The organism is Enterobacter sp. DNB-S2 (genome assembly GCF_019443845.1).
Classification (GTDB): domain Bacteria; phylum Pseudomonadota; class Gammaproteobacteria; order Enterobacterales; family Enterobacteriaceae; genus Enterobacter; species Enterobacter asburiae_B.
In genome coordinates this window covers 2,854,334-2,910,370 of record NZ_CP050520.1, presented here as the reverse complement: position 1 = coordinate 2,910,370, position 56,037 = coordinate 2,854,334, and the positions used below count along the sequence as shown (strand labels likewise).

58 protein-coding genes (2 of these 58 only partly in view) are annotated in these 56,037 nt (G+C 57.0%); 25 read left to right on the top strand and 33 right to left on the bottom strand.

The features are described 5' to 3' along the window. Both HB664_RS13880 and HB664_RS13875 read right to left on the bottom strand, forming a co-directional pair. Positions 1-231, bottom strand: the start of a protein-coding gene (locus HB664_RS13880) for a PhzF family phenazine biosynthesis protein (RefSeq protein WP_063441495.1). The gene continues 561 nt to the left of window position 1, outside the view; 231 of the gene's 792 nt are visible here — the first part of the coding sequence; its start codon is at positions 229-231; its stop codon lies beyond the left edge, outside the window. A 27-nt stretch (positions 232-258) separates the two neighbouring features. Next, positions 259-1,047 carry a PhzF family phenazine biosynthesis protein gene (locus HB664_RS13875; RefSeq protein ID WP_219939636.1) on the bottom strand — a complete coding sequence of 263 codons (789 nt, stop codon included), beginning with the start codon at positions 1,045-1,047 and terminating at the stop codon, positions 259-261. Between the two features lie 177 nt (positions 1,048-1,224). Here HB664_RS13875 and HB664_RS13870 point away from each other — a divergent pair, with 177 nt between their 5' ends. After that, complete coding sequence (locus HB664_RS13870; protein ID WP_219939635.1) at positions 1,225-2,421, top strand: sugar transporter; 1,197 nt, start codon at positions 1,225-1,227, stop codon at positions 2,419-2,421. Positions 2,422-2,464: 43 nt separating this feature from the next. Here the strand turns inward: HB664_RS13870 and HB664_RS13865 are convergent, their stop codons facing one another. Further along, positions 2,465-3,130 carry a MarC family NAAT transporter gene (locus HB664_RS13865; RefSeq protein ID WP_023311775.1) on the bottom strand — a complete coding sequence of 222 codons (666 nt, stop codon included), beginning with the start codon at positions 3,128-3,130 and terminating at the stop codon, positions 2,465-2,467. A gap of 255 nt (positions 3,131-3,385) precedes the next feature. Here HB664_RS13865 and marR point away from each other — a divergent pair, with 255 nt between their 5' ends. The 3 genes from marR to marB are packed head-to-tail and all read left to right on the top strand — an operon-like array spanning position 3,386 to position 4,473. Then, on the top strand, positions 3,386-3,820 hold the full coding sequence (marR, locus tag HB664_RS13860; RefSeq protein ID WP_008502236.1) for a multiple antibiotic resistance transcriptional regulator MarR: 435 nt from the start codon (positions 3,386-3,388) through the stop codon (positions 3,818-3,820). A 20-nt stretch (positions 3,821-3,840) separates the two neighbouring features. Continuing rightward, the gene (gene marA / locus HB664_RS13855) at positions 3,841-4,221 is read left to right on the top strand and encodes an MDR efflux pump AcrAB transcriptional activator MarA (protein WP_008502237.1); all 381 of its coding nucleotides are present in this window, start codon (positions 3,841-3,843) and stop codon (positions 4,219-4,221) included. A gap of 33 nt (positions 4,222-4,254) precedes the next feature. Next, positions 4,255-4,473, top strand: coding sequence for a multiple antibiotic resistance protein MarB (marB, locus tag HB664_RS13850; protein ID WP_029741246.1), 219 nt, complete (start codon positions 4,255-4,257; stop codon positions 4,471-4,473). A 32-nt stretch (positions 4,474-4,505) separates the two neighbouring features. Here marB and eamA read toward each other — a convergent pair whose 3' ends face one another. Continuing rightward, complete coding sequence (eamA, locus tag HB664_RS13845; protein ID WP_167819203.1) at positions 4,506-5,411, bottom strand: O-acetylserine/cysteine exporter; 906 nt, start codon at positions 5,409-5,411, stop codon at positions 4,506-4,508. Positions 5,412-5,604: 193 nt separating this feature from the next. Here eamA and ydeE point away from each other — a divergent pair, with 193 nt between their 5' ends. Then, positions 5,605-6,798, top strand: a complete 1,194-nt coding sequence (ydeE, locus tag HB664_RS13840; RefSeq protein WP_047060864.1) for an efflux MFS transporter YdeE — start codon at positions 5,605-5,607, stop codon at positions 6,796-6,798. A gap of 46 nt (positions 6,799-6,844) precedes the next feature. On the opposite strand, the gene zinT is transcribed toward ydeE, so the two are convergent. The 8 genes from zinT to HB664_RS13800 all read right to left on the bottom strand — a co-directional run bounded on the left by zinT (position 6,845) and on the right by HB664_RS13800 (position 14,862). Then, the gene (gene zinT, locus HB664_RS13835) at positions 6,845-7,486 is read right to left on the bottom strand and encodes a metal-binding protein ZinT (RefSeq protein ID WP_087822860.1); all 642 of its coding nucleotides are present in this window, start codon (positions 7,484-7,486) and stop codon (positions 6,845-6,847) included. A gap of 52 nt (positions 7,487-7,538) precedes the next feature. Next, positions 7,539-8,237 carry an urea ABC transporter ATP-binding subunit UrtE gene (gene urtE, locus HB664_RS13830; RefSeq protein ID WP_219940830.1) on the bottom strand — a complete coding sequence of 233 codons (699 nt, stop codon included), beginning with the start codon at positions 8,235-8,237 and terminating at the stop codon, positions 7,539-7,541. Between the two features lie 9 nt (positions 8,238-8,246). After that, entirely contained in the window at positions 8,247-9,044 is a 798-nt protein-coding gene (urtD, locus tag HB664_RS13825; RefSeq protein ID WP_094935483.1) for an urea ABC transporter ATP-binding protein UrtD, read from the bottom strand. Further along, a complete protein-coding gene (urtC, locus tag HB664_RS13820; RefSeq protein WP_219939634.1) occupies positions 9,044-10,117 on the bottom strand; it encodes an urea ABC transporter permease subunit UrtC in 1,074 nt (357 codons plus the stop codon). Before urtC ends, urtD begins: the two co-directional genes overlap by 1 nt. Beyond that, positions 10,117-11,691 carry an urea ABC transporter permease subunit UrtB gene (gene urtB, locus HB664_RS13815; protein WP_096151311.1) on the bottom strand — a complete coding sequence of 525 codons (1,575 nt, stop codon included), beginning with the start codon at positions 11,689-11,691 and terminating at the stop codon, positions 10,117-10,119. Before urtB ends, urtC begins: the two co-directional genes overlap by 1 nt. Before the next feature lie 22 nt (positions 11,692-11,713). Further along, entirely contained in the window at positions 11,714-12,985 is a 1,272-nt protein-coding gene (gene urtA, locus HB664_RS13810) for an urea ABC transporter substrate-binding protein (protein WP_033145526.1), read from the bottom strand. Between the two features lie 202 nt (positions 12,986-13,187). Then, entirely contained in the window at positions 13,188-14,291 is a 1,104-nt protein-coding gene (locus HB664_RS13805) for a cobalamin-independent methionine synthase II family protein (protein ID WP_219939633.1), read from the bottom strand. Positions 14,292-14,448: 157 nt separating this feature from the next. Further along, positions 14,449-14,862, bottom strand: a complete 414-nt coding sequence (locus tag HB664_RS13800) for a rhodanese-like domain-containing protein (protein ID WP_047060853.1) — start codon at positions 14,860-14,862, stop codon at positions 14,449-14,451. Between the two features lie 73 nt (positions 14,863-14,935). Between HB664_RS13800 and ftrA the strand changes: the two genes are divergently transcribed. Together ftrA and HB664_RS13790 are read left to right on the top strand one after the other, a co-directional pair. Further along, positions 14,936-15,943: a transcriptional regulator FtrA gene (gene ftrA / locus HB664_RS13795; RefSeq protein WP_219939632.1), complete on the top strand. Its 1,008-nt coding sequence runs from the start codon at positions 14,936-14,938 to the stop codon at positions 15,941-15,943. A 40-nt stretch (positions 15,944-15,983) separates the two neighbouring features. Continuing rightward, the gene (locus HB664_RS13790; protein WP_219939631.1) at positions 15,984-16,520 is read left to right on the top strand and encodes a dihydrofolate reductase family protein; all 537 of its coding nucleotides are present in this window, start codon (positions 15,984-15,986) and stop codon (positions 16,518-16,520) included. A 164-nt stretch (positions 16,521-16,684) separates the two neighbouring features. Here the strand turns inward: HB664_RS13790 and HB664_RS13785 are convergent, their stop codons facing one another. Next, on the bottom strand, positions 16,685-17,047 hold the full coding sequence (locus HB664_RS13785; protein ID WP_033145521.1) for a hypothetical protein: 363 nt from the start codon (positions 17,045-17,047) through the stop codon (positions 16,685-16,687). Positions 17,048-17,292: 245 nt separating this feature from the next. On the opposite strand from HB664_RS13785, the gene HB664_RS13780 reads away from it, so the two are divergent. After that, positions 17,293-17,523: a DUF2554 family protein gene (locus tag HB664_RS13780; protein ID WP_033145520.1), complete on the top strand. Its 231-nt coding sequence runs from the start codon at positions 17,293-17,295 to the stop codon at positions 17,521-17,523. Here the strand turns inward: HB664_RS13780 and HB664_RS13775 are convergent, their stop codons facing one another. Both HB664_RS13775 and HB664_RS13770 read right to left on the bottom strand, forming a co-directional pair. Next, positions 17,524-19,488 (bottom strand): U32 family peptidase, encoded by a 1,965-nt coding sequence (locus HB664_RS13775; RefSeq protein ID WP_219939630.1) that lies wholly within the window; start codon positions 19,486-19,488, stop codon positions 17,524-17,526. Positions 19,489-19,568: 80 nt separating this feature from the next. Beyond that, complete coding sequence (locus tag HB664_RS13770) at positions 19,569-20,096, bottom strand: helix-turn-helix domain-containing protein (RefSeq protein WP_219939629.1); 528 nt, start codon at positions 20,094-20,096, stop codon at positions 19,569-19,571. 92 nt (positions 20,097-20,188) lie between these two features. On the opposite strand from HB664_RS13770, the gene HB664_RS13765 reads away from it, so the two are divergent. Next, on the top strand, positions 20,189-21,355 hold the full coding sequence (locus tag HB664_RS13765; protein ID WP_219939628.1) for a benzoate/H(+) symporter BenE family transporter: 1,167 nt from the start codon (positions 20,189-20,191) through the stop codon (positions 21,353-21,355). Here HB664_RS13765 and HB664_RS13760 read toward each other — a convergent pair. Further along, a complete protein-coding gene (locus HB664_RS13760) occupies positions 21,335-22,207 on the bottom strand; it encodes a helix-turn-helix transcriptional regulator (RefSeq protein ID WP_032657103.1) in 873 nt (290 codons plus the stop codon). The genes HB664_RS13765 and HB664_RS13760 overlap by 21 nt on opposite strands. 173 nt (positions 22,208-22,380) lie before the next feature. On the opposite strand from HB664_RS13760, the gene HB664_RS13755 reads away from it, so the two are divergent. Beyond that, on the top strand, positions 22,381-23,277 hold the full coding sequence (locus tag HB664_RS13755; RefSeq protein ID WP_219939627.1) for a DMT family transporter: 897 nt from the start codon (positions 22,381-22,383) through the stop codon (positions 23,275-23,277). 35 nt (positions 23,278-23,312) lie between these two features. Here the strand turns inward: HB664_RS13755 and HB664_RS13750 are convergent, their stop codons facing one another. After that, entirely contained in the window at positions 23,313-23,987 is a 675-nt protein-coding gene (locus HB664_RS13750) for a DUF3313 domain-containing protein (protein WP_033145514.1), read from the bottom strand. Between the two features lie 135 nt (positions 23,988-24,122). Continuing rightward, positions 24,123-25,718 (bottom strand): ABC transporter substrate-binding protein, encoded by a 1,596-nt coding sequence (locus tag HB664_RS13745; RefSeq protein ID WP_219940829.1) that lies wholly within the window; start codon positions 25,716-25,718, stop codon positions 24,123-24,125. 111 nt (positions 25,719-25,829) lie between these two features. On the opposite strand from HB664_RS13745, the gene pepT reads away from it, so the two are divergent. Next, positions 25,830-27,059: a peptidase T gene (gene pepT / locus HB664_RS13740; RefSeq protein WP_219939626.1), complete on the top strand. Its 1,230-nt coding sequence runs from the start codon at positions 25,830-25,832 to the stop codon at positions 27,057-27,059. Here pepT and tehB read toward each other — a convergent pair. Next, positions 27,056-27,652, bottom strand: coding sequence for a tellurite resistance methyltransferase TehB (tehB, locus tag HB664_RS13735; RefSeq protein ID WP_219940828.1), 597 nt, complete (start codon positions 27,650-27,652; stop codon positions 27,056-27,058). The two genes, pepT and tehB, sit on opposite strands and share 4 nt — an antisense overlap. Before the next feature lie 132 nt (positions 27,653-27,784). Between tehB and ydcK the strand changes: the two genes are divergently transcribed. Further along, positions 27,785-28,765 carry a YdcK family protein gene (ydcK, locus tag HB664_RS13730; RefSeq protein WP_214538395.1) on the top strand — a complete coding sequence of 327 codons (981 nt, stop codon included), beginning with the start codon at positions 27,785-27,787 and terminating at the stop codon, positions 28,763-28,765. Here the strand turns inward: ydcK and rimL are convergent. The 4 genes from rimL to HB664_RS13710 form a co-directional block, all read right to left on the bottom strand. After that, complete coding sequence (gene rimL / locus HB664_RS13725) at positions 28,760-29,308, bottom strand: 50S ribosomal protein L7/L12-serine acetyltransferase (protein ID WP_219939625.1); 549 nt, start codon at positions 29,306-29,308, stop codon at positions 28,760-28,762. The genes ydcK and rimL overlap by 6 nt on opposite strands. Before the next feature lie 45 nt (positions 29,309-29,353). Further along, complete coding sequence (locus HB664_RS13720) at positions 29,354-31,009, bottom strand: glucan biosynthesis protein D (protein ID WP_033145508.1); 1,656 nt, start codon at positions 31,007-31,009, stop codon at positions 29,354-29,356. A gap of 356 nt (positions 31,010-31,365) precedes the next feature. Continuing rightward, positions 31,366-32,139 (bottom strand): transporter substrate-binding domain-containing protein, encoded by a 774-nt coding sequence (locus HB664_RS13715; protein WP_025756391.1) that lies wholly within the window; start codon positions 32,137-32,139, stop codon positions 31,366-31,368. A 10-nt stretch (positions 32,140-32,149) separates the two neighbouring features. Next, complete coding sequence (locus HB664_RS13710) at positions 32,150-33,319, bottom strand: pyridoxal phosphate-dependent aminotransferase (protein ID WP_219939624.1); 1,170 nt, start codon at positions 33,317-33,319, stop codon at positions 32,150-32,152. Between the two features lie 115 nt (positions 33,320-33,434). On the opposite strand from HB664_RS13710, the gene HB664_RS13705 reads away from it, so the two are divergent. Further along, positions 33,435-34,277: a LysR family transcriptional regulator gene (locus tag HB664_RS13705; RefSeq protein ID WP_045399210.1), complete on the top strand. Its 843-nt coding sequence runs from the start codon at positions 33,435-33,437 to the stop codon at positions 34,275-34,277. Here the strand turns inward: HB664_RS13705 and HB664_RS13700 are convergent. Next, positions 34,264-35,769, bottom strand: coding sequence for a carboxylesterase/lipase family protein (locus tag HB664_RS13700; RefSeq protein WP_143347023.1), 1,506 nt, complete (start codon positions 35,767-35,769; stop codon positions 34,264-34,266). The two genes, HB664_RS13705 and HB664_RS13700, sit on opposite strands and share 14 nt — an antisense overlap. Positions 35,770-35,812: 43 nt before the next feature. Beyond that, complete coding sequence (locus HB664_RS13695; RefSeq protein ID WP_219939623.1) at positions 35,813-37,156, bottom strand: VOC family protein; 1,344 nt, start codon at positions 37,154-37,156, stop codon at positions 35,813-35,815. A gap of 529 nt (positions 37,157-37,685) precedes the next feature. Here HB664_RS13695 and HB664_RS13690 point away from each other — a divergent pair. From HB664_RS13690 to HB664_RS13655, 8 genes are all read left to right on the top strand, one after another. Further along, on the top strand, positions 37,686-37,871 hold the full coding sequence (locus HB664_RS13690; RefSeq protein ID WP_004150795.1) for a general stress protein: 186 nt from the start codon (positions 37,686-37,688) through the stop codon (positions 37,869-37,871). 94 nt (positions 37,872-37,965) lie between these two features. Beyond that, complete coding sequence (locus tag HB664_RS13685) at positions 37,966-38,460, top strand: ferritin-like domain-containing protein (protein ID WP_008502272.1); 495 nt, start codon at positions 37,966-37,968, stop codon at positions 38,458-38,460. Positions 38,461-38,483: 23 nt separating this feature from the next. Further along, complete coding sequence (locus HB664_RS13680) at positions 38,484-38,687, top strand: hypothetical protein (protein ID WP_008502273.1); 204 nt, start codon at positions 38,484-38,486, stop codon at positions 38,685-38,687. Between the two features lie 25 nt (positions 38,688-38,712). After that, positions 38,713-39,219, top strand: coding sequence for a ferritin-like domain-containing protein (locus tag HB664_RS13675; RefSeq protein WP_014831871.1), 507 nt, complete (start codon positions 38,713-38,715; stop codon positions 39,217-39,219). 15 nt (positions 39,220-39,234) lie between these two features. Beyond that, positions 39,235-40,107, top strand: coding sequence for a manganese catalase family protein (locus HB664_RS13670; RefSeq protein ID WP_008502274.1), 873 nt, complete (start codon positions 39,235-39,237; stop codon positions 40,105-40,107). 68 nt (positions 40,108-40,175) lie between these two features. Continuing rightward, on the top strand, positions 40,176-41,579 hold the full coding sequence (locus HB664_RS13665; RefSeq protein WP_033145500.1) for a cytochrome ubiquinol oxidase subunit I: 1,404 nt from the start codon (positions 40,176-40,178) through the stop codon (positions 41,577-41,579). Further along, positions 41,579-42,589, top strand: coding sequence for a cytochrome d ubiquinol oxidase subunit II (gene cydB, locus HB664_RS13660; protein ID WP_033145499.1), 1,011 nt, complete (start codon positions 41,579-41,581; stop codon positions 42,587-42,589). The genes HB664_RS13665 and cydB overlap by 1 nt, the downstream gene beginning before the upstream one ends. A gap of 8 nt (positions 42,590-42,597) precedes the next feature. Further along, positions 42,598-44,223 carry an alpha-amylase family protein gene (locus tag HB664_RS13655; RefSeq protein WP_219939622.1) on the top strand — a complete coding sequence of 542 codons (1,626 nt, stop codon included), beginning with the start codon at positions 42,598-42,600 and terminating at the stop codon, positions 44,221-44,223. Here the strand turns inward: HB664_RS13655 and HB664_RS13650 are convergent, their stop codons facing one another. From HB664_RS13650 to HB664_RS13635, 4 genes are read right to left on the bottom strand one after another with little or no spacing between them, the layout of a single operon-like run. Continuing rightward, positions 44,224-45,210 carry an SDR family oxidoreductase gene (locus HB664_RS13650; protein WP_219939621.1) on the bottom strand — a complete coding sequence of 329 codons (987 nt, stop codon included), beginning with the start codon at positions 45,208-45,210 and terminating at the stop codon, positions 44,224-44,226. It abuts the gene before it with no gap. A 17-nt stretch (positions 45,211-45,227) separates the two neighbouring features. Next, positions 45,228-45,746: a 2-oxo-tetronate isomerase gene (locus HB664_RS13645; protein WP_032657136.1), complete on the bottom strand. Its 519-nt coding sequence runs from the start codon at positions 45,744-45,746 to the stop codon at positions 45,228-45,230. Between the two features lie 11 nt (positions 45,747-45,757). Then, on the bottom strand, positions 45,758-46,204 hold the full coding sequence (locus HB664_RS13640) for a DUF421 domain-containing protein (protein WP_023311671.1): 447 nt from the start codon (positions 46,202-46,204) through the stop codon (positions 45,758-45,760). 9 nt (positions 46,205-46,213) lie between these two features. Beyond that, entirely contained in the window at positions 46,214-46,717 is a 504-nt protein-coding gene (locus HB664_RS13635; protein WP_047061163.1) for a hypothetical protein, read from the bottom strand. A 138-nt stretch (positions 46,718-46,855) separates the two neighbouring features. Here HB664_RS13635 and HB664_RS13630 point away from each other — a divergent pair, with 138 nt between their 5' ends. From HB664_RS13630 to HB664_RS13615, 4 genes are all read left to right on the top strand, one after another. Beyond that, a complete protein-coding gene (locus tag HB664_RS13630) occupies positions 46,856-47,245 on the top strand; it encodes a YdeI family stress tolerance OB fold protein (RefSeq protein ID WP_039262530.1) in 390 nt (129 codons plus the stop codon). Between the two features lie 64 nt (positions 47,246-47,309). After that, positions 47,310-48,194 (top strand): SDR family oxidoreductase, encoded by an 885-nt coding sequence (locus HB664_RS13625; protein ID WP_033145496.1) that lies wholly within the window; start codon positions 47,310-47,312, stop codon positions 48,192-48,194. Between the two features lie 181 nt (positions 48,195-48,375). Continuing rightward, entirely contained in the window at positions 48,376-49,299 is a 924-nt protein-coding gene (locus HB664_RS13620; RefSeq protein WP_033145495.1) for a LysR substrate-binding domain-containing protein, read from the top strand. Positions 49,300-50,003: 704 nt separating this feature from the next. Continuing rightward, positions 50,004-52,385, top strand: coding sequence for a glucose/quinate/shikimate family membrane-bound PQQ-dependent dehydrogenase (locus HB664_RS13615; RefSeq protein ID WP_045889296.1), 2,382 nt, complete (start codon positions 50,004-50,006; stop codon positions 52,383-52,385). Positions 52,386-52,433: 48 nt separating this feature from the next. Here the strand turns inward: HB664_RS13615 and HB664_RS13610 are convergent, their stop codons facing one another. The 4 genes from HB664_RS13610 to HB664_RS13595 form a co-directional block, all read right to left on the bottom strand. Further along, positions 52,434-54,125, bottom strand: coding sequence for a methyl-accepting chemotaxis protein (locus tag HB664_RS13610; protein ID WP_219939620.1), 1,692 nt, complete (start codon positions 54,123-54,125; stop codon positions 52,434-52,436). A 160-nt stretch (positions 54,126-54,285) separates the two neighbouring features. Next, a complete protein-coding gene (locus HB664_RS13605; protein WP_033146534.1) occupies positions 54,286-55,404 on the bottom strand; it encodes an S-(hydroxymethyl)glutathione dehydrogenase/class III alcohol dehydrogenase in 1,119 nt (372 codons plus the stop codon). A gap of 31 nt (positions 55,405-55,435) precedes the next feature. Continuing rightward, positions 55,436-55,711 carry a metal/formaldehyde-sensitive transcriptional repressor gene (locus tag HB664_RS13600; RefSeq protein ID WP_003857256.1) on the bottom strand — a complete coding sequence of 92 codons (276 nt, stop codon included), beginning with the start codon at positions 55,709-55,711 and terminating at the stop codon, positions 55,436-55,438. Between the two features lie 101 nt (positions 55,712-55,812). Then, on the bottom strand, positions 55,813-56,037 hold the 3' portion of the coding sequence (locus HB664_RS13595; protein WP_219939619.1) for an SDR family NAD(P)-dependent oxidoreductase. The gene runs 546 nt beyond the window's last position; the window shows 225 of its 771 coding nt (coding positions 547-771); the start codon falls outside the window, past its right edge — the gene reads right to left on this strand; the stop codon is at positions 55,813-55,815.

Here is a 56,037-nt window from a genome sequence, read left to right as displayed (position 1 = left end):
AAGCGTAGCGTGACCGCACAGGTTAATTTCATCCAGCGTGGTGAACCAGCGCAGCTCAAACCCGCCGTCGGTGCGCACGAAAAAGGCGGTCTCAGACTGGTTATGCTGTTGCGCCATTTTGAGCAGCGTTTCGTCCGGCAGCCACTCTTCCAGAGGACATACCGCTGCGGCGTTGCCGCCAAAGGTTTTATCGCTGAAGGCATCAACCAGATAAAAATCAATTTCCTGCATTGTCTCTTCCTCTCTTGTTATGGGTTTTTAGCGCAGAAAAACTGTGCCTTTCAGATAAAGCGTGGCCTGCCCGCTCATCAGCACGCGCGAACCTTTCAGCTCACAGCGCACATCGCCGCCGCGCGCTGAAACCTGACGGGCGAACATCGTGGTTTTGCCCAGCTTTTCACTCCAGTAGGGGATCAGCATGGTGTGCGCGGAGCCGGTGACCGGATCTTCCGGGACGGAAACGCCCGGTGAGAAAAAGCGGCTGAAAAAATCATATTCCCCCTCACCGCGCGCCGTAACGCTCACCTTATGCTCGCCCGGCGTCATCGCCGAGAAGCGTGGCGCAAGCGCTTCAACCTGCTGGCGATTTTCCAGAACGATCAGCCATGCGCGCCCTTTACGGGCTTCAACGTAGCGGCTGATACCCAGCGCCGAGAGCATCTCCGGCGGGGGTGTCTCTTCATGGGTTGGACATGCCGGGAAGTCCAGCGTCATCCACTCCCCCTCCCGGCTGACGGTGAGGCGGCCAGAGGCGGTTTCAAAGTGGATCCGCGAATCCGGGTAATCCAGCTCGGTAAACAGCACGTGCGCGGCCGCCAGCGTAGCGTGGCCGCAGAGATTGACTTCGGTAAGCGTGGTAAACCAGCGTAGCTCAATGCCCCCTTTACTGCAGACGAAAAAAGCCGTTTCCGACTGATTATGCTGCTGCGCCATTTTCAGCAAGGTCTCATCGGGTAACCATTCCTTGAGCGGGCAAACGGCGGCCGGATTGCCGCCAAACGAGGTGTCGCTGAACGCATCTACCAGATAAAAATCAATCTCCTGCATTGTCTTACCGCCTGTTTTTATTGTGTTGTTCTTTTATATTCAATGAAAACGGCGTTCCCGGCTACCGCTTTCATAAGGTAAATATTGAGATCTGCGTCACATAATGGTTGAGTTTTCGCCGTTCGACGTTTTAAGATCGTCTCCTCTTCTTTTCAGCAACGAATCTCCGACATCCCTATGACAACGAACACAGTTTCCCGCAGGGTTGCGTGGCTACGCGTGGTCACGCTGGCCATCGCCGCGTTTATTTTTAACACCACAGAATTTGTTCCGGTTGGGCTGTTGTCTGACATCGCTGAAAGTTTCCAGATGGAAACGGCCCAGGTGGGCATTATGTTGACCATCTACGCCTGGGTAGTGGCGCTGATGTCCTTGCCGTTTATGCTGCTGACCAGCCAGATGGAGCGGCGCAGGCTGCTGATCAGCCTGTTTGTGCTGTTCATCGCCAGCCATGTTCTGTCGTTTATGGCGTGGAATTTTACGGTGCTGGTCATTAGCCGCATCGGCATTGCCTTTGCCCATGCGGTGTTCTGGTCGATCACCGCGTCGCTGGCTATTCGACTCGCGCCAGCGGGTAAACGCGCCCAGGCGCTGAGCCTGATTGCCACCGGTACCGCACTGGCGATGGTGCTGGGTCTGCCGATTGGCCGCATCGTAGGGCAATACTTCGGCTGGCGTACGACGTTCTTCGCCATTGGTATGGGCGCGCTGGTTACGCTGGTATGCCTGATTAAGCTGCTCCCCGCGCTGCCGAGCGAGCATTCCGGCTCGCTGAAAAGCCTGCCGCTGCTGATGCGTCGCCCGGCGCTGCTGGGTATCTACCTGCTTACCGTTATTGTGGTGACGGCCCATTACACGGCATACAGCTACATTGAACCCTTTGTTCAGGTGGTGGCGGGCTTTAGCGCCAACTTTGCCACCGTCCTGCTGTTGATCCTCGGCGGAGCGGGCATTATTGGCAGCGTGCTGTTCGGTAAGCTGGGTAACCGGCATGCGTCAACGCTGGTGAGCTGCGCTATCGGTCTGCTGCTGGCCTGCCTGCTGCTGCTGATGCCTGCCGCAGGCAGTGAAAGCCATCTGGCGATCCTCAGCCTGTTCTGGGGCGTGGCGATCATGATTATTGGTCTGGGCATGCAGGTGAAGGTCCTGGCCCTGGCGCCGGATGCAACGGACGTCGCCATGTCGCTTTTCTCAGGGATTTTCAATCTGGGGATTGGCGCGGGCGCGCTGGTGGGAAATCAGGTAATACTGCACGTATCGATGTCGGCGATTGGCTATCTGGGCGCCATTCCGGCCCTGATGGCGCTGGTCTGGTCAGTACTCATCTTCCGTAAATGGCCGGTGGCGCTGGAGGAACAGGGTCAGCACGGGTAAGCCTTCTTGCCGGGCGGCGGCTTCGCCTTACCCGGCAATCACATCAATGATAGGTCTTAATAATTTCCAGCACGCCGTTAATAATAAACTGCACGCCCATACAGACCAGCAGGAAGCCCATCAGACGGGAAATCGCCTCGATACCGCCCTTGCCTACCCAGCGCATAATGGCCCCAGAACTGCGCAGCGACGCCCACACGATAACCCCGATAATCGCAAAAATCAGCGGTGGCGCAACCGTCAGCACCCAGTCCGGGAAGGTTGCGCTGTCACGCACCGTTGAGGCGGAGCTGATGATCATCGCGATCGTACCCGGCCCCGCCGTGCTCGGCATGGCAATCGGCACAAAGGCGATATTGGCACTCGGCTCGGTTTCCAGCTCTTCCGATTTGCTGGCCGCTTCCGGCGACTCATGCGCTTTTTGCGCCGGGAACAGCATGCGGAAACCGATAAAGGCCACAATCAGCCCCCCGGCGATACGCAGGCCGGGGATGGAAATCCCGAAGGTGTTCATCACCACCTGTCCGGCGTAGTAAGCCACCATCATGATGGCAAACACATACACCGAGGCCATCATCGACTGATGGTTGCGCTCGGCGCTGTTCATATTCCCTGCCAGCCCGAGGAACAGCGCCACCGTCGTTAACGGGTTAGCCAACGGCAGCAAGACCACCAGCCCAAGGCTGATTGCTTTTATTAAATCCAACATAGTGCGTTGTCGTCCTTATCCATATTTAACACAGCAATTATAGGGTGAAAGTGTGACATTGAGCCATGGGTGCAACGCAACGATTATTTCCGTCCTGGAAAGATAACTGACAGTTATCTATATGATTTGAAAGACCTCAAAAAAAGTTCATGAAACGTTTTAGCAATTCGTGGCATCGGCTGACTCATTCAGTTGACTTATACTTGCCTGAGCAATAATATCTGCCGTGACTAACTACTTGCCAGGGCAACCATTGTGAAAAGCACCAGTGATATCTTTAACGACGTTGTTCCGCTGGGTCGTCTTATTCATATGGTAAATCAGAAAAAAGATCGCCTGCTCAACGACTATCTGTCACCGCTGGATATCACCGCAACACAGTTCAAAGTGCTGTGTTCCATTCGCTGCGAAGTGTGTATTACACCGGTTGAGCTTAAAAAGGTGCTCTCTGTCGATCTGGGCGCGTTAACCCGCATGCTGGATCGTCTCGTCTGCAAAGGATGGATAGAACGAAGCCCTAACCCGAATGACAAACGCGGCGTACTGGTAAAGCTGACCAGCGATGGCGCGGCCATGTGCGAGCAATGTCATCAATTAGTAGGACAAACACTGCATCAGGAACTAACAAAAAACTTAACGGCAGATGAAGTGGCAACCCTTGAGCTTCTGCTCAAAAAAATACTGCCGTAAACAGAAAAAGAGGTATGACGATGTCCAGACGCAATACTGACGCTATCACCATTCATAGCATTTTGGACTGGATCGAAGATAACCTGGAATCGCCGCTCTCCCTTGAAAAAGTGTCAGAGCGTTCAGGTTACTCCAAATGGCACCTGCAACGGATGTTCAAAAAAGAGACCGGTCATTCATTAGGTCAATACATTCGCAGCCGCAAGCTGACGGAAATTGCCCAGAAACTGAAAGAAAGCAATGAGCCGATCCTTTATCTGGCGGAGCGTTACGGATTTGAATCGCAACAGACCCTGACGCGTACGTTCAAGAACTATTTTGACGTGCCGCCTCATAAGTATCGAATCACCAGCGTGCCGGGCGAATCCCGATACCTGTATCCGTTAAAACACTGTAGTTAATCATCGCCTGTAACAGACGTAACCGAGGAAATCATGAAAGTTACCGCCTCCGCCGCCCTCGCCTTGCTGGTGCTGTTCTCCAGCCAGACCTTCGCGGAGCAAACCCCTCGTGCAACGCAGCAAAATAATCCTGATACGATGATTTTGCCGTCAGCACATGACCAGTCGCCTTATGATTTCAACCATATGGGTGCTGGTAGCGACAAATCCGACGAATTAGGCGTGCCTTATTATAATCAGCACGGCCTCTGATTCGTTTTTGCCCCGCAGACGCGGGGCTTTTTTTATGCCTTTTCGCTTACCCGCGTCGCCCGACGAACCCGCAGACCAAACACGTTAATGTACAGCCCGGCCATGATCAGCACGGCGCCAAACAGCTGTAGCGCGCTCAGCGTTTCATCCAGCAAGAGTGCCGCACTGGCAAGCCCCACTACCGGCACCAGCAGGGATAACGGCGCCACGCGCCAGGTTTCATAACGCCCCAGCAGCGATCCCCAAATCCCGTAGCCCACAATGGTGGCGACAAAGGCCAGATAGACAAGAGAAAGGATTGTGGTCAGATCGATCTCGACCAGACTGTTCAGCATTACATCCGGACCATCCAGAATAAACGACGCCGCCAGAAACGGGATTATCGGGATCAGCGCGCTCCAGACAACCAGGGACATCACCGCCGGGCGCGCCTCGTGCTGCATAATCAGCTTGTTGAAGATATTCCCGCAGGCCCAGCTCAGCCCCGCCGCCAGCGTCAGCATAAAGCCGAGCAGCGCCACATCCTGGCCGTTCAGGCTGGCTTCAATAAGCACCAGCACGCCAAACACCGCCAGCGTAATGCCCGCCAGCTGTTTTCCCTGTAAACGTTCGCCAAACACGAAGGCGCCGAGAATAATGGTAAAGAACGCCTGCGCCTGCAGCACCAGCGAGGCCAGACCGGCCGGCATCCCGAACTTGATGGCGCAGAAGAGAAACGCGAACTGGCCAAAGCTGATGGTCAGACCGTAGCCCAGCAGCAGTTTAAAGGGGATCTTTGGACGCGCCACAAAGAAGATGGCCGGGAATGCGACCAGCAGAAAACGCAAACCGGCCAGCATCAGCGGCGGCATGTTGTGCAACCCCAGCTTGATGACCACAAAATTGAGCCCCCATACTACGACCACCAGCAACGCCAGCAGCCCGTCTTTACGCGTCATACCCTGCCCCTGAATTATTAATTATTTGTTAACAGTTCAAGGTAACAGAAAAAAGTGCGCGGCGAGAAGATCATTAATTCTGGCAGTCAGGCTAAGCACTTACGGATAAATTGGGCGCTATACAAGCCCCTTATGTCGTGATACTCCTTTTAGGACACAACATAAAAAGCATAAGCAACTGTCGGGCAGGAATATGAAACCATCTCTCAGGCGCTCAACCGCAGCGCTGCTGGCGTCGTCATTGTTATTAACCATCGGTCGGGGGGCAACGCTGCCGTTCATGACCATTTATCTCACGCGCGTCTACAGCATGAGCGTCGAGAATATTGGTTATGCCCTGACGATTGCGCTGACTATCGGCGTGGTGTTCAGCCTGGGATTTGGCATTCTGGCCGATAAGTTTGATAAAAAGCGCTACATGCTGATTGCGATCGTGGCCTTTATCGCGGGGTTTGTCGCGATCCCGCTGGTCGATAACGTCACGCTGGTGGTGCTGTTCTTTGCGCTGATCAACTGCGCCTATTCCGTCTTTTCGACGGTGCTGAAGGCCTGGTTCTCCGACGTGCTCACCGCAAGCCAGAAAGCGCGCGTTTTCTCGCTTAACTATAGCTTTCTGAACATTGGCTGGACGATCGGGCCGCCGATTGGCACCCTGCTGGTGATGTACAGCCTGCAGCTGCCGTTCTGGCTGGCGGCCTTCTGCGCGGCGCTGCCGCTCGGATTCATCCATTTCTTCGTGCAGAAAAGCGTTGCGCTGGATACCGCCGAGGAGAAGATGCCCTGGCAGCCGTCGGTATTGCTGAAAGACCGCGCGCTGTTCTGGTACACGCTCTCTGGCCTGCTGGCGTCATACGTCGGCGGATCGTTCGCGACCTGTATTTCGCAATACGTTCTGGCCGCGCATGCAGACAGTAATTTCGCCGAAAAGGTGGTCGCCGTGGTATTGCCCGTCAACGCCGCCGTGGTGGTGACGCTGCAATATGCGCTGGGCCGCAAGATCTCGGCCAGCAATATTCGCCCGCTGATGACCCTCGCCACCCTGTTTTTTATCGTGGGACTGGGTGGCTTTATGCTCTCCGGGGAAAACCTGGTCTACTGGGGCATCGCTGCCGCCATTTTTACCCTGGGTGAGATTATCTATGCACCGGGCGAATACATGCTGATCGACAACATTGCCCCGCCCGGGATGAAGGCGAGCTATTTTTCCGCGCAGGCGCTGGGCTGGCTCGGCGCGGCGGCAAACCCGATGATCACCGGTATTATCCTGACCAACCTGCCGCACTGGTCGCTATTTGTCATCATGATGGTCGCCATCGTTATTGCGTGGCTGATGATTTTGCGTGGGATGAGCGTGAAGGCGTGGTGTGAAACGCCCAACGTGGCGTAGCGCTTCCAGGCCGGGTGAGGCGTAGCCGCCACCCGGCAATAAAGCATCAGTGGTGCAGCATTTCCTCTACCACCTGCTCTTTGTACATCTCATTCGGATAATAGGTCGGCCAGTTATCCATCTCTTTCAGCAGCGCCTCGTGGGAGGTGTTGCCCATGAAAATGTGGAAGTGCGAAGAGGCCTTCGGGGCGATGGTGTGGTCGCTGAACTGAACAAACTTCGGTGCCTTGCTGCCGGCATCCTTACACTCAAACAGGTAGCGAACGCCTTTTTTGCCCGATGCGTAGGTCAGTATTTTGTAGCCGCTGTAATCATACTGACAGCGGCTGACCGCTTTGCCCTTATGAAATTCCATCACGTTGTTTTCGATGCCGATAGCATCCACGTCCGTCGCATAGCCCTTGCGGTAGTATGCTTTCACCTCGTCAAAGGTTTTGCTTTTGTCTTTCTGCGCTTTCTGTTTAAAAACCGGATCCAGCGAGCCGTCCATCAGGAACGGATAGACCGACTGCCAGGTCCCGTCCCAGTCAGACAGCGCTCTGTCCTTCACGTCCTTATCCTCAAACACGCCGTTCGCCGCCCTCTGTTCCGCTTCGGTCATCTGATGGCCGTGCGAGTGAGCAAACAGCTGGCCGCTGACCAGCAGCGCCCCCAGAGTCATGGCAAATTTCCCAAAATGTGCAGCCAACATAACACCCTCATTCCGTTTTATAAGAATGCGGATGTTATATTATAACATTTCAAATCGCAACCAATCCGCGAACGCCCTCCTGCTCCATGTTTTCACCCCGGCCGCGCTGGATAATGGTGCCGCGCGACATCAGCAGATAGCTGTCGGCCAGCTCGGCGGCAAAGTCGTAAAACTGTTCGACCAGCAGGATCGCCATGTCGCCTCGGTTCGCCAGGGTGCGGATCACCTGTCCAATCTCTTTAATCACCGATGGCTGTATGCCTTCGGTCGGCTCATCCAGAATCAACAGCTGCGGACGGCTCGCCAGCGCGCGACCAATCGCCAGCTGCTGCTGCTGTCCGCCGGAGAGATCGCCCCCGCGGCGGTGCTTCATCTCTTTAAGCACCGGGAACAGCTGCCAGATCTCATCCGGAACCTGCTTCGCCTCGCGGGCGTAAAAACGCGACAGCCCGAGCAGAAGATTCTCTTCCACGGTCAGGCGCGGGAAAATCTCGCGGCCCTGCGGGACGTACGCCACGCCAGAGTGCACCCGCTGGTGCGGCTTGCTGTGGGTGATTTTTTTACCCTGCCAGATGACCTCCCCGGTTTTCGCCGGGATCAGCCCCATCAGACACTTCAGCAGCGTGGTTTTCCCGACGCCGTTGCGCCCCAGCAGGCAGGTGACTTCTCCGGTGACGGCCTCAAAGCTCACGCCGCGCAGGATATGGCTGCCGCGGTAATACTGATTCAGTTCGTTAACCTGTAACATCATCGCTCCTTAGCGCCCCAGATAGACCTCAATCACCTGCTCGTTAGCCTGCACCTCGCGAAGCGAACCTTCCGCCAGCACGCGGCCCTGATGCAACACCGTGACGTGGTCGGCGATAGTCTCAACGAAGCCCATATCGTGCTCCACCACCATCAGGGAGTGCTTACCCGCCAGCGTTTTGAACAGCTCGGCGGTGTATTCGGTTTCCGCGTCGGTCATCCCGGCGGCCGGTTCATCCAGCAGCAGCAGGTGCGGGTCCTGCACCAGAAGCATACCGATTTCCAGAAACTGTTTTTGCCCGTGCGAAAGCAGCCCGGCGCGGCGGTCGCGCTCGCTGCTAAGGCGCAGCAAAACCAGCATCTCATCGATGCGGTCGCGCTGTTCACCGTTGAGTTTTGCCCGCAGGCTCGCCCAGACGGATTTATCGGTTTTCATGGCGATCTCCAGGTTTTCCCACACCGTCAGCGCTTCAAAAACCGTGGGTTTCTGGAATTTACGCCCGATCCCCTGGCGGGCAATGGCCGCAGGCTCCAGCGTGGTCAGGTCGATGGACTGATCGTAAATCGCCCTCCCGCTCTTTGGCCGAGTTTTACCTGTGATAACGTCCATCAGCGTGGTTTTACCGGCGCCGTTAGGGCCAATCACGCAGCGCAGCTCGCCCACGCCGATATTCAGCGACAGATCGGTCAGGGCCTGAAAGCCGTCAAAATTGACGTTAATGGCCTCAAGCTGCAGCACCGGGTCGGTCTGTTCACGGTAACGATCGCCGGGCAACTGGCGGGTGAATAACCCTTCGGCTGGCTGCATTATTTCTCTCCCTTTCGAAACAGACCGTAGACGCCGCGCGGTAAAAACAGCGTGACGGCGATGAAAATCAGCCCCAGGAACAGCTGCCAGTATTCCGGCATCGCGACGGTGAAGAAGCTCTTCGCCCCGTTCACCAGCGCCGCGCCAATCACCGGACCGACCAGCGTGCCGCGCCCGCCCAGCGCCACCCAGATTGCCGCTTCTATTGAGTTCGTCGGCGACATTTCACCGGGGTTGATAATGCCCACCTGCGGGACGTACAGCGCCCCCGCCAGGCCGCACAGCACGGCGGAGAGCGTCCATACCAGCAGCTTGAACCCGCGCGGATCGTAGCCGCAAAACGTCAGGCGGTTTTCGGCGTCGCGAACGGCGGTCAGGATGCGGCCAAACTTGCTCTTCGCCAGCGCAAATCCGGTGCCCAACGCCAGAAGCAGCAACAGCAGGGTCGCCAGAAACAGCGCGATGCGGGTGGTCGTTTCCGTTACCGAAAACCCGAGCAGCGTGGTGAAGCCGGTAAAGCCGTTATTGCCGCCAAAACCGGTTTCGTTGCGAAAGAACAGCAGCATCCCGGCATAGGTCAGCGCCTGGGTCATAATCGAGAAGTAGACCCCCTTGATCTTTGAACGGAAGGCGAACCAGCCGAACACCAGCGCCAGCAGGCCCGGTACCATCACAATCAGCACCAGCGCCCAGGCAAAATGCTGGGTTCCCCACCAGAACCACGGCAGCTCGCTCCAGGAGAGAAACGACATAAACGCGGGAAGACCGTCACCCGCAGCCTGGCGCATCAGGTACATGCCCATCGCGTAGCCGCCCAGGGCGAAGAAGATGCCGTGCCCAAGAGAGAGCATCCCGGCGTAGCCCCACACCAGATCCAGCGCCACCGCAACGATGGCATAGCAGAGGATCTTGCCAATCAGCGTCAGCATCCAGGTCGACAGCGCCAGCGGATGCGTCGCAGGCAGTAAGGCGAAAAATGGTAATATCAGCAGACACACCACCAGCAGGCCGCCTGCAAGTTGCGTTGTGCGCGGCGCTTTGCGCGCCAGCGTTAAGGTCAGCGGCTGGCTCATCAGTCAATCACCCTCCCTTTCAGCGCAAACAGCCCCTGAGGGCGTTTCTGAATAAACAGCACGATCGCCACCAGAATCACGATCTTACCCAGCACCGCCCCCATCTGCGGTTCAAGAATTTTATTGAAAATACCCAGACCAAACGCCGCGGCCACGCTGCCTGCCAGCTGGCCTACGCCACCGAGAACGACCACGAGGAAAGAGTCGATGATGTAGCCCTGACCCAGCTCCGGCCCGACGTTACCGAGCTGCGATAGCGCCACGCCGCCTAACCCCGCAATTCCTGAGCCAAGCCCAAACGCCAGCATATCGACACGGCCTGTCGGTACCCCGCAGCAGGCGGCCATGCTGCGGTTCTGCGTCACCGCACGCACGTTGAGCCCCAGACGGGTTTTATTCAGAATGAGCCAGGTAAAGAACAGCACCAGCAGCACGAAGCCCAGCACCACGATGCGGTTCCACGGCAGCGTCAGGTTGGCAAAAACCTGCACCCCGCCGGACAGCCATGCCGGGTTGGCCACCTCCAGGTTCTGGGCGCCAAACGTCATGCGCACCAGCTGGATGAGCATCAGGCTAATCCCCCACGTTGCCAGCAGCGTTTCCAGTGGGCGACCGTACAGATGGCGGATCACGGTGCGCTCCAGCACCATCCCGATGCCCGCCGTCAGGCAGAACGCGACTGGAAGCGCGATAACGGGATAGAGCGCCAGCCACTGGGGCGCAAGCCCGGCCATTGCCTGCTGCACCATCCAGGTGGCATACGCTCCCAGCATCAGCATCTCACCGTGCGCCATATTGATGACGCCCAGCAGGCCGTAGGTGATGGCAAGCCCCAGCGCCGCCAGCAGCAGCACCGACCCCAGAGAGAGCCCCATAAACGCCTGGCCCAGCAGATCGCCCCACATCAGTCGATGCTGGATCTGGCTCAGGCTCTCCTGCGCGGCGGCGCGCACCCCGGCATCCGGCTCTGTCTGTGCCTGGGTAAACGGGGTAAGTCTGGACTCCACGTCAGGATCGTCGGACTGCCCTAATAACTCGACGGCCTTGCGGCGCACCTCTGCCTGCGGGCTGGCTAGCTGGAGATTCGCTACCGCCAGTAAAAGCGCCTGACGTGCCACCGCGTCCGTTTCATCGTTTACCCGCTTTTCCAGAAAAGCGAGCATTCCAGGCTGGGCATCCCGCTGAAGCTGACGGGCCGCCGCCCGCCTTTCTGTGACACTGTCACTCACCAGCTGATGCGTAGCGATGGCCGTGGCGGCCAGCACGCGCAGCCGGTTGGTCAGACGAACGGCTTTGGCTGCCCCTTCGGTCGACTTAGCGTCACCGAGCGAAACCATTTGACCGTTGCGCTGCGCAAAGGCGTGCTTTTGACTGTCGGTATACAGGTTTTCTTTTTGCAGTGCCTGCAGCAGCGGCAGCCTCGCGGCGTCCGGCGCGGCGGCCCACTGCGTCAGCAACTCCGCCTGCTGGCTGCGGCTGGCGGCAACAAAACGATCGGCATCCGATGCCTGCGCCATCCCTGGCAGCAGTCCGGAAAGCCATACAAGAGCGATGAACATGCGCATGGCGTTCATGACGTTTCTCCCTGGTGATGGCTTAGTTGCTGGCGGTTTTCATCGGCTGGTCGGGCTTTTTATCGTTACCGGCGATGAACGGGCTCCACGGCTGGGCGCGTACCGGCTGTTCCGTCTGCCACACCACGTTGAACTGACCGTTGCCTTCGATTTCACCGATCATGACCGGCTTATGCAGATGGTGGTTGGTGGCATCCATGGTGAGCGTAAAGCCTGACGGCGCCTTAAAGGACTGGCCGGCCATCGCCGCACGCACTTTATCCACGTCGGTTGTGCCTGCTTTTTCCACCGCCTGTGCCCACATATGGATCCCCACGTAGGTCGCTTCCATCGGGTCGTTGGTCACCACGGTATCGGCGTTCGGCAGCTTGTGCGCCTTCGCATAGGCTTTGTAATCCGCCACGAAGGCCTGGTTGGTCGGGTTATCCACGGATTCAAAGTAGTTCCACGCCGCGAGGTTGCCGACCAGCGGTTTGGTGTCGATCCCGCGCAGCTCTTCTTCTCCCACGGAGAACGCCACCACCGGCACGTCGGTCGCCTTCAGCCCCTGGTTAGCCAGCTCTTTGTAGAACGGTACGTTGGAATCGCCGTTAATGGTCGACACCACGGCGGTTTTGCCGCCCGCGGAGAATTTCTTGATGTTAGCGACAATGGTCTGGTAGTCGCTATGACCGAACGGGGTATAAACCTCCTCGATGTCCTTATCCTCCACCCCTTTCGAATGCAGGAACGCGCGCAGGATCTTGTTGGTGGTGCGCGGGTAAACATAGTCCGTGCCCAGCAGGAAGAAGCGCTTCGCCGCGCCGCCGTCTTCGCTCATCAGGTATTCCACCGCCGGGATGGCCTGCTGGTTCGGCGCGGCGCCGGTATAGAAGACGTTTGGCGACATCTCTTCGCCTTCATACTGCACCGGATAAAACAGCAGACCGTTCAGCTCCTCGAAGACCGGCAGCACGGATTTGCGCGATACCGACGTCCAGCAGCCGAATACCACCGCCACTTTATCCTGACTTAACAGCTGGCGCGCCTTCTCGGCAAACAGCGGCCAGTTTGAGGCGGGATCCACCACCACCGGCTCCAGTTTTTTACCCAGTACGCCGCCTTTCGCGTTGATCTCGTCGATGGTCATCAGCGCGACGTCTTTCAGCGGCGTTTCGGAGATGGCCATGGTGCCGGAAAGAGAATGCATGATCCCCACTTTGATGGTATCGGCCGCCTGCACGCCAAAACTCATTCCCATCGTCACGACGGAAGCGGATAACGCAAAGGCTTTTAATAAGGTACGACGCTGCATATTTTCACTCCTGAAAAAGAACGCTGTGCGAAAACGTCCGTTACGGCGTGGACGCGGAAAAAAATGTGTCAGCGAAGCAGGAGCAAAAAGGATGCCAGAATGGAGGAAGCGCTATTTCAGGAAGGGGAACGCAGGATGTAAAGAGAACGTCTCAGAATGGCACAGCGATGCACTTTTATAATGCAGCGCTGTGGAAGAGGCTTTACCAGACTTCGCTGGCGATCTGCGTGACCAGACGGACTTTGTCCCACTGCTGGGATTCACTCAGGCTGTTGCCCTCTTCGGTAGAGGCAAAGCCGCACTGCGGGCTGAGGCAAATTTGCTCTTTTGCCACGTATTTCGCCGCCTCTTCCAGACGGGCTTTAATCCCCTCCGGGTTCTCCAGCTCGCCGTTTTTCGTGGTGATCAGGCCAAGCACCACCTGCTGCTTGCCCGGGCGAATGAAGCGCAATGGCGCGAAATCCCCGCTGCGGTCGTTGTCGTATTCCAGGAAGAACGCGTCAACGTTGACCGTCCCGAACAGCACTTCCGCCACCGGCTCATAGCCGCCTTCGGAAATCCAGGTTGAACGGAAGTTACCGCGGCAGACGTGCAGCCCGATGGTCAGATCGTCCGGCTTGCCTTCCAGAGCCTTGTTCAGAACGCGGGCATAGATGCGTGCCAGCTCATCGGCATCGTCACCGCGCTCGCGGATCTGACGGCGCTGATCGTCCGAACAGAGATAGGCCCAGACGGTATCGTCCAGCTGCAGGTAACGGCAGCCCGCGTCGTAAAATGCGCGGATGGCGTCGCGCCAGGTGGTCGCCAGATCGTCGAAATAGTCATTCAGATCCGGGTAGACCGTCGCATCGATGTCTTTACGGCCGCCGCGGAAATGGAGCACGCTCGGGCTGGGAATGGTCATCTTTGGCTGAGCATTGCCGCTGATGCTTTTCAGGTAGCGGAAATCTTCGAGCATCGGATGGGCGCCAAAGCCCAGCTTGCCGGTGACGCGCACGCCGTGGGCTTTGGTTTGTACCCCGTTGAACTGGATCCCCTGCTGTGAATCGTAACGCTCAACGCCCTGCAGACCGTCAAAGAAGTCGAAGTGCCACCAGGCACGGCGGAATTCACCGTCGGTGACCACATGCAGGCCGCACGCACACTGCTGCTCAACGACGTGGCGAATGGCATCATCCTCTACCGCGCGAAGCTGTCCGGCGTCAATTTCGCCGCTGGCGAACTTCAGGCGAGCCTCTTTGATGGCATCCGGGCGTAAAAAACTGCCGACTACATCGGCGCGGTACGGGGCGTGCTGTCGTTGCATGGAAATCTCCTCAGTCTGCCGGCGATAATTGCCAGCAGTGATAATTTATCATTTGAAGCTTTAGACTTCTGGATGTCTAAATGTCCAAAAAAAGATGTCATACCTGTCCTGTTCCGGCAAACGAGAAAATTTCACGGGTGTTGAAAAAAATTCATCTTCACAGCGCGACGGCGGTTTCGCTGCTGGCAAAGGCGAACTTTTCATCCTCCCAGCCGGTGATCCCCCCGAGCATGATTTTGACCGGCAGCCCGAGGCGCGCCAGCTTCAGCGCGGCTCTGTCCGCGCCGTTACAGTGCGGCCCTGCGCAGTAAACGACGAACAGCGTGCCTTCAGGCCATTGGGCCATGCGCTCGGCGGTCATCTGGCTCCGCGGCAGGTGCAGTGCGCCAGGCACGTGACGGCGGGCAAACTGCTCCGGGCTGCCCACCACGTGCAGCAGCACGAAGTCCTGCTCATTATTGGCGATGGCGTGGTGCACATCGGCACAGTCGGTTTCAACGCTCAGGCGGCGCAGAAAATGGGTAACGGCTTCCTGCGGCTCGGCAGCCGGAAATTCAGTAACATAGCTCATGATCCTTCCTCATCTTTGGCGTTTGTGTTAACACTACTCTATCCACAAATTCAGCCCGTGAATGCGTTCGCTTATGCCAGAAAACAGCAAAAAGATGACAAACTTAAGACAAATTGCCCGCCCGCAGGTGGTCGTGCTGGCGTATGACGGTCTGTGTACCTTTGAGTTTGGCGTAGCGGTGGAGATCTTCGGCCTGCCGCGTCCCGAGCTTGGCGATGAATGGTATCGTTTTGCGGTGGCGAGCGTGGACAGCGGTGAACTTCGGGCAACTGGCGGGATCCGCATCGTTACCGATGGTGATTTAAGCCTGCTTGCGTCTGCGGACCTGATTGTGGTTCCCGGCTGGCGGGGGCTGGAGTCACCGGTTCCGGACGCGCTCTGCGAGGCACTACGCCAGGCCAGCGCGCGAGGATGCCGGCTGCTCTCCATCTGTTCGGGGGTGTTTGTGCTGGCCGCTACGGGGCTGCTGAACGGCCGCAAAGCCTCAACCCACTGGCGCTACATCGACGCGCTTAAAGCCCGCTACCCTGACATCGACGTGGTTGAGGATGTGCTCTACCAGGACGAAGGCGATATTCTGACGTCCGCCGGCAGCGCGGCGGGAATCGATCTCTGTCTGCACGTTGTGCGGCGGGATTATGGCATGGAAACCGCCAACAGCGTGGCGCGTCGGCTGGTCATTCCCCCTCACCGGGATGGTTCACAGCCACAACAGCTGAGCCGCCCGGTAGCCCAGCTGCGGGAAAGCCAGCGTCTCGGCCAGCTGTTTGATTTTCTGCACACGCATCTTATCGAGGCGCACAGCGTCGACTCCCTGGCGCGTCGGGTCGGAATGAGCCAGCGCACCTTCCTTCGTCGCTTCGAGGCGGCAACGGGGACGACGCCCGCACGCTGGTTAATCAATGAACGCCTGCTGAGAGCAAAAGATTATCTGGAAAGCAGCCGGTTGAGCATCGACAGCATCGCTGAACAGACCGGGTTTGGTCAGGCGTCGACACTGCGTCATCATTTTCGCCAGCAGTTCGCGCTTTCCCCGGCTCAGTATCGCAAACAATTTTCACGTCCGGGTACTGCCCGCTGAGGCGTTATTTTTATGGCTACACTGGCACACGGAGCACCTGATGGTCACTACACACGTTTTTATCGCGGTTAGTCTTGATGGCTACATCGCCCGACAGAATGACGATATCGACTGGCTGCTGCAGCGCGACGATCCCACAGAAGATCATGGCTATGAGGCGTTCATCGCGGACAAAGAGTGGATCGTGATGGGCCGGGGTAGCTATGAGAAAGTACTGACCTTTGACGCATGGCCTTATGAACGGCCCGTGCTGGTGCTCTCCCGACAGCTGGCCGGTACGCCCGTGCCGGAGGCGCTGAAGGGAAAAGTGCAGTTCTCTTGCCGCATGCCAAAGGAGGTGCTGGACGATCTCGCTGCGCAGAACGTTCATCGGGTCTATCTCGATGGCGGACAGGTGATCCAGTCATTCCTGCGCGAAGGGCTGGTGGCCGATATGGTGATCACGACCGTTCCTGTCCTGCTCGGAGCGGGAAAACCGCTGTTCGGAACCCTTCCTCAGGATATCGATTTAACGCTTGTATCAAGCCGCAGTTTCCCTTCGGGTCTGGTGCAGTCACATTATCGGCTGATGCCATAAAACCATCGCGACGGCCTGCGCAAAAAAAAACCGCCAATAACTGGCGGTAAATGCTTGCATGGATAGATTTGTGTTTTGGTCTCTACGTCCCGACACTCCGTGGCCGGGCTGCGGATCCCTTACAACCTAACACCTGTTGTCTTAACGAACGCTAAACAACCTTATTAACCTGCATGGGTATTGATCTGCAAATAACGCATAAGCCCCTGCTCAGCGCTCTGTTTTGCGTCGTCATTAAGGGCTTCAAGATAAAAGGAACGGGCGACACCATAAGGTGCTTTTTCAGAGGGATACACCGCAAACTGGAATGTTTTTCCTCTTGCCTGATGAGTACAATCTAATTCCCAGCGCCGATCGTTTATTTTTTTGCTGGAGCAGGCAACGCCACCATAATCGCTGGTTAAATAGGAACCCACGCGAATTTCCGCAGAACGAATATATTCTGGTTCGTCATTACCTGCATAACGAATCCCTGCAGCGGCCACAACAGCAACCGCCAGAAGCGCAAGCGCTATTATTTTTTTCATTTAGAAATGACCTGTTCCTTAGCCAGAGACTAACTATTATATAAGGTTTATCCTTAATGCAAATATCTAATTGAGGTCCAGAAATGATACTTTACAAAGCGTCATGGTTTTTTTAGGAAATATCTTAGCCGTAATTCCGAACCCACATTATTTGACATTTTCTTTTCGCTAATTTTAATTTTTGAATAATAACCCTAAAAAATAATCGACATGATTATCCCGCATTCTTTTTCAGCGGTGAATCCATGATTAAAAAAGGGTTATCTTTCGTCATGCTTATCTGTGCGCTGTTTTCCGGCCAGCTTATGGCCGGGCACAAAGGACACGAATATTTATTGGTCAAGAATGTGGCGCATCAGCTTCGTCATGAAGCCGACAGCGATGAGTTGCGAAGCGCTGCGGAAGAGTCGGCGGAGGGTTTGCGCGAGCACCACCTGTGGCAGAAGTCGCGCAAACCGGACACGCACGTTCGGTAATTAGCTGCCCTTGCGTTTCGGCAGCGTTTTCATCAGATCGTCCGGACTGACGGACGCCACGATACTGCCGGGCTGCGGCATTTTGAAGATGTGGTTTTTCATCTTACCAATCACATGCATTTCGCAAGGACGGCAGTCGAACTTGAGGGTCAGAACCTCATCGCCGTTTACCAGCTGCATGGGGGTGGCCTTCCAGCTCTTAATGTTCCCTTTCGCCTGCTTAGGACACAGGTTAAACGCAAAGCGCAGGCAGTGCTTGGTGATCATCACCGGCACATCGCCCTTCTCTTCATGCGCTTCATAGGCTGCGTCGATCAGCTGCACGCCGTGGCGATGATAGAATTCACGCGCTTTATGGTTGTAGACGTTGGCGAGGAAGGATAAATGGGTGTCCGGGTAGACTGGCGCAGGTACGGTTTCCGCTTTACGGCTTCCGCGCGGATACTGCGCCAGGCGCGCGGCATCCAGCATCTCTGCCGTTTCACGGCGGAACTGGTTAAGCAGGCTGTTTGGCACGAACAGCGCGTCCGGCAGCGCCACGTCGATCGCGCGCGCGTAGTAGATCGTCTGGCCCAGCTTCGCCACGCCATCCTTAAGGCTATTAAGCGCTTTTTCGGCATTGTTTGCCACCTCGAAATGACCATCGAGCGTATGCGTCACGCTGATGCCATCTTCACAAGTCATGGTCAGAATCAGCTGCTCTTCCCAGCCGCCCAGCTCAATATCCACGGCGATACGGCGTTCGCTGGAGGTTTTCAGCAGCGCCTGCTGCCAGTTATGATCGAGATTACGGTTAAGCGCCGCGTTCGGCCGCGCCTTGTAGAGATCGGCGGGCATTTCATTCGGCCAGACGCGGTAGCGGTTCTCGCCGGTTTTCTCGACCGTATTGGCACGGAAGCCTACGACCTCACGCTTAATCATCACGTTAAGGCCATCTCCGTTCGCCAGCGGTTCCGTCACTTCAACATCAAGGTGATCCTTCGCCACTTTCAGCACTTCGCCCACCGGTAAACCGATAAACTTCGGTGAGTCAAACGCGCCGATATCCCCTTTACGGGCATTCACAAAATAGTCCGTGCTGCCGCGGTGGAACGTTTTGTCCGTCGACGGAATAAAGAAATGCTCGGTGCGCCCGGCCGACGCGCGCGCCAGGTCGCCGCGATCTTCGATGATGGCGTCCAGCATCTGGCGATAGTGCGCGGTGATGTTCTTCACGTAGCTCATATCTTTGTAGCGCCCTTCAATCTTGAAGGAACGCACGCCCGCGTCGATCAGCGCGCCCAGGTTGGCCGTCTGATCGTTATCCTTCATGGAGAGCAGGTGTTTTTCGAACGCCACGACGCGGCCCCGATCGTCTTTCAGGGTATACGGCAGGCGGCAGGCCTGAGAACAGTCGCCGCGGTTGGCGCTGCGGCCCGTCTGCGCGTGGGAAATATTGCACTGACCGGAGTAAGCCACGCACAGCGCGCCGTGGATAAAGAATTCGATCGTCGCGTCTGTCGCCTGGTGAATATCGCGGATCTGATTCAGGTTCAGCTCGCGCGCCAGAACGATCTGCGAAAAGCCGACGTCGGAGAGAAACTTCGCCTTCTCGACCGTGCGGATATCGCACTGGGTACTGGCATGCAGTTCAATGGGCGGAATATCCAGCTCAAGCACGCCCATATCCTGGACGATCAGGGCATCAATGCCGGCCTGGTAGAGATCGGTAATCAGACGTTGCGCAGGCTCCAGCTCATCATCATGAAGAATGGTGTTCAGGGTCACGAACACTTTCGCCCCGAAACGGTGGGCGAACGGCACCAGTTCTGCAATATCGCTCAGGCTGTTGCTGGCGTTATGGCGGGCACCGAAGCCCGGGCCGCCAATGTAGACGGCATCAGCACCATGAAGGATCGCTTCACGGGCAATGGCGGCGTCGCGGGCCGGGCTTAAAAGTTCAAGATGATAGGATTGCAGGCGCATACTTCGTCGTTATCCGTTATGGTCAAAATGGCGGCTATTGTAGTCAGAAGTATGCGTCAGCGAAACAGTTTTGCGTAGCGTCAGCGGGGATAATGAATCAGGGAGTGAAAATGCACCGTCCGGTCGCTGCTGTTGCGGTAGGCGTGCGGTTTATCGCCGGCGAAACGGACGCCCGAATCGGCAGAAATCGTCTGCCACGTGTCGTCAATCATCATCTCCAGCTCGCCGCTGACCACCACCACATGTTCAATCACCCCGGCCTCATGCGGCGTAGATTCACTCAGCGCGCCGGGTGCCAGCGTGATGGAGAAATAATCAAACCCGAGCGTCTCGTCCCACGGAAAAAGCGGTTTGACCACCATCGCCTGCTGCTGCGGGTCAAACACCGCCTGCCGGTCCGCCTCTGGCGTGATGAACGCGGAAAACGGCACGTTCAGCCCGGTGGCTATTTTCCACAGCGTCGACACCGTCGGGCTGGATTCATTGCGCTCGATTTGCCCCAGCATCGCTTTTGACACGCCGGTCTCGTCCGCGAGCTTCGATAAACTCCAGCCGCGCGTCTGGCGCAGCGTTTTCAGCGTTGTTGCAAGGTGTAGTGTGATGTCCATAGTCCCTCCTGATGGCGATCAGCATACCACTTGTACGCTATAGCGCACAGTGTTACCTTATATCGGACGTTATAACGCACAACGGAGTTTTCATGCGCCCTTCCTCTCACCTTGTTCCAGTCGCCCTGGCTGGTTTTGTCGCCGTGCTGGTCGGTTACGCCAGCTCGGCCGCCATCATCTGGCAGGCCGCCGCGGCGGCTGGTGCCAGCGCACAGCAGATCGCAGGCTGGATGACCTCGCTGGGGATTGGGATGGGGGTCAGCACGCTGGCGCTTTCCTGGTGGTACAAAGCGCCGGTGCTGACCGCCTGGTCAACGCCCGGCGCGGCGCTGCTCGCCACCAGCCTGCACGGCGTAACGCTGCCGGAAACGATCGGCGTGTTCATCTTTGCTAACGCGCTCATTTTACTTTGCGGCATCACCGGGCTCTTCGCCCGTCTGATGAGGCTGATCCCCCATTCGCTTGCTGCCGCCATGCTGGCAGGCGTGTTGCTGCAGTTTGGCCTGCACGCGTTTGCGCATCTTGAGGGGCACTTTCTGCTGTGCGGCAGCATGATTGCGGCGTGGCTGATCGCAAAAGCGCTGGCACCGCGCTACGCCATCGTGGTCACGCTGCTGGTCGGCGGTATCGTGGCATGGGCGGGCGGTGACGTTGTCACAGATAAGCTCACGCTCTCGCTTGTGATGCCTGAATTTATCGCCCCCACGTTCACCTTCACCAGCCTGGTGAGTATTGGCGTGCCCTTCTTCCTGGTAACCATGGCCTCACAAAACGCGCCGGGGTTCGCCACGATGAAAGCCTCCGGTTACCCGCTGGCGGTCTCGCCGCTTATCATCTTTACGGGAGCGCTGGCGCTGCTGTTTTCCCCTTTTGGCGTCTTTTCTATCTGTATCGCGGCCATTACTGCCGCCATTTGTCAAAGCCCGGATGCGCATCCGGATGCCGGTAAACGCTGGCTGGCGGCCACCGCAGCCGGAGGATTTTATCTGCTGGCGGGGATTTTCGGCGGCTCGATTACCGGGCTGATGGCCGCTCTGCCGCTCAGCTGGATCCAGACGCTCGCCGGTCTGGCGCTGCTGGGCACCATCAGCGGGAGTTTATATCAGGCACTGAGCCACGAGGCGGAGCGCGACGCGGCCATCGTCACGTTCCTGATGACCGCGAGCGGCGTCACGATCCTCGGCATCGGTTCGGCATTCTGGGGGCTGGTGCTGGGCGGCGTGTGCTATGCCCTGTTTTCACGCGCTCGCCGCGCGTAGCTGCGAAGGCGTCATGCCCGTCGCGCTGCGAAAGCGGTTGCTGAAGTGGCTGGCGGAGTTAAACCCGCAGGCAAGGGCGATGTCCGTTAGCGGCGTCGCCGTGTTCTGCACAAGGGCCTTCGCTTTTTCCATTCGCCTCTGCATCACGTACTGATGCGGCGCCAGCCCCGTCGACTGGCGGAACATGCGGGCAAAATGGTATTCGCTGAGGGCGGCCTGCGCCGCCAGTTCAGCCAGCGTCAGAGGCTGGCCCAGGTTCTCTTCGATAAAGGCCAGCACGTTACGCAGTACGAATGGCGATAGCCCGCCGGTGACGACCGGCAGCTTCCACTGAACGTTAGAGTAGTTTTGCAGCAGATGGGTCAGGAGCAGCGTAGAGGCCGTGCTCAGGGTGAGCTGGTTAGCGTGCTGCTGCCAGTCGCAGCCGAGCAAAAACTGGCGATACAGCGCGGTGATTTTCGGATCGCTACCAAAAATGCGCTCGTCGAGCGTCAGCGAAAGCGGGCGCTTGTCCCAGATCTTTTCCCCCACATCGCGCAGGTGTTCATCGGTGCAGTAGAGATGCACAAACGACAGGTCATCACGGATATCCCACGTCGATTCGCTCTCTTTTGGCATCAAGCAGAAACGGTCCGGCCCCCCGCCGTTCTTCCAGCCGCCCGGCGTTTTTTGGTAGCTTTCGTAGCCGTCCGCCACGTACAGGCTCAGGGTATGGTGGTTACTTTTTACCGTTATCGTATCGTGCTTGTTGTACCACGCTGCCAGCTGAATGCCCGAATTCAGCGAGACGGTTTCCCGCAGGACCGCATTCTGTTGGCAAAGCGTTTCAAAGGTATCGTAAGCGTGAGACATGACCGTAAGCGCGTGATTGACTGGAATATCAGTCTAAGAAGAGTTGTCTCCCGTTGCCAGCCCCCGGGAAAGAAAAAAGCGCAAGATTTTGCAAGTCGACCGCAAGCCGGTGAAAGCCCCTGACCGATCTCAGCGGCATACTGCGGGCTTCCGTGGTTTGAGAAGAGAAAAATATGAACGCATTATTATACGGACTGGTGGTGGTCATCTGGGGAACCACCTGGATTGCGATTTTCCTGCAGCAGGGTCCCGTAGCGGCGCCCGTCTCTATTTTCTGGCGTTTCGCCGTCGCCAGCCTCACGATGATGGTGGTGTTAATCGCCCTGCGCCGCCTGCGCAAGCTGGCGCTGCGGGATCACCTCTTTTGTATGCTCCAGGGATGCTGCGTTTTCTGCTTTAACTTCTGGTGTTTTTACGCCGCAGCCTCGCACATCAACACCGGGCTGGAATCGGTGATCTTCTCCATGGCCGTACTCTATAACGCCATTAACAGCTTTATTTTCTTCGGGCAGCGCCCGCCCGCGCGTTTCTGGACGGCGGCGGCACTGGGCCTGACTGGGATCGTCACCCTCTTCTGGGACGATCTGCTGGCCAGCGGCTGGAGCGCGTCGCTCCTGACCGGGATTGGTCTCTCCGCGCTCGGCACCTACGGCTTCTCGCTGGGCAACATGATCAGCATGCGTCACCAGCGAAAAGGCCTTGAAACCATGACCACCAACGCTTGGGCGATGCTCTACGGCACTCTGGTAATGGGCTGCATTGCCCTGTTCAGAGGCGACAGCTTCGCGCCAGAGTGGACCATCAGCTACATTGGCGCGCTGCTCTATCTGGCCGTGTTTGGTTCGGTGATTGCCTTTGGCGCCTACTTCACGCTGGTGGGACGTATCGGTCCGGGCAAAGCGGCCTACAGTACGCTGCTCTTCCCGCTGGTGGCGCTGTCCATCTCCACGGTGTATGAAGGCTACGTCTGGCATATCAATGGTATCGTGGGGTTATTGCTGATTCTGGGGGGAAATATGGTGATGTTTACCAAACTAGAAACCTGGTTCAGGCGCTTACGAACGGCGTAAATAAAAAAGGCCTGCATTACGCAGGCCGTTTTATTTTATTTCGCGGTCTTTTTCACATCAAACATGGTGGCGTCCGTCGCCATGTCATCAACTACCTGCTTCAGCGTCGCAAAGGTCATCGGCGTACTTTCGTTGTTCAGATCTTTACCTTCGCCTTTACGCACCACCTTCATGACCGGTTTGTTGGTGGCCGCATCGATCAGTTCGCCTTCAAAGAAGAGATGCGTATCCATGGTGCGATGCCCGGTTGCCATCTGCGTACCTGCTACCACCAGCGCGACCGGCACCACTTCATAGAACTGCAGACCTTCTTTCTGCGAACTCACCCCGGTAATTGCACCGCGGAAAATCAGGCTGTGTTTACCCGGCGTGGTCACAACTGGCTTACGGGTACCAATAGCGGTTTTCATTTTGTTATTGGTGTAATTCAACAGCTCATCAAGCGTTTTTTGACCAATTTGAGTGGTCGGTTTAGGCGCAGGATAATAAGTAATCGGCGTCCAGAGAATACTGTCGTAATTAGCTTCGTTATAAGAAGGATCAACCCAACGCAGCGTTGGTTTACCCGTCGCAGACGTCGTCTGCTGCAAGCCTGAATAGTCTTTTAAAAAGCCAGAATATTGTTCGGGAGCCGCGACTTTTGAAGAACAGCCCGCCAACGCCAACAGACCAGTAAGCACTGCAACTTTAAAAAAAGTTTGAGTACGCATGATAGTTTTCCATGTTATCTGCAAGTATGCATTTGAAGTTATAGCAAAAGACCGGCGGGTTTGTTGTGACAAAAAATGATGCGGAGAGCACAAATTGCGAAAAGACTGCCCGCAAGCGTGCCGGGCAGTGAAAAATTACTGATTTATATCCAGTTGCCAGAACAGATGTTTGCCAAACGGGTCAATTTCATAGCCCGTCACCTCCTTGCGCACCGGTTCGAAAATGGTTGAATGCGCAATCATCACCGCCGGCATTTGATCATGCATCATTTGCTGAGCCTCTTTATACAACGCCACGCGTTTATCGCGATCGGTGGTTGATTTTGCTTCCGCAATAATTTTATCGAAGGGCTTATAGCACCATTTCGCCGAATTTGAGCCACCGTTTGCCGAGGTACAGGTAAATAGCGGACCAAAAAAATTGTCGGGATCGCCCGTTGCGGTCGTCCAGCCCATCAGCGCGGCCTGATGCTCTCCGCCCTTCACGCGTTTCAGATATTCGCCCCACTCGTAGGTGACGATTTTGGTCTGTACGCCGATTTTCGCCCAGTCGGCCTGAATCATCTCCGCCATGCGTTTCGCATTCGGATTGTACGGACGCTGCACCGGCATCGCCCACAGGTCGACGCTCACGCCGTTGGCAAAACCGGCCTCTTTCAGCAGCGCTTTCGCCTTTTCAGGATCGTAATCGTAATCCTTAAGCTCGCTGTCTGCGCTCCAGACGCCCGGCGGCAGCAGGTTCTTCGCCGCAGTGCCGGTGCCGTGGAAAACCGCATCAATAATGGCCGGCTTATTGATGGCCATCGCCAGCGCCTGACGGACTTTTACGTTATCCAGCGGCGGCTTTTGGGTATTGAACGCCAGAAAGCCGGTATTCAGTCCGGCTTTGCTCATCAGGTTGATGTCTTTGTTCGCCTTCATGCGCGGCAGGTCCGCCGGGTTCGGGAACGGCATCACCTGACATTCGTTCTTCTCAATTTTAGCAAACCGCACGGAGGCATCCGGCGTGATGCTAAACACCAGCCGATCCAGCTTCGATTTCCCCTGCCAGTAGTCGGCGAACGCCGTAAACAGGATCCGCGAATCCTTCTGATACTGCGTCAGCTTAAACGGCCCGGTGCCTATAGGCTCCATATCCACCTTCTCCGGCGTGCCCGCTTTGAGCATCGCGTCGGCATATTCCGCGGACAGGATCGAAGCAAAATACCATGCCAGATCGGCGACAAACGGCGCTTCCGGGTGCGCCAGGGTAAAGCGCACGGTGTGGTCATCAACTTTATCAATGCCGGTAATCAGGCTGCCGAACTCCAGACTTTCGAAGTTGGAATAGCTGCCGTTAGAGACGTTGTGATACGGATGATTCACGTCTTTCTGGCGCATAAACGAGAAAATCACGTCGTCGGCGTTAAAGTCGCGGGTCGGCGTGAAGGATTTATTGCTCTGGAACTTGACGCCCTTACGCAGATGGAAGGTGTAAACCTTGCCGTCGTCGCTCACCTCCCAGCGCTCCGCCAGGCTTGGCACCAGCTCCGTGGTGCCGGGTTTGAAATCAACCAGCCGGTTATAGACCGGCACGGCGCTGGCGTCCACGCTGGTTCCCGAGGTGTATAGCTGAGGATTAAAGTTTTCCGGCGATCCCTCGGAGCAATACACCAGCGTTTTCGCGGCGACGGTGGAACTGACCGTGAGTACAGCAAGCGCCAGCGTTATAGTTGTGAGTTTGCTTTTCATCATTTATTCCTGTCTTTTTAATTCGACGGCTAATTAATTCTTTTGCCATTTCATAAATAACATTAAAGTGATGTGGCAAACACCTGAAAAATAAATAAGGAATAAATCACTATGGGTTCGCCGCTTTCCAGACAATTAACGCACCGTTTTTTCCGCTATCTCGCGATCACCAGCCAGAGCGATCCCAAAGTCAAAACCCTGCCCTCAACGCCGGGCCAGCACGACATGGCGCGGGAGCTGGCGCAGGAGCTGGCACAGCTGGGGTTAGACGACATTGTTATTGATGAATTCGCCACGGTAACGGCGGTAAAAAAAGGCAACGTGCCCGGTGCGCCGCGCATCGGCTTTATTACCCATATTGATACCGTGGACGTGGGATTATCACCGGATATTCATCCACAAATATTAACCTTTACCGGTGAAGATCTCTGTCTGAATAAAGAGAAAGACATCTGGCTGCGGGTTAACGAGCATCCTGAAATTCTGGCGTATCCGAATGAGGAGATTATTTTCAGCGACGGAACCAGCGTATTGGGCGCGGATAATAAATCGGCGGTCACGGTGGTCATGACGGTGCTGGAAAACCTGACGGCGGAACATCAGCACGGGGATATCGTCGTGGCGTTTGTGCCTGACGAAGAGATCGGCCTGAACGGTGCAAAAGCGCTGGACCTTAAGCGCTTTGACGTCGACTTCGCCTGGACCATCGACTGCTGCGAGCTGGGGGAAATTGTCTACGAGAACTTTAATGCGGCAGCCGCTGAGATCCGCTTTACCGGCGTAACGGCGCACCCGATGTCCGCCAAAGGCGTGCTGGTGAATCCCCTGCTGATGGCGACTGACTACATCAACCATTTTGACCGCCAGCAAACGCCGGAGTGCACCGAGGGGCGTGAGGGCTATATCTGGTTTAACGGCATTCAGGCCGGCCAGAACGAGGCCATTCTTAAGGCCAATATCCGCGACTTTGACAAGGACAACTTTGCTGCCCGCAAGCAGCAGATTGCCGACGTTGCCGCGCTGATTGCCGCCCAACATCCAACGGCCAGGGTGGACTATCGCATTGAAGATACCTACAGCAATATCAGCAATGCGATTGGTGAAGACAGGCGCGCCATCGATCTGATGTTCGAGGCAATGGAATCGCTCGGCATCACGCCGAAGCCGACGCCCATGCGCGGCGGTACTGACGGCGCGGCGCTCTCGGCAAAAGGGCTGCTCACGCCGAACTTCTTCACCGGCGCGCATAACTTCCACTCGAAGTTTGAATTCCTGCCGCTGTCGTCGTTCGGGGCGTCTTACAACACCGCCCTGCAGATCTGCCTGCTTGCTGCCCGCTAAGCGGGCTTGCGCGCCAGCATCGTGGCAAAGCGCAGCTTGATGCGGTTGCCGTTTTCGTCGGTGCGGTGCAGTTCGCCAACGTCTTCGTTGTATTTGAGCAACTCCCAGCCTTCGTAGTAGTTGCTCAGCTCACCGCTTTTGAACGCAAACGGGAAGCCGACGGTGCACGGGTAATCCGCCGTGTCCATCGCGGCAACAATCAGGTTGTAGCCGCCGGGTTTGGTGCAGCGCTGCATGTTGGCGATAAGTCCCGGGATGGTTTTTGACTCTAGGAACATCAGCACCACGGTGGAGAGAATGAAATCGTACTCGCCGTCAAAACTCAGGTTGTTGAGATCTTTAATCGCCGTGTGGAGGTTATCGATCCCTTCTTCCGACTTAATGCGCTCGATATTCTCGATGCTCATCGGGTTCTTGTCCCATGCGGTCACCTCGTAACCGTTGGCCGCCAGATAAAGGCTGTTGCGGCCGTTGCCGCAGCCCAGATCCAGCGTTTTGCCCGGTTTAATCTGTGCCGCACTGAACAGCACCTCTGAATGGGTGCGGGTTAAGCCATATTTCTCTGTGAAGTAATTCTCATCAACGGTCATTATTTTTTCCTGAGCCTGCATAAGTTTAAAGTGCATCCTGAATGCCATTTTAAGGCGTTTACCGTCTGGTTGCCAGCCGCTCGAAAACCGAAAAATTTGCTACGTTTAGTTAAGACGCTTATCAGAGACCTAAAGATGAACAAATATCGCCTTAGCGACGAAACCCGCCTCTGGCAATGGAAAAACGGCGACAATACCCGCTCCGTCACGCTGCGGCAGATTATCGCGACAGTGGATTTTAACGACGTGACGGCCGGCACGAAAGGCGGCTGGGTTGACGATGAGCGCGCCCTCGCGCAGGACGGGGACTGTTGGATCTACGACGAAAACAGCGTGGTGTTCGCCGGTGCCGTCGTGTCCGGCAACGCGCGCCTTACCCTGCCGTGCATCGTTAGCCACGATGCGCATATCAGCGGCAGCTGCTGGCTGGACGGCGCGGAGGTCAGCCACGGGGCGCGAATAAGTGACAACGTCACCATTCAGCACTCTTGCGTGCGGGGCGAATGCCATCTCTACGGCGATGCCCGCGTTCTACACAACAGCGTTATCATCGCCGCCAAAGGTCTGACGCCGGACCATGACCAGATCCTGCAAATCTACGATAAGGCGACCGTCAGCCAGTCGCGCATTGTGCACCAGGCGCAAATCTACGGCGAGGCGATGGTTAATTTTGCCTTTGTTGAGCACCGCGCCGAAGTATTCGACAACGCCATCCTCGAAGGTAACGACTTAAATAACGTCTGGGTCTGCGACTGCGCAAAGGTCTATGGCAACGCCCGCGTGATTGCCGGTTATGACGAGGATGCCATTCCGACGGTGCGCTACAGCTCTCAGATTGCGGAGAATGCCGTGGTGGAAGGAAACTGCGTCATCAAGCACCACGTTCTGATTGGCGGTCAGGCATGGCTGCGCGGCGGGCCGATCATGCTGGACGATAAGGTGGTGATCCAGGGACGCGCGAGGATCAGCGGGGATGTGCTCATTGAGCACCGGGTTGAAATCACAGATGATGCGGTCATTGAAGCCTTTGCCGGGGAGAGCATTCACCTGCGCGGCGAAAAGGTGATTAACGGCGACCAGCGCATCACCCGCACCCCGCTGCTGGGAGCGTTATAGGGCGTAGATCTTCCCGTAGATATTCACATCGTCAAAGCGACCGTTCAGGTATTCCGCTTCCCGCAGGCATCCTTCCAGCGTAAAACCGTTACGCACGGCAACGCTGTTGCTGTGCTGATTCGCCACCCGACACTTGATCACAAAACGGCGGATCTCCCCGCGTTCGACGTAGTAGCGCATAAACGCCTGCAGTGACCGGGAGAGAATGCCCTGCCCCTGATGGCTTTCATCCAGCCAGTAGCCGATGTACCCGGCTTTGTTGGCTGGTTCAATCGTGTTAAACGACAGCACGCCGACCAGTTCATCACTCTTAAATATCAAAAACATTTTGGCGTAGCCGCGCTGGTGCAGCATCTGGTTACTTTGCACGTTGCGGCGGGTATCCTCTTCGCTGCCCACGTGCTGCGCCCAGTCAAAAGCGGTTTGCAAAAAGGTTTTGTTTTTGACGACGAGATTGTGCAGTTCGGCGGCATAGCGCTCTTCAACGGCGCGAAGCTCGAGAGCGCCAGATACCGGGATAATTTCGGATTTTGCTGCGGTCATTGCCCCTCACCCTAACCCTCTCCCAAAGGGAGAGGGAATCGATCGTTAACGCATTATCCGGTCGTCAACGTAGTTACGTTTATCCGGCGCCGGCGGGAAATACTGGTACAGCCAGGTTTCACTGATGGCATCGCCCTGGCAGCGCAGGAACAGGCGCATATCCACCGGCTCCGTCGAATCCGAGGTTGGGTACCAGTCAAACAGGATGCGATAGCCGTCAAACGGCTCAACGTAGAGGATCTCAACCTGCTTCGCTTCACCGCTGGAGAGCGTAATCACCGGCTCGATGCCTTTTGGCGCAGCGGCCTTGAGGTCGCCACCGACGAAGTCGATGGCAAAGCGACGGGCCCACACTTTCGGGTAATTTTCGCCCGGTGCCCAGCCTTCCGGGAAGCCGCCCATACCGGTACGGGTGGCGAAGACGTTGGCCAGCGGAGAACGCACCGGCGGCATGGCGCTCCAGTACAGACGATATTTAAAGTCCAGCTCGTCGCCCGCCTTCACCGCTTTTTCCGGCTGCCAGAAGCAGACCACGTTATCCAGCGTTTCGCCGGTGGTCGGGATCTCCATCAGGCCAACCGCGCCTTTACCCCAGTCGTTACGCGGTTCAACCCACAGGCTCGGGCGTTTGTTATACCAGCCCATCACGTCCTGATAGTGCGAGAAATCGCGGTCGAGCTGCAGCAGGCCGAACCCTTTCGGGTTTTTGTCCATATAGGCGTTAAACTGCAGCTTCTGCGGGTTGTTCAGCGGACGACAGATCCACTCCCCGTTGCCGCGCCACATTGCCAGGCGGTCGGAGTCATGAATTTGCGGGTGAATGGTGTCACACATGCGGCGTTCGTTATTGCCGCAGCTGAACATGCTGGTCATCGGCGCGATGCCGAGCTGCTTGATGTCCTTCCGCGCATAGAGATGGTTTTCCACCTCCATAATCACCTGGCTCTTCTCGCAGTGGATCACGAATTTATAGGCACCGGTGATGCTCGGGCTGTCCAGCAGCGTGTAGACGGTAAAAGTCGTGTCGCCGGGCTTGACGGTTTCAAACCAGAAGGCGGTAAAGTCCGGGAACTCTTCCGGCGTGTCGGTAAAGGTGTCTACCGCCAGACCGCGCGCGGAAAGGCCGTACTGGTAGGTGTCATCTACCGCGCGGAAATAGCTCGCGCCCAGGAAAGAGACGATATCGCGACGCGCCAGCTCAGGCGCCTTAAAGGCGCGGAAGCCCGCAAAGCCGAGATCGCTTTGCCCTTCCAGCTGTTTGGTATCCACACCCGTTTCGCCGTAGCTGAACAGCTCCGGACGGAAGTGGATCTCGCGCGCCATAGAGGTCGACTGGTCCAGCGAGAACATCCGCACGCGGCGACGGAACCCCATCCCCATATGGAAGAACTGCACGTCCAGCTGACGCCCTTCAATGTTGTTCCACAGTGACTGTTTTTCATCGTAGCGGATGGCGTTGTACGCCTGCGGCGTCATGGTTGCCAGCGTGTCCGGCAGCGGACGCGGCGCGCCACCCCACGGGGTTTTCGCCAGGTCATGCGCCATGGATTGCAGTACGGAGAAGTCGAAACGACGGCTCTGGCCGTCAGCAATGTCAGAGTCGGCAGCGTATGCCGCTTTGGAAAACAGGGAAGCAAGGCCAGATGTGCCGCTCAGGGCTGCCACTGCCAGCGAGCCTTTTAGAAAACGTCTGCGATTCATGCCTGGAAAAACGTCCTTATGGTCGTGTGAATGTGTTTCGCGCTCGGCGAAATGACGGCAAGAAAGAACGCACAGCCTAAACAAAAATGGTTAAGAATCCAATTGTTGGCCGGTGATTATATGAACAAAGTGAGAAATATTTTCTGTCGACCAGAACGGCCCGAAAGTGGTGTAAAAAACAGTAAATACACAAAATCATTCATGCTGGATCAAGGCGGCAAGTCTGAGAATCCCCAGGAGCTTACTTAAGTAAGTGACTGGGGTGAACAGACGTAGCCAACGCAGAGGCAGCTTGAAGGATGAAGTGTATTAAAAATGCCCCGGCGCGACATCGTTCGCCGGGGCTAATGAGGCGGTTATTTTACGCTGACATCGATACCCGGGAAGTACTTATCAGCGAGTTTAGCGATCGTGCCGTCGGCACGTACTTTATCAATCGCGGCATCAAGCTGCTTTTTGGTGGCCTCGTCGCCCTTACGCAACCCAAAACCGATCCCACTGCCGAGGATAGTGTCGTCAGACACCGGTTTGCCGATGAAGCCAAACCCTTTCCCCTGCGGCTTGCTGAGGAAACCTGCCTGCCCGGCCGCGGACATGACCAGCGAGGCGTCGATACGGCCATTCAGCAGATCGCCCCAGGCCATATTCTGATCTTTATAAGACACCACGGTGACACCCTGCTTTTCCCAGTGCTCTTTGGCATAGGTTTCCTGGATGGATCCCTGCAGCACGCCGATGGTTTTCCCCTTCAGCCCTTCTGGGGTTGCCTCAACCGCCGTACCTGCCTTGCCGACCAGCTGCGACGGAATACGGTAGATCGGTTGGGTAAAATCAATGCTCTTGCGGCGCTGCTCGGTGATGTTCATCGCCGAGTTGATGGCGTCAAATTTCTTCGCCACCAGCCCCGGGATCAGCGCATCAAAGGAGGTTTCAACCCAGCTGCACTTCAGCGCTGCCGCTTTGCAGATGGCATTCCCCAGCTCAACGTCAAACCCTTCCAGTTCGCCCGCCGCATTGCGGCTCTCAAACGGCGGATATTCCGCTTCCAGACCGTAACGCAGCTCGGTGGCCGCGAAGGAAGAAAAAGTACACAGCAATCCCATGCCGACAACTAACGCGCGTAATTTCATCTACAACTCCTCAGCGTGGTTTAACCCGACACAGGGCCTGGGCACCTGCCCGTAACGTCGCCTCATCTTTCGCAAAAGAGAGACGAATCAATTTATTATCCGTACCGTCCGCATAAAACGCCGACAGCGGAATGGTGGCAACGCCGTACTCAACGATCAGCCGTTTCACCAGCTCGCTGTCGCGCTCTTCGCTGAACTGGCTGTAGTCCGCCAGCATGAAGAACGATCCGGCGCTCGGCAGCAGCGTAAACGGCGAATCGGCCAGCAGGCTGTGCAGCAGATCGCGCTTGCGCTGGTAAAACGCCGACAGCGACAGCCAGGTTTGCGGGTCGACCATATGCTCAGCAAACGCGTGCTGCATTGGCGTATCGGCAGAAAACATTAAAAATTGATGCACTTTACAAATCTCGTCCATCAGTACCGCCGGTGCAACACAGTAACCCACGCGCCACCCGGTGACGTGATAGGTTTTTCCGAAAGAGGAAATAATCACGCTGCGCTCCGCCAGCTGCGGGTGCGTGGCCATCCCGTGGTGCGGCTCGCCGTCAAAAACGACGTGTTCGTACACTTCGTCAGACAAAATAATGATGTCGGTATTGCGCGTCAGCGCCGCCAGCTGCTGCAGGTCACTGGCGGAGAAGACTTGACCGCTCGGGTTGTGCGGCGTGTTGATGATGATCATGCGCGTGCGCGGGGTGATCGCAGCGCGAACCTCATCCCAGTTGACGGCAAAATCCGGCACGGTGAGCTTGATGGCAATCGGGGTAGCCCCCTGCAGACGGACAATCGGCGCGTAGCTGTCAAAGGACGGCTCAAAGTAGATCACCTCATCGCCCGGATGCACCAGCCCGCTAATCGCCGAATAGAGCCCTTCGCTGGCGCTGGCGGTCACCAGCACCTCGCTGGCAGGGTCGTACTGCGTGCCGTAGAGCGTGGCAATTTTATCGGCAATACGTTCTCTGAGCGGCTGCAGACCGGTCATCGACGCGTACTGGTTATGCCCCGCCTCCATTGCGCGGGTGACGCCCGCAATCAGCTTCGGGTCGCAGGAAAAATTCGGTGCGCCCTGAGAAAGGTTAATCGCGTTATGCTGCGCCGAGAGCTGGCCGATAACGGTAAAAATGGTGGTTCCCACATCCGGCAGTTTGGATCGCGTTTGCACAGGCGTTCGTAAAGTCATCCTCTTTCCCTTCTCATGGACATTGCATAACTATTCAAACAACATCTGTGCTGTCGGGACAATCGAATTGTTGTCATAATAGCCATGAGAAAAATGCATAGCTGAGGTGTTTTCTATGTCACGCCGTTCGCTCCCCCTTAATGCCATCGACGCATTTTTAGTCACCGCGCGTCACCTCAATCTTACCCATGCCGCGGCGGAACTGTGTCTGACGCAGGGGGCCGTGAGCCGTAAGATTGCCTCCCTTGAGGCGTGGTTTGGCTTTCCGCTTTTTGAACGCCACGCGCGCGGGCTGCGCCTCTCACCGCAGGGTAGCGCCCTGCTTCCGGAGCTGCAGTCCGCTTTCGAGCAGCTGCTGTCCGTGGCCGACCAGGCCCGCAGCCAGCACACCGTGATCCGGCTGAAGGCCCCCACCTGCGCCATGCGCTGGCTGGTGCCGCGCCTGCTGGAGGTGGAGCGCGAGCATCCGGATCTGCAGATCGCGCTGACCACCACCACCGATCACAACGTCAATTTCAAAACCGAATCTTACGACGCGGCCATCGTGTTCGGCACGCACATGAGCGCAGGCGATCTGCTGTTCGAAGAGGCGCTCACCCCGGTGATAAGCCCGGTGCGGGCGGGTGCTGCGCTGGGTTCGCTGACGTTTCTGCACCCGACAAGGGACAAGACAGACTGGTCGCTGTGGCTGACGAAACAGGAAGGTCCGGGCTTTGCCATGCATAAAAATCAACACTTCGATACGATGGATCTCGCCATTACGGCCGCCATTCAGGGGCTCGGCGTCGCCATCGCCGACGAAACGCTGGTGGCAGAAGATATTCACGCGGGAAGGCTGGTACGGCCCTATGAGACAAGCATAAAAACCGGCGCAAGCTACCGGCTGGTGCTGCGCGAAACGCCAGACGAGGAAAATGGACTGGCGGCGTTTCGCGCCTGTTTGCTTAATCGAGGCTGACGTGGTGCTTCATCACCCGTTTGAAGAGGCTCATGCGGGCGCGCATAAAGCGGTTTTCAAGCCTGAAAGCTGCATGTTTATTCACGCCAATGCGTAACAGAACGTCCCGCCCTTTACGGCACGCGGGCCAGTGCGTCGGCCCGGGCAGGATGTCGCGACGACCCGCGTCACGCGCAAAGCTCACCCAGTAATCCGCCACCTGGGCAGCAAACTGCAGATCTCGCTCATTGACGTACTGACGTGAAGGCTCCACCTGACCGAGCGTATCGAAGACGTAGGGAACTTCGTTGCCGTGCCAGGCACCGTTGATGTACGTGGCATGTTCCGCCTCTGCGACATAGTCAAACCAGTAACGCCAGCACAATCCGCCGACGCGCTGCTGGGCCTGCATCACCACGTAGCCCATCGTGGTAAACGCCATGTCGCGACACACCTGCCTGCCCAGCTCTTCATCGCCCTTCACGCCCGGGTAGAGCAGCTTAATCAGCCCCAGCCCGAAGCGGCGCTCCCTGCGAAGCTTCTGAATTTGTCCGGCGAGATCGATGCCAAACACCGCCATCACGCTGGCTTCATCGCTGTTGGAGCCAATCATCACCGGCACCGGATGCTGACGCGCGGCGAAAAAGACGTCAAGCATGGCTTCCGGCAGAACACAGTCTCCTGCGATAGGCGCCGGAGCGACGTTCAGCGGCGCGGTGAGCGGCCAGAACGCCTCGGGCGGAATGGCGCGCAGCTGCCCGGCGGTCGCATTTTCCAGCCCGAAATGGGCGGCCAGCGCTTCCCCTTTTTGCAGCGCCTGCTCGCGCGGCGTGTCCGGTAAGGTGTATCCGCTTTGCACAATCGCCTTGTGGAATAATCCTGCTGCCAGCGGAGAGGCCAGCAGCGAGAGCACGCTGCGCGCGCCAGCGGATTCGCCAAACAGGGTCACATTAGCGGGATCGCCGCCAAACCCGGCGATGTTATCCCGCACCCATTCGAGCGCGGCGATCTGATCCAGCAGGGCAAAATTATGCACTACGCGCCCTTCCTCGCCTTCCAGCGCGGGATGGGCGAAAAAGCCAAGATGGCCGAGACGGTAGTTGATCGTGACCACAACCGCGCCACGCATGGCCAGCGCTTTGCCGTTATACGGCGGCAGGCCTCCGGCACCAATCGTAAACCCGCCTCCGTGCAGCCAGACCATAACCGGAAGCGGCTCGGCCCGCTCTGCGGGAGACCAGACGTTAAGGTAGAGGCAATCTTCGGAAAACTGGCCCGGATCGCCGCCGCCGAGCTCCTGGCAGTACTCGCTGCTTTGCCAGCTTGAGGGCGAGAAGGCCGTGGCCTCGCGCAGCCCATCCCAGCGTTCAGGCGGCCGGGGCGAGCGCCAGCGCCACTCCCCCACGGGCGGCGCGGCGTAGGGAATACCGCACCAGACGTGGACGTTTTCATCGGTTAAACCAGACAGTGCGCCCTGGCGCGTTTCAACCACAGGGGCGGAAGGATTTTGCATAACGACCTTAATTTTTCCATCACACCCCAGCAGAGTAACGATTTCAGAGCAAACCGCAACGCTGTTTACTGCGCGTTTCAGCCTCCTGGTAGAGCGTAAACTCGTCATACACCGGGCATCCCAGCGCGTCTTCAAACGCATCGCGGCTGGCGTTACCGTGGCTGCGGGCCTGGGTTTCGTTCCCGAGGTTGGACTGGAAAATCCCCGCGGCGCTGACCGGGAGGAAATCTTCGTAGGTGATCGGCTGGGCAACCACCCATCCGCGCTCGATCAGCGGCTGCGGATCGTCTCCGGGACGAAACGCATGACGATGCGCATCCCCGGCTGGCGTCAGGCGGTAGCGGAAATAAGCCAGCTCCTGACGGCGCATGAGCATTTCGCTGTCCGGGAAGGCGCTAAAAATCTCCCGCAGATGCAGCTGATGGGTAAGGTTATCTTTACCGGTACCGGCCTGGGCGAGGAGGCTATCGTACAGTTCACGGCCTTTCGGGGTCAGCGCCACGCCGCGCTGTTCAATCTCACCGAAGCGCGCGGTGTGGGTGCCTTTATGTTCACCGGCAAACAGCACCGGCTCTTCCAGCGCCTTGAAGCTGGTTTGACGCAATAAGACGGGCACCTCGCGACGCGGCGGCCCTTCGATCAGAATTTTTGGCTCGATACCGTACTTCGGCATCAGCTCCTGCACCCGGTCAATGTCCAGCGTGCGCGGCGTGAGGTGGTTAATGTGGCAGCCCGGGAAGCAGACCACGTCGGCAATCAGACGGTGCTCGTTGTGCAGCGCCAGATAGGTTTCCTGATCGACCGTCGCATGGCGGTGCCAGCGGAAGGTTTCTAACGCTTCCTGCACAAATTCGTGCGCCTGTGCGTCAGTAAACTGCCCTTCCGACTCGTGGAGGTCGATCAGTTCCAGGCAGCGCGGGGTGAAGATGTTGCGGTGAGACAGGATCTCCGCGGCCCGCTCGCGCAGCGCGACGTTTTCAATCAGCTCAAGACGCAGCAGCGAGGTAAAGATACGAAACGGATTCCGGCACAGCGCCGCATCCTCTATCGGACGAAACGCCGTTGAGTGGACGGGCACCCCCGCCTGAGAGAGATCGTAATAGCTGACCGGGTACATACCCATAATGGCAAACATACGGCGCAGGGTTGAAAGTTCCTGTGCCGTGCCGACGCGGATCGCCCCGTGACGCTCCACGTTCAGGCGTGCAAGCTCATCGGCGTTAGCCAGTTGTTCATGTAATAGTGGATTATTTTCCAGAACCGCCAGGTTTACGTCCGCAACCAGTTCAAGCAAGGTGCCGTACTGCGGAACTTCCTGCTGGTACATCGCCGACATAGCCTGCGAAAAGTGTTCCCGAATGTCATCAGCCGTGATGGTGTTCGCCATGATGTCATGCCTCCAGTGAATATTACCTGGAGTGTAGAGAAACCCGTTCCTTCCGGGGGGAAGAATTTCTGAATTGTGATCTTAAGACGACAGTGGTCAAACCGTGTGCTATCAGGCCCCTGAACAGCGCCGAACGGAACCGCCCTTTCAGCCTGAACGCTTTTATCCAGGATTTTCCTTATAATTATTTAGGGTTCCGCTTTCTATCTATAAAGGAGTATTTTTGGGCTCTCTTCTGAATGCAAATTAACCATTTCGAGTACGCCATTATTTTTATCCTCACCTTTCAAATTTTTAGCTCGAAGTTAGGATTAATCTGAATGGTTGTTTACAAGTCATTCCTGTCTATCCATATTTCCTTTTTAAGCGAAGCGCAAATTTACAAATATTTAAAAATAACGCAACCGCAAATAGCAAAACGCATTTGACGGATGACGCACAGCGACTAGAGTTATTACTCGAACGACGAGTGATACGGAATATTTTCGTATCGTACTGACATAACCAATATATGACTATGAGGTTTAATATGGCAGAGCATCGTGGTGGTTCCGGTAATTTCGCTGAAGACCGTGAAAAAGCATCAGAAGCTGGACGTAAAGGTGGCCAGCATAGCGGTGGGAACTTTAAAAACGATCCGCAACGCGCTTCTGAAGCGGGTAAGAAAGGAGGACAGAACAGTCACGGCGGAGGCCGTAAATCTGATAACTCCTGATCTTATTTAATACTCTTTTAATAAAACCAGAGAGCATGCTGCGGGCTGAAAAGCTCGCAGTACCCTTTCCTTATTTTACCGGAGCGTAATTATTATGAATATGAAAAGCGTCGAGGATGTCTTTATTCATCTTCTTTCGGATACCTACAGCGCAGAAAAGCAGCTTACCCGTGCGTTAAGCAAACTTGCCCGCGCCGCCTCCAGCGAGAAGCTGAGCGCCGCCTTTACAGCACACCTGGAAGAGACACAGGGTCAGATCGAACGTATCGACCAGATCGTCGAGCAGGAAGACGGTATCAAGCTTAAGCGCATGAAGTGCGTGGCGATGGAAGGCTTAATTGAAGAAGCCAACGAAGTCATCGAAAGCACGGAAAAAAATGAAGTACGTGATGCCGCACTTATTGCCGCCGCGCAAAAAGTCGAACATTACGAAATTGCCAGCTACGGTACCCTTGCAACACTAGCTGAACAACTGGGCTATAAAAAAGCCGTTAAGCTTCTTGCCGAAACGCTGGAAGAAGAAAAAGAGACCGACCTTAAACTCACCGACCTGGCCGTAGGAAATATTAACCAAAAAGCGCAGAAATGACGCAATAATACAGGTTAAATAAAATGAGCATCAGTCCCAGGACAATTAAACGGTGCCATTTAGCGGCAGCCATAATATGGTTCATTCTCGCCATCCCTTCCGTAATATGGTGGAAGAACAGCGTGCTATGGGTCATTATCATCAGCATTTACGCCAATATTGTCGGCCATTTATCTGGCTACAGTGCCGCGCGTGCCGATCAGGCTGCTGAAAGTGAGACCAAATAAGCGAACCCCTAATGAGGATACAATGATGAATCACGTAGAACACTACCATGACTGGCTACGCGATGCCCATGCGATGGAAAAGCAAGCCGAATCTATGCTGGAATCCATGGCCAGCCGTATCGATAATTATCCTGATGTTCGCGCCCGAATTGAGCAGCATATTAATGAGACAAAACGGCAAATTACATTGCTGGAAGAAATCCTCGACCGTAATGATATTTCTCGTTCGGTTTTAAAAGATTCGATGAGCAAAATGGCGGCGCTCGGCCAGTCCATCGGCGGCATGTTCCCGTCTGATGAGATCGTGAAGGGTTCGATCAGCGGCTATGTTTTCGAACAGTTTGAAATAGCCTGTTATACCTCCCTGCTCGCGGCGGCGAAGAAAGCAGGCGACACGGCCTCGGTACCTGCCATCGAGACGATTCTGGCGGAAGAACGCGAAATGGCCGACTGGCTGATTCGCCATATTCCGCAGACCACGGAACAGTTCCTGCTGCGTTCAGACGCATCGGGCGTCGAAGCAAAAAAATAATCAGGGAGAATCGCCATGTTCCGACACGTCAAACAGCTGCAATACACGGTTCGCGTTGCCGAACCGAACCCAGGCCTCGCCAACCTTTTACTGGAACAGTTCGGTGGGCCTCAGGGCGAACTGGCTGCCGCCTGCCGGTACTTTACGCAAGGATTGAGCGATGACGATCCGGGCCGTAAAGATATGCTGATGGATATCGCGACCGAGGAGCTAAGCCACCTCGAAATCATCGGTACCCTGGTCGGCATGCTGAATAAAGGTGCCAAAGGCGCGCTGGCGGAAGGGGTGGAAAACGAGGCCGAGCTGTATCGCTCCATGACCGAAAACGGCAATGACAGCCACATCACCTCCCTGCTCTACGGTGGCGGCACCCCGCTCACTAACTCGGCGGGCGTGCCCTGGACGGCGGCCTACGTCGACACCATCGGCGAACCGACGGCGGACCTGCGCTCAAACGTGGCAGCAGAGGCCAGAGCGAAAATCATCTATGAACGGCTGATCAACGTGACCGACGATCCCGGCGTAAAGGATGCCCTGGCGTTTCTGATGACGCGCGAGGCGGCGCACCAGCTCTCCTTTGAGAAGGCGCTGCAGTCCATCCGTAATAATTTCCCACCGGGAAAATTGCCGCCAATCGAGGAATTCACCAACAAGTACTACAATATGTCTGAAGGTGGAGAGGTTCGCGGAAGCTGGAACAGCGATAAACATTTCGATTACGTTGAGTCCCCCCAGCCTGCGGTTGACGGCGGCGATGGCAGCGCAAGCGTCACGCTCACGACCGAACAGGCAACCCTGGTCAAGGCGATGTCTGCCCGCACGAAGTCCGATCCACATTCTGACCCGCTGACCGGTGCCGAGCTGGGTGCCGGTAAGACTAAACCGTAATCGGTTTTGCCGGGCAGCCATAAACTGCCCGGCAATTCTCGTGCCCCATCGTTTCAGAGGTACGGACCATGTTCGAACTCGACGCGTTCCATCTGGCCAGAATTCAGTTCGCTTTTACCGTCTCGTTTCATATCCTTTTTCCTGCGATCACCATCGGCCTCGCCAGCTATCTGGTGGTGCTGGAGGGCATGTGGCTGCGTACAAAAAACGACGTCTGGCGATCGTTGTACCATTTCTGGCTCAAGATATTTGCCGTTAACTTCGGGATGGGTGTCGTTTCCGGCCTGGTCATGGCGTACCAGTTTGGCACCAACTGGAGCGGGTTCTCACAGTTCGCGGGCAGTATTACCGGCCCTCTTCTGACCTATGAAGTCTTAACCGCCTTCTTCCTTGAAGCCGGTTTCCTTGGCGTCATGATGTTCGGCTGGAATAAGGTCGGCCCGGGCCTGCACTTCTTTTCAACCTGCATGGTGGCGCTCGGCACGCTGATGTCGACCTTCTGGATCCTCGCGTCCAACAGCTGGATGCATACGCCGCAGGGCTTCACTATCGAGAACGGACAGGTTATTCCGCAGGACTGGCTGGCGATCGTCTTTAATCCCTCCTTCCCTTACCGCCTGATTCATATGGCTATCGCCGCGTTTCTGAGCAGCGCGCTGTTTGTCGGCGCGTCGGGCGCATGGCACCTGCTGCGCGGTAACGATACCCCCGCCGTCCGCACCATGTTTTCCATGGCGATGTGGATGGCGCTGCTGGTCGCTCCCATCCAGGCGGTCGTGGGCGATATGCACGGCCTGAACACGCTAGAGCATCAGCCGGCCAAAATTGCCGCCATTGAGGGACACTGGGAAAATCCGCCGGGCGAGGCCACCCCGCTGCTGCTGTTTGGCCTGCCGGATATGGAGGAGGAGCGCACCAAATACGGTCTGGAGATCCCCGCGCTTGGCAGCCTTATCCTGACCCACAGTCTGGATAAGCAGGTCCCGGCGCTGAAGGATTTTCCGAAAGAAGATCGCCCTAATTCGACCATCGTCTTCTGGTCGTTCCGCGTCATGGTGGGGATGGGGCTGCTGATGATTACCCTCGGGCTGATTAGCGTCTGGCTGCGCTATCGTCATCGACTTTTCCACTCTCGCCCGTTCCACTGGTTTGCCCTCTGCATGGGGCCTGCCGGGCTGCTGGCGCTGCTCGCCGGCTGGGTCACCACCGAGGTGGGCCGTCAGCCGTGGGTGGTCTACGGCTATCTGCGCACCATCGACGCGGTATCGCTGCACAGCACCCTGCAGATGAGCATCAGCCTGCTGGCGTTCTTCGTCGTCTACTCGTCGGTGTTTGGGGTGGGCTATGTTTACCTCATCCGGCTGATTAAGAAAGGACCGCAGCCTGTCGATACGCTGACGTCAAACACCTCGGGCACACCCGCCCGTCCGCTGTCTGCCGCTGAGTCTGTTCCTGAACAGGAGAGAAACTGATGGGCGTCGATATCTCAGTTATCTGGTTTGCCATCATCGTCTTTGCCACGCTGATGTACATCATCATGGATGGCTTTGATTTGGGCATCGGCCTGCTGTTTAACTTCGTGGGCGATGCGAAGGAGCGCGATGTGATGGTCAACAGCGTGGCGCCGGTCTGGGACGGCAACGAGACCTGGCTGGTGCTCGGCGGCGCGGGCCTGTTCGGCGCGTTTCCGCTGGCCTATGCGGTCATTATTGATGCGCTCACCATTCCTCTCACCGCGATGCTTATCGGCCTCATCTTCCGCGGCGTCGCCTTTGAGTTCCGCTTCAAAGCCACGCCGTCGCACCGCAAATTCTGGGACTACTCCTTTGCCGGCGGCTCTCTGCTCGCCACCTTCAGCCAGGGCGTGGTGGTGGGCGCCGTGATTAACGGCTTCGACGTTGAGGGGCGGCGTTTCGTCGGCTCCGCGCTTGACTGGCTCACCCCCTTTAACCTCTTCTGCGGCATCGGGCTGGTTGTGGCCTACACGCTGCTGGGCACCACCTGGCTCATCATGAAAAGCGAAGGCGCGCTGCAGGCCCGCATGCGCGAGCTGACCCGCCACGTGCTGCTGGCGCTGGTCGTGGTGATTGCGGTAGTGAGCATCTGGACGCCGCTCGGCTGGCAGTACGTAGCCGACCGCTGGTTTACCCTGCCCAACTTCTTCTGGTTCCTGCCGGTGCCTCTGCTGGTTGCGCTTTTCAGCGTGCTGATCTGGCGCCTGACCCGCAACCCGGCCAGCCACGCTCGCCCCTTCCTGCTGACGCTGGGGCTTATTTTCCTCGGGTTTAGCGGGCTCGGCATCAGCCTCTGGCCGAACATTATTCCGCCGCGCATCACCCTGTGGGAAGCCGCGGCCCCGCCTGCCAGCCAGCTGTTTATGCTGGTAGGCACGTTGCTGATTATTCCGGTGATCCTGGTGTACACCGCCTGGAGCTACTACGTCTTCCGGGGCAAAGTGTCGGATACTGAAGGCTATCACTGAGGAACGCTATGACCGACTGGCATACACGAGCCATTATTTATCAGATTGATACCGCGCTATTTTATGATTTGAACGGCGATGGCTGCGGGGACATCGCCGGGATCGCGGCCAAGCTGCGCTATATACGCCGCATGGGGGCGACGGTCATCTGGATCACCCCGTTTTACCTCACGCCCTTTCTCGATGAAGGCTACGACGTCAGCGACCACCTCCAGGTGGATCCCCGCTTCGGAAAGCTGGCCGATATCATCGCCTTTATCGAGCAGGCCCGCGAGCTGGGCATGCAGGTCATTATCGAGCTGCTGATCCAGCACACGTCGGACGCGCATCCCTGGTTCCAGCAGGCCCGCCGCAACCCGGCGTCACCCTATCGTGATTACTACCTCTGGTCGGATAACGACGAGGACGATACGCCCCCCATGTTTCCCGGCGTGGAAAAGAGCATCTGGAGCTGGGACGACGAGGCGGGACAATACTACCGGCACATGTTTTATCGCCACGAGCCGGATCTGAACCTCACCTCGCCCGCGGTGCTTAAAGAGATTGAGAACATCATCCTCTTCTGGCTCAAGCTTGGCGTATCGGGATTTCGCCTCGATGCCGCGTCCCACCTCACCACCCAGGCAGGAAATGGTGATGAAAAAAAGGGCCTGTGGATCCTCGAACATATGCGGCGTCTTATCGAAGAGCGCAATCCGAACGCGATCCTGCTGGGCGAAGTTGACGTAGACGTTGAGGCCTATAAAGACTACTTCGGCAATAACGACCGTCTGAATCTGGTGCTCAATTTCTGGCTCAACAAGTATTTCTACGTCAGCCTGGCCCGCAAAAGCGCCCGCCCGCTGCGCAATGCGGTGAAAAAGATGATCGTCCCGCCTGACTCCTGCTGTTTTGCCAACTGGCTGCGCAATCACGACGAGCTGGATCTGGAAGGCATCAGTCAGAAAGACAAACAGTTTGTCCTCGATACCTTCGCCCCTGATGAGGAGATGAACGTCTATCAGCGCGGGATCCGCCGCCGCCTGGCCCCGATGCTCAACGGCGATCGGAAGCGGCTGGCGTTCTGCCACGCGGTGCTGTTTTCCCTGCCGGGTGTCCCGGTGATGCGCTACGGCGACGAGATCGGCATGGGTGACGACCTGGATCTGGAGGAGCGCTACGCCGTCCGCACGCCGATGCAGTGGGCAGGTTCGCAAGGAGGCGGTTTCTCTGCAGCCGACCCGGAAAAATTTATCGCGCCGATTATCGACCATGGCCCTTACCGCTATCAGAAAGTCAACGTCGCCGATTCGCTGCTTCACCACAACTCGCTTTTGCATCGGATCATCGATATTGCCACTACCCGCTCGGAGTTCCCCGAAATTGCCGTTGCGCCCTTTCGCCTGATCGCAATCGATGATGACGCGGTGCTGGGGCTTTATTACGAGACCGACGAGCGCAGCATCCTTACCTTCGTTAACTTCAGCGACCAGCCGGTACAGTTCACCGCCAAAGGGATCCGCAACGCCACCTGGACCGCCTGTCTCGAGGACAAGCGCTACGATGACGCGCTGATTTGCGGTAAAACCGTTCAGCTCAGCCTTGGCGGCTACGGCTATCGCTGGTTCTGGACGCACCGTAGCGCGCTGCGCTGACTACGGTTTCCGGCGGGTTATCAGACGCGTCAGCACTATTCCCGCCACCGCGAGGGCGCCAAGGGCCACTTTCCCCGGCATGCCGGAGGTGACGGACGGCGCGCGGGTTTTCGCCTCGTCAGTAAAACGCCCATGGATTTTATGCAGATCGTTAACCGGCTGGTCGAGGTAGTCCCGGCGATCCGGCGCGTTGAGATCGTCGGTCATCTGGCCTTCCCACGCCTTTTTAACCATCAGCCGGTCAAGAAAACCGGGGAAGAAAAATTGCCCGACGATTGACTGGATGGTGCTGCTGCCAACCCACAGCTCGCGCACCGGCTTTTGCGCCACCCTGAAGATGGCGCTGGCGGCCACCTCAGGCTCAAAGACCGGCGGCACCGGGCGCATCGCCCAGGCGAACTTGTTCCTCGCCCATTCGAACTGCGGGGTATTGAGCCCCGGCATCTGGACCATCGAAAGCTGAACCCGGCTGTTCTCATGCATCAGCTCGGTACGCACCGCATCGGTGAACCCACGGATCGCCGCTTTTGCCCCGCAGTAGGCTGACTGCAGCGGAATGGAACGGTAGGCCAGCGCGGAGCCCACCTGGATAATCACCCCCCTGTCGCGCGGAACCATAAGTTCGAGCGCGGCGCGAGTGCCGTTCACGTAGCCGAGGTAGGTCACCTCAGTCACGCGGCGGAACTCTTCCGGCGTGAGGGTTCGAAACGGTGCCAGCACGGCCCCCATCGCGTTGTTCACCCAGACATCAATCGCGCCGAGGCGATACTCAATTTCGTTAGCGGCATCCACCACCGCCTGGCTGTCGGCGACGTCCGCCTGCACGGCGTGGGCATTAACGCCAAAGCGCCGTAGCTCCTCCTGGGTCGAGTGCAGGCTGGCTTCATCGCGGGCGATGAGCCCCACGTCGTAACCCGCCTTTGCAAAGTGCAGCGCCGTGGCTTTTCCCACGCCCGCCGTCCCGCCGGTAATCACTATGACAGCCATAGAACCTCCACGTGAGTTTATCCGTTATTCCCGTCCGACAAGGTTGTCACCAGTTCAGCCAGCGAGTAATGCACCGCTTTTTCGACCACATCCTGACAGTCACCGGAGAAAAGCACGGTGCGGGTCTTCGTCTCGCCGCGTATGTTCCACGCGAAGCAGACCGTCCCCGCCGCCGTGCCGTCGTCGCCCCCTTCCGGACCCGCGTAGCCGCTGATGGCGATGCTGATATCCGCCTGGGCGATGTCGCGGATACTGGCGGCCATTTCGGTTACCGTCTGCTCGCTCACGGCCGTAAACCGCTCAAGCGTCTCGGGACGCACGCCGAGGATCCGCGCTTTAGCTTCATCGCTGAACACGACAAGCCCAACATCATAAAATTCGGCGGTGTTTTCCTCTGCGCAAAGCGCCACCGAGAGCTTTCCGCCCGTGCAGGATTCCGCGGTGGTTAAGCGAAGCCCGAGATCGGTTAATTTGCTCGCCAGCTTTTTCGTCAGTTCACCCACGGTATTATTGCTGTCGTGAAAAAGATTGCTCATCTTGCCGCCTCTTATTTCTCGAAAGGAATGATTGAAATATGCCCATTGCGCTCAAGTATGGCATATTTAATGTCGCTTATTTCCGTAATGCCATTATTTTGGCGCGCTGACACCAGAATATCATCACAGGACACGTCAACTTTTTTCAGTTTATCGGCTAACGGCACGCCGTTCTCAACCAGAATAACAGGAGTGCCATCCAGAATATTCTCCACCGGCGAGAAATATTTCTTCATCAACCCGAATATAATATCGACCACCACCAGCGTGGTAATGGTAATCATCGCGCCGGTAACGGAAAAATCCTGTCCGAGAAGCGCCTGCTGCGTGGCTTCACTAATTATCAGAAGCAGAATGAGATCGAAGCTGGTCATCTGCAGCAGCGCGCGACGCCCGGCCACTTTAAATACCACCACGAGGAACAGATAAATAGCCAGCGCGCGAAAGACCATATCCATATCAGCCTCCTAGGGGTAAATAAATTGCCAGATGTTAATTTCCGGCTCGCTGTTGACGCGGATGACGGTGTTCCATTTACCGGCTCTGGAAGGTGTCGTGAAGAGTAACACGGAGAAGCTGTCTGTTTTTTTCAGGTTGTTATAGACAAAATAGAGAGTCTTCCCGCGGCTGAACATAGCGTCCGGCTGCGGCCAGACGCTGCCTGGCTCATACGCATCGCTGCTCTCGCTGGTCATGCTGAGGACATACTTCCCCTCGTCCTGCACCGGAAACGCGAGCGCCATCCGCGTCTCTGTCTCCCGTCGTCCAAAGCGTTCATAGTCTATGGTGAGTGATTTAGCGGAATTCGTTTTGACCGTGTCGCTAACCATTCCGCTTGAAAACAGACCGGCAATCGCCGCGACGATAATACCCAGCAGAACAATAAAACCCACCTGACGAAACGCGTATTCAAACGTCAGCAAACGATAACTCTCATCTATCCCGGGTAACTTTTCATTTTCACGCTTCATGGTCATCGTCACCGTTTCGCTTATTATCCGATAATTTTGATTTCTAACGCGAATGTTTTTAGGACTTATCACATTTGCCACATAAAGGAATAGCAACAATACTTAATAAGTCAAGACACGCAAAATGAAGGATATCGGATGAAATTATCACTTATTTCCGCTTTATTGATATTTCTGGTTCCGGCCGCATGGGCAGATAATAACGGGGGTTTACAAAAAGGCGAAGCGCCACCGCCTCCCCACGCGCTTGATAGCGGATATCGCGGAACCGACGACGCGCGTATTATGACCATCAGGCAGGCAAAAGAATTGCACGATGGTGCGACAATTTCATTACGCGGTAATCTTATTGACGGTAGCGGCGATAAGTTTGTATTTCAGGATAAAACCGGAAAAATCGACGTTATTATTCCCCAGGCAGTCTTCGACGGCAGAACGGTAAAACCCGACCAGATGATTAGTATCAACGGTTCGCTTGATAAAAAATCATCTCCTGCCGTCGTACGTGTTGATCGTTTGCAGAAATAATTCAGCGAAGCGTTAACGCTGCAGTTATCCATCAAATCTCACCCCTTGGCTTAAGGAGTCAGCTATGAGTGATACTAAACAACGTACGAACGCTTACCCGCAGCCCCCGTTCCCGGAACAGCCGCAGACGCCGCCGGGACTGGCATCCGAAATGCAGCCCGTACCCGACCACGGGGAACAAAGCTATAAAGGACATGGCCGCCTTGCCGGCAAAAAAGCGCTAATTACCGGCGGAGACTCCGGCATTGGTCGCGCGGTCGCTATCGCCTATGCGCGTGAAGGCGCTGACGTTGCCATTAACTACCTGCCTGAAGAGGAAAAAGACGCCGCTGAGGTCATCGAGCTGATCGAAGCGGAAGGCCGCAAGGCCATCGCGTTGCCGGGTGACGTCCGGGACGAAACCTTCTGTCAGAATCTGGTCGAAGAAGCCGTGTCGAAACTGGGCGGGCTGGACATTCTGGTCAACAACGCCGGCCGTCAGCAGTTCCGTGAATCGCTTGAGGAACTGACCACGGAAGATTTTGACGCAACGTTTAAAACCAACGTTTACGCTCCGTTCTGGATCACCAAGGCGGCGCTGCGCCACCTGAAAGCGTCGTCCGTTATCATTAATACCTCCTCCGTTCAGGCGGTGAAGCCCAGCCCCGTGTTGCTGGACTATGCCCAGACGAAAGCCTGTCTGGCGGTATTCACCAAGTCCTTAGCCAAACAGCTGGGTCCGAAAGGCATTCGCGTCAACGCGGTCGCTCCAGGCCCTTACTGGACGGTGCTGCAGTCCAGCGGCGGGCAGCCGATGGAAAAAGTGAAGGAGTTCGGTGGCGACACCCCGCTGGGACGTCCGGGCCAGCCCGTTGAGATTGCCCCGCTGTACGTCACGCTGGCCTCGGATGAATGTTCATTTACGTCCGGCCAGGTGTGGTGCTCCGATGGCGGCGACGGCGTGATCTAAACCGGTAGACGATACCCCTCCGCAGTGAGCAATAAACGAACAAGGATGTTCGCTTTTATTCCCCCGCCAAAAAACATGTTGTAACTCAAACAGATCAAATGTTAAAAATATTTTGCTATCAGGTTATCAAAATTAAACAACTTAACTTGTCACCCGCATCGCTCTGTTTTTAACATCGCCTATGGAAAAAAATGGTCTGTTCAGTCAGCGCATACGCTTGCGCCATTTGCATACATTTGTGGCCGTCGCTCAACAGGGAACGCTGGGGCGTGCGGCTGAAACTCTCAACCTGAGCCAGCCTGCGCTCTCAAAAACCCTCAACGAGCTGGAACAGCTGACCGGTGCCCGTCTTTTTGACCGCGGCCGGCTGGGGGCGCAGCTTACCATCGTGGGCGAACAGTTCCTCACGCACGCCGTTAAAGTGCTGGATGCGCTCAATACCGCAGGCCAGTCCCTGCACCGAAAAGAAGAGCAATCCAGTGAGGTGGTGCGCGTGGGCGCTCTGCCTACCGCGGCGCTGGGCATTCTTCCGCCCGTTATCGGCCAGTTCCACAAGCAGCAGCGGCATACCACGATTCAGGTCGCCACCATGAATAACACCATGCTGCTCGCGGGGCTGAAATCCGGCGAACTGGATCTCGGAATCGGCCGCATGTCCGACCCTGAGCTGATGGGCGGCCTCAACTATGAACTGCTGTTCCTGGAGTCTCTGAAGCTGGTGGTTCGTCCCGATCACCCCCTGCTGCAGGACACGGTCACGTTAAGCCGCGTGATGGAGTGGCCGGTAGTGGTCTGCCCAAAAGGGACCGTTCCCCGCCAGACCGCCGAAACCTTGCTGCAAATGCAGGGGTGTACGCTGCCCTCAGGATGTATCGAAACGCTGTCGGCCTCGCTTTCACGCCAGCTTACGCTGGATTATGACTACGTCTGGTTCGTCCCCTCCGGCGCGGTGAAAGACGATTTGCGCCAGGGAACGCTGATCGCCCTGCCGATTACCTCCCCCGGCCCCGGTGAACCTATCGGCATTTTGACCCGCGTAGACACGCCGCTTTCAACGGGCGCGCAGACGCTGCTGAGCGCTATCCGTAAATCAATGCCGGTCTGACAACTTTCGCCCTCCTCATTCTAACCCTCTCCCCAACGGGGCGAGGGTTCACCAGCCATTTTTCCACCCGAAGCGATAAATATTGCCTCAGGAAAATGAAGAACTTACAGCGACGCTCTGGTCCGGCTGTAAATCGCCGAAGCGTTTCCGCAAGGCCGGGGCGAGGCGCAGGGATGCGCCGAGAGGGCGTGGGATGCAGGCTCATGCCCGACCCGATAGCCTGAAGGAATAAGCTGAGGACAAAATTGCCGGGAGCAATTTTGGACAGCGCCTGCGCTGGCCCTGAAAGGGTGAGCCCCAGGGATGGGGCGAGCAATCCGCGAAGCGGCGATTTACCGCCGGGAGCCCGGGTTGCCAGGGCGGTGGCGATTGAGCCGCCCTGGCACGTTCACAGGCCATGTCGTTACAGAGTAGCAAGAAACATAAAGTGAACGGAATGACCACCACAGCCGTATGTTCCCCCTCACCCCAGCCCTCTCCCTCAAGGGAGAGGGGCCGTCTTGCGCGCTAATCAATTAATGCGAAATCATTCATTAACAATTGCGTAAAACAATTTAACAGTTTTATCATAGCGACGAATTCACCAAATGGTTCGTAAATAATTTTACAACTCCGAATTCACCCGTATTAATCATTCTTCCCTCCGCATTTATTACCCAACTGGTACACACCCAGCACGACGGGGGGATCTTAAGGAGACAGAAATGGCATTTGGCAGCGCGCCACGTGGGATACCGCGTATCCTGCAGTGGCTCCTTGCCGGACTGATGTTGCTCATCGGTCTGGCAGTCGGCGGGCTGGGCTTTAAGCTCGTCACCGTAGGCGGAAGTGGATACTTCCTGATAATGGGCGCGGTGATGGTGATTGCCGCGATCCTGATTTTCCTCAATCGCAGCAGCGGGATCGTACTTTACGGCATCGCCTTTATTGCCTCGCTGTTCTGGGCGGTAGGCGATGCGGGCTGGGATTTCTGGCCGCTCTTCTCTCGCCTGTTTACCTTTGCCGTACTGGCCTTCCTCTGCGCCATCGTCTGGCCTTTCCTGCGCGCGGCAAACCACAGCGTTGCGAACAAGGCGCCCGCTTTTGGCGTCGCGGCCGTGCTCGCGGTGGCGATGCTGGTCAGCCTGGGCTGGATGTTTAAGCCGCAGACCCTCGTGGCAGCGAACGAGCCCGTTCCGGTGAAACCCGTCGCCCCCGGCGAGCAGCAAAAGAACTGGGCGCACTGGGGTAACACCACCCACGGCGACCGTTTCGCCGCGCTGGACCAGATTAACAAGCAAAACGTCCGCGATCTGAAAGTCGCATGGGTTGCGCACACCGGCGATATTCCGCAGAGCAACGGCTCCGGCGCGGAAGATCAGAACACGCCATTGCAAATTGGCGACACGCTGTACGTTTGTACCCCGTACAGTAAAGTGCTGGCGCTGGACGTGGATTCCGGCAAAGAAAAATGGCGCTACGATTCCAAAGCCACGGCGCCTAACTGGCAGCGCTGCCGCGGTCTGGGCTATTTTGAAGACCATTCCAGCGTGACAACGTCACAGGCAGAGACACCGCCTGCGGCATGCCCTCGCCGCCTGTTCCTGCCGACCACCGACGCCCGCCTGATTGCCATCAACGCGGATACCGGCAAGGTCTGCGAAGACTTTGGCGACCATGGCACCGTGGATCTGAGCGTCGGCATGGGCGAAATCAAGCCCGGGTATTATCAGCAAACCTCCACGCCGCTGGTCGCCGGGAATGTCGTTGTCGTCGGCGGTCGCGTCGCGGATAACTACTCCACCGGCGAACCGCCGGGCGTGGTGCGCGCCTACGACGTTCACACCGGTAAGCTGGCGTGGGCGTGGGATCCGGGTAATCCAAAACTGACCGGCCTGCCGCCGGAAGGCCAGACCTACACCCGCGGCACGCCGAACGTCTGGTCAGCAATGTCTTACGACGCTAAGCTGAACCTGATCTACCTGCCAACCGGCAACGCCACCCCGGACTTCTGGGCGGGCGAACGTACCGCGCTGGACGATAAGTACAGTTCCTCCATCGTCGCCGTCGACGCGACCACCGGTCAGGTGCGCTGGCATTTCCAGACGACCCACCACGACCTGTGGGACTTTGACCTGCCTTCCCAGCCGCTGCTGTACGACCTGCCCGACGGTAAGGGCGGCACCACGCCCGTGCTGGTGCAGACCAGCAAGCAGGGCATGATCTTCATGCTTAACCGCGAAACCGGCAAGCCGGTGGCGAAGGTAGAAGAACGTCCTGTCCCGGCGGGTAACGTTGAGGGTGAACGCTACTCTCCGACCCAGCCGTATTCCGTGGGCATGCCGATGATTGGCAACCAGACGCTGACCGAATCCGACATGTGGGGGGCGACGCCTGTCGACCTGCTGCTGTGCCGTATTCAGTTTAAAGAGATGCGTCATCAGGGCGTCTTCACCCCGCCGGGTCTCGACCGTTCCCTGCAGTTCCCTGGCTCTCTCGGCGGGATGAACTGGGGCAGCGTCTCCGTTGACCCGAACAACAGCCTGATGTTCGTCAACGATATGCGCCTGGGCCTGGCAAACTACATGGTGCCGCGCGCTAACGTGGCGAAAAACGCCAGCGGCATCGAGATGGGCATCGTACCGATGGACGGCACGCCGTTCGGCGCGATGCGCGAACGCTTCCTGTCGCCGCTGGGCATTCCGTGCCAGAAGCCGCCGTTCGGCACCATGTCGGCCGTTGACCTGAAAACCGGCAAGCTGGTGTGGCAGGTACCTGTCGGCACGGTGGAAGATACCGGGCCGCTGGGCATTCGTATGCACATGCCAATCCCAATCGGCATGCCGACGCTGGGCGCATCGCTCTCTACCCAGTCCGGCCTGCTGTTCTTCGCCGGCACGCAGGATTTCTACCTGCGCGCGTTTGATACCGCCACCGGGAAAGAGATCTGGAAAGACCGTCTGCCGGTCGGCAGCCAGTCCGGCCCGATGACCTACGTGTCGCCGAAAACCGGTAAGCAGTACATCATCATCAACGCCGGGGGCGCCCGACAGTCGCCGGATCGCGGGGATTACGTTATCGCGTACGCGTTACCCGATAAGCAATAAGATGTGAAAAAGGGACCGAAAGGTCCCTTTTTTTTGCCCGGTGGCGACTCAGAACGTCTCCCAGTTATCCCCGGAAACCGTCGCCGCCGGACGCAACGGCGCGTTCTTCGATACTGGCGCAGACATCACCGCGCGGCCTGGCTTTGTACTGCTCAGACGAAACGCGCCGACCGTCTCGGTCAAACGCGCGCCCTGTTCTTCCAGAGACGCGGCGGCCGCAGAGGCTTCTTCCACCAGCGAGGCGTTCTGCTGGGTCACTTTATCCATCTCAGAAATCGCCTGGCTCACCTGCACGATACCGCGGCTCTGCTCATCGGACGCGGCGGCAATCTCCAGCATGATGTCGGTCACGCGTTTAACCGCTTCGACGATTTCATTCATGGTGTTACCGGCAGCCACAACCTCACCGGAGCCCTGGTCGATCAGCGAGACCGATTCGTTAATCAGGCTTTCGATCTCTTTTGCGGCATTCGCACTGCGGCTTGCAAGGGTTCGGACTTCGCTTGCCACCACGGCAAAACCGCGCCCCTGCTCGCCCGCCCGCGCCGCTTCTACCGCCGCGTTAAGCGCCAGGATATTGGTCTGGAACGCAATGCTGTTGATGACGGCGGTGATCTCGGAGATTTTTTTCGAACTGGTGGAGATATTGCCCATGGTTTTGACCACGCCGGAGACCATCTGTCCGCCGCGGCTGGCTTTCCCGGAGGCATCTTCCGCCAGCTTGCTGGCATGATGGGCGTTATCGGCGTTCTGTTTCACCGTCGCGGTCAGCTGTTCCATGCTTGCGGCGGTTTGCTCAATGGCGGCGGCCTGCTGCTCGGTGCGCGAAGAGAGATCGGTGTTACCGGCAGAAATCTCGCTCGTGCCGCGGTAGATCTCCTCCGCCCCCTGACGTACGGTGCCCACCGTGTTTTCAAGCGAGTGCTGCATGGTTTGCAGATCGCGCGTCAGGCGGCCAATTTCGCTGCGCCCGGCCACGTCGTCCGGCATCGTCAGGTCGCCTTTGGCAATATTCTCGATACGTTTCGCTGCACGCTGCAAAGGATTGATTACCGTGCGGCGCAGCACGACAAAGGTCATCGCCGTCAGCACCAGCGCCAGCGCAAACGCGCCCACCATAAACATCAGGCCCAGCTGCGTGCGGCTGTGCGCCTGCGCCGTCAGCGCATTGGCACGCTCGGTGCGGATCTTAATCGCCTTCAGCAGCACGGCGTTATAAGCGTCATCCAGCGGCCGCGCCGTTTCGTTTTCGTGGTTGATAATCGCTTCGAACATGCCGTTTTTGGCGAATTTCACCATCGGCTGCATGCCCGCAATATAGGCGTCGTACCGCGCCTTGAGATCCTCATCCAGCGCTGCACCCTCAGCGGTACGCACGGCACGATTCATATAGGCGGTAAAGCTCTCCTGGGACTGCTTAATGCGCGTTTCCGCCTCGCTGATGTTCTGCTTCATCGCATCCATCTCCGCGATGCGGCTTGCCGCACCGGCGTGGATCAGATTGATACGCGCGGTACGCAGATGGTTTGAGCTGTTCGACAGCCCCATACGCACCTGAATTTCGGACGTGACATCCTGCTGATCGTTATCGGCCTGCAGCAGGAAATACCCCGCCAGACCCGAACTCAAGGCGAACAGAAGAATAATGCCACCGAGAATGGAGGAAAACAGCGGAACCAGCCTGATGTGATGCAAGAAGCTCAGCTTGCGCTGCGCCTGCATCGAAGTAGTGTTGTCCATGACCGTCGACTCTCTTGTAGGTAAGATGCGTAAAAACACGCCTGTTAAATAGTCATCGGCACGGCAGAGATTTAGATTACGGCTAAAAACGCCGCACTGGTCACACTTTAGAGAAGATTATTAAAGAAACGCCAGCGGTGAAAAACCGCTGGCAGAAGAGCTACTTGTCGCCGAAATGAATGACAGTACGGATGGATTTTCCTTCGTGCATCAGATCGAACGCGTCGTTGATCTGCTCCAGCGGCAAACGGTGGGTAATGAACGGGTCGAGCTGAATCTTGCCGACCATAGCATCTTCAACCATACCCGGAAGCTGGGTACGGCCCTTCACGCCGCCAAACGCGGAACCGCGCCATACGCGACCGGTGACCAGCTGGAACGGACGGGTTTTAATCTCCTGGCCCGCGCCGGCCACGCCAATGATGATGCTCTCGCCCCAGCCTTTGTGGCAGCATTCGAGTGCGGAACGCATCACGTTCACGTTGCCGATACATTCGAAGCTGAAGTCAACGCCGCCGTCGGTCATCTCAACGATGACGTCCTGAATCGGTTTTTCGTGATCTTTCGGGTTCACGAAATCGGTCGCGCCCATTTCACCCGCCAGCCTGAATTTCTCCGGGTTGGTGTCTACCGCGATGATACGCCCGGCCTTCGCCTGCACCGCGCCCTGAATCACCGCCAGACCAATGCCGCCGAGACCGAACACCGCCACGGTGTCGCCCTCTTTGACTTTTGCCGTGTTATGCACCGCGCCAATACCGGTGGTCACGCCGCAGCCCAGCAGGCAGACTTTATCCAGCGGCGCCTGCGGGTTCACCTTCGCCAGGGAAATTTCCGCGCAAACGGTGTACTCGCTGAAGGTGCTGGTGCCCATGTAGTGGTAAACAGGCTCGCCGTTATAGGAGAAACGGGTGGTACCGTCCGGCATCAGCCCTTTCCCCTGAGTGGCGCGAACCGCCTGGCAGAGGTTGGTTTTACCGGATTTACAGAACTTACACTCGCCGCACTCCGCGGTGTACAGCGGGATAACGTGATCGCCAGGCTTCAGGCTGGTCACGCCCTCGCCCACTTCCACCACAATCCCGCCGCCTTCATGACCCAGCACCGCCGGGAAGACGCCTTCCGGATCGTCACCGGAGAGCGTAAACGCATCGGTATGGCACACGCCGGTATGGGTGATTTTGATCAGCACTTCGCCTTTCTTCGGCGGTGCCACGTCGATTTCAACGATTTTCAGCGGCTGGCCGGGACCAAATGCAACTGCAGCGCGAGATTTCATCATGTCTTCCCTTTTTGTCAGGTGTGTGGGTTTATTTTAGATAAGAGCGCAGCAAATGGCCGACTTCTGCCATGCGTACGGCTCGCTGATCCGGCGTGGTTTCCCCCGTCACCAGCTCATCTTTGAGGTGAATTTCAACCATTTCGCCCATCAGGCCATTGGCAGCCCCGCGCACGGCGGCGATTTGCTGCAAAATAGCCAGACAGGGGTCGCCCGACTCCAGCGCGCGTTCAAGGGCATCAACCTGACCCCGAATGCGGCGGACGCGAGTAAGAATACGTTTTTTATCTTCGGGTGAATGCGGCATACGCCCTCCTGATACTATAGGGGGGTATGGTACCTATTTTATCCTTAAGATGTAAACACTCTGTTTTTTATGGTTAATGCGCATTTCGTTAACGTTACGTATTACTCCGGCAGCGCTATACCTGAAATCTCGGTACAAATATCAATGAGACGCTCCTGCAATACAACGTCGTGCGCCTGCGGATTAGCCGTCATGCGCTTCATGTGGTAGAAATATTTCCCCGTTACGTCAGCCTCAGAATCACGGCTGGCGGCAAGCCAGGCCTGGGTCAGGTGCGCCTGGTCCATATCGTCCGGGGCATGCGGCCCTCCCATCTTTGTCGGCAC

Bases quoted from the DNA above. Each gene is read 5' to 3' on its own strand.
- HB664_RS13695 (WP_219939623.1), bottom strand. From the start codon at position 37,156: ATGGCGAACACCATCACGGCTGATGACATTCGGGAACACTTTTCGCAG.
- pepT (WP_219939626.1), top strand. From the start codon at position 25,830: ATGGGTTCGCCGCTTTCCAGACAATTAACGCACCGTTTTTTCCGCTAT.
- HB664_RS13605 (WP_033146534.1), bottom strand. From the start codon at position 55,404: ATGAAATCTCGCGCTGCAGTTGCATTTGGTCCCGGCCAGCCGCTGAAA.
- HB664_RS13640 (WP_023311671.1), bottom strand. From the start codon at position 46,204: ATGGATATGGTCTTTCGCGCGCTGGCTATTTATCTGTTCCTCGTGGTG.
- urtC (WP_219939634.1), bottom strand. From the start codon at position 10,117: ATGAGCCAGCCGCTGACCTTAACGCTGGCGCGCAAAGCGCCGCGCACA.
- HB664_RS13770 (WP_219939629.1), bottom strand. From the start codon at position 20,096: ATGGACATCACACTACACCTTGCAACAACGCTGAAAACGCTGCGCCAG.
- ydcK (WP_214538395.1), top strand. From the start codon at position 27,785: ATGAACAAATATCGCCTTAGCGACGAAACCCGCCTCTGGCAATGGAAA.
- HB664_RS13670 (WP_008502274.1), top strand. From the start codon at position 39,235: ATGTTCCGACACGTCAAACAGCTGCAATACACGGTTCGCGTTGCCGAA.
- HB664_RS13685 (WP_008502272.1), top strand. From the start codon at position 37,966: ATGAATATGAAAAGCGTCGAGGATGTCTTTATTCATCTTCTTTCGGAT.
- HB664_RS13650 (WP_219939621.1), bottom strand. From the start codon at position 45,210: ATGGCTGTCATAGTGATTACCGGCGGGACGGCGGGCGTGGGAAAAGCC.
- urtE (WP_219940830.1), bottom strand. From the start codon at position 8,237: ATGTTACAGGTTAACGAACTGAATCAGTATTACCGCGGCAGCCATATC.
- marB (WP_029741246.1), top strand. From the start codon at position 4,255: ATGAAAGTTACCGCCTCCGCCGCCCTCGCCTTGCTGGTGCTGTTCTCC.
- HB664_RS13715 (WP_025756391.1), bottom strand. From the start codon at position 32,139: ATGAAATTACGCGCGTTAGTTGTCGGCATGGGATTGCTGTGTACTTTT.
- marA (WP_008502237.1), top strand. From the start codon at position 3,841: ATGTCCAGACGCAATACTGACGCTATCACCATTCATAGCATTTTGGAC.
- HB664_RS13700 (WP_143347023.1), bottom strand. From the start codon at position 35,769: ATGCAAAATCCTTCCGCCCCTGTGGTTGAAACGCGCCAGGGCGCACTG.
- HB664_RS13680 (WP_008502273.1), top strand. From the start codon at position 38,484: ATGAGCATCAGTCCCAGGACAATTAAACGGTGCCATTTAGCGGCAGCC.
- HB664_RS13870 (WP_219939635.1), top strand. From the start codon at position 1,225: ATGACAACGAACACAGTTTCCCGCAGGGTTGCGTGGCTACGCGTGGTC.
- HB664_RS13745 (WP_219940829.1), bottom strand. From the start codon at position 25,718: ATGAAAAGCAAACTCACAACTATAACGCTGGCGCTTGCTGTACTCACG.
- HB664_RS13690 (WP_004150795.1), top strand. From the start codon at position 37,686: ATGGCAGAGCATCGTGGTGGTTCCGGTAATTTCGCTGAAGACCGTGAA.
- rimL (WP_219939625.1), bottom strand. From the start codon at position 29,308: ATGACCGCAGCAAAATCCGAAATTATCCCGGTATCTGGCGCTCTCGAG.
- HB664_RS13665 (WP_033145500.1), top strand. From the start codon at position 40,176: ATGTTCGAACTCGACGCGTTCCATCTGGCCAGAATTCAGTTCGCTTTT.
- HB664_RS13600 (WP_003857256.1), bottom strand. From the start codon at position 55,711: ATGCCGCATTCACCCGAAGATAAAAAACGTATTCTTACTCGCGTCCGC.
- HB664_RS13710 (WP_219939624.1), bottom strand. From the start codon at position 33,319: ATGACTTTACGAACGCCTGTGCAAACGCGATCCAAACTGCCGGATGTG.
- ftrA (WP_219939632.1), top strand. From the start codon at position 14,936: ATGCCAGAAAACAGCAAAAAGATGACAAACTTAAGACAAATTGCCCGC.
- HB664_RS13765 (WP_219939628.1), top strand. From the start codon at position 20,189: ATGCGCCCTTCCTCTCACCTTGTTCCAGTCGCCCTGGCTGGTTTTGTC.
- HB664_RS13755 (WP_219939627.1), top strand. From the start codon at position 22,381: ATGAACGCATTATTATACGGACTGGTGGTGGTCATCTGGGGAACCACC.
- HB664_RS13705 (WP_045399210.1), top strand. From the start codon at position 33,435: ATGTCACGCCGTTCGCTCCCCCTTAATGCCATCGACGCATTTTTAGTC.
- HB664_RS13610 (WP_219939620.1), bottom strand. From the start codon at position 54,125: ATGGACAACACTACTTCGATGCAGGCGCAGCGCAAGCTGAGCTTCTTG.
- HB664_RS13630 (WP_039262530.1), top strand. From the start codon at position 46,856: ATGAAATTATCACTTATTTCCGCTTTATTGATATTTCTGGTTCCGGCC.
- HB664_RS13615 (WP_045889296.1), top strand. From the start codon at position 50,004: ATGGCATTTGGCAGCGCGCCACGTGGGATACCGCGTATCCTGCAGTGG.
- HB664_RS13675 (WP_014831871.1), top strand. From the start codon at position 38,713: ATGAATCACGTAGAACACTACCATGACTGGCTACGCGATGCCCATGCG.
- HB664_RS13645 (WP_032657136.1), bottom strand. From the start codon at position 45,746: ATGAGCAATCTTTTTCACGACAGCAATAATACCGTGGGTGAACTGACG.
- HB664_RS13775 (WP_219939630.1), bottom strand. From the start codon at position 19,488: ATGCGCCTGCAATCCTATCATCTTGAACTTTTAAGCCCGGCCCGCGAC.
- eamA (WP_167819203.1), bottom strand. From the start codon at position 5,411: ATGACGCGTAAAGACGGGCTGCTGGCGTTGCTGGTGGTCGTAGTATGG.
- urtB (WP_096151311.1), bottom strand. From the start codon at position 11,691: ATGAACGCCATGCGCATGTTCATCGCTCTTGTATGGCTTTCCGGACTG.
- HB664_RS13720 (WP_033145508.1), bottom strand. From the start codon at position 31,009: ATGAATCGCAGACGTTTTCTAAAAGGCTCGCTGGCAGTGGCAGCCCTG.
- HB664_RS13780 (WP_033145520.1), top strand. From the start codon at position 17,293: ATGATTAAAAAAGGGTTATCTTTCGTCATGCTTATCTGTGCGCTGTTT.
- HB664_RS13800 (WP_047060853.1), bottom strand. From the start codon at position 14,862: ATGAGCTATGTTACTGAATTTCCGGCTGCCGAGCCGCAGGAAGCCGTT.
- HB664_RS13635 (WP_047061163.1), bottom strand. From the start codon at position 46,717: ATGAAGCGTGAAAATGAAAAGTTACCCGGGATAGATGAGAGTTATCGT.
- HB664_RS13620 (WP_033145495.1), top strand. From the start codon at position 48,376: ATGGAAAAAAATGGTCTGTTCAGTCAGCGCATACGCTTGCGCCATTTG.
- cydB (WP_033145499.1), top strand. From the start codon at position 41,579: ATGGGCGTCGATATCTCAGTTATCTGGTTTGCCATCATCGTCTTTGCC.
- urtD (WP_094935483.1), bottom strand. From the start codon at position 9,044: ATGCAGCCAGCCGAAGGGTTATTCACCCGCCAGTTGCCCGGCGATCGT.
- HB664_RS13790 (WP_219939631.1), top strand. From the start codon at position 15,984: ATGGTCACTACACACGTTTTTATCGCGGTTAGTCTTGATGGCTACATC.
- HB664_RS13760 (WP_032657103.1), bottom strand. From the start codon at position 22,207: ATGTCTCACGCTTACGATACCTTTGAAACGCTTTGCCAACAGAATGCG.
- HB664_RS13750 (WP_033145514.1), bottom strand. From the start codon at position 23,987: ATGCGTACTCAAACTTTTTTTAAAGTTGCAGTGCTTACTGGTCTGTTG.
- HB664_RS13805 (WP_219939633.1), bottom strand. From the start codon at position 14,291: ATGCAACGACAGCACGCCCCGTACCGCGCCGATGTAGTCGGCAGTTTT.
- ydeE (WP_047060864.1), top strand. From the start codon at position 5,605: ATGAAACCATCTCTCAGGCGCTCAACCGCAGCGCTGCTGGCGTCGTCA.
- HB664_RS13875 (WP_219939636.1), bottom strand. From the start codon at position 1,047: ATGCAGGAGATTGATTTTTATCTGGTAGATGCGTTCAGCGACACCTCG.
- HB664_RS13625 (WP_033145496.1), top strand. From the start codon at position 47,310: ATGAGTGATACTAAACAACGTACGAACGCTTACCCGCAGCCCCCGTTC.
- HB664_RS13865 (WP_023311775.1), bottom strand. From the start codon at position 3,130: ATGTTGGATTTAATAAAAGCAATCAGCCTTGGGCTGGTGGTCTTGCTG.
- HB664_RS13655 (WP_219939622.1), top strand. From the start codon at position 42,598: ATGACCGACTGGCATACACGAGCCATTATTTATCAGATTGATACCGCG.
- urtA (WP_033145526.1), bottom strand. From the start codon at position 12,985: ATGCAGCGTCGTACCTTATTAAAAGCCTTTGCGTTATCCGCTTCCGTC.
- HB664_RS13785 (WP_033145521.1), bottom strand. From the start codon at position 17,047: ATGAAAAAAATAATAGCGCTTGCGCTTCTGGCGGTTGCTGTTGTGGCC.